Origin of the sequence: Mesorhizobium sp., from assembly GCF_004963255.1 — a bacterium.
Taxonomy (GTDB): domain Bacteria; phylum Pseudomonadota; class Alphaproteobacteria; order Rhizobiales; family Rhizobiaceae; genus Mesorhizobium.
This window is the reverse complement of the sequence record NZ_SUGA01000025.1, coordinates 1-55,828: the sequence shown is the minus strand read 5'-3', so window position 1 is coordinate 55,828 and position 55,828 is coordinate 1. Positions and strand designations below refer to the sequence as shown.

At 64.2% G+C, this 55,828-nt stretch carries 54 protein-coding genes and 1 other RNA gene (1 of these 55 cut by a window edge); 22 read left to right on the top strand and 33 right to left on the bottom strand.

What is annotated here, in order from left to right; translation table 11 throughout:
- The 5 genes from E5X34_RS22570 to E5X34_RS22550 form a co-directional block, all read right to left on the bottom strand.
- Positions 1-114, bottom strand: the start of a protein-coding gene (locus tag E5X34_RS22570; protein WP_292569041.1) for an efflux RND transporter permease subunit. The gene continues 3,036 nt to the left of window position 1, outside the view; 114 of the gene's 3,150 nt are visible here — the first part of the coding sequence; the start codon lies at positions 112-114; its stop codon lies off the left edge, out of view.
- Positions 111-1,415, bottom strand: a complete 1,305-nt coding sequence (locus E5X34_RS22565; RefSeq protein ID WP_292569039.1) for an efflux RND transporter periplasmic adaptor subunit — start codon at positions 1,413-1,415, stop codon at positions 111-113. Before E5X34_RS22565 ends, E5X34_RS22570 begins: the two co-directional genes overlap by 4 nt.
- Positions 1,416-1,629: 214 nt before the next feature.
- The gene (locus E5X34_RS22560) at positions 1,630-2,226 is read right to left on the bottom strand and encodes a LysE family translocator (protein ID WP_292569036.1); all 597 of its coding nucleotides are present in this window, start codon (positions 2,224-2,226) and stop codon (positions 1,630-1,632) included.
- Positions 2,227-2,346: 120 nt separating this feature from the next.
- The gene (gene ilvN / locus E5X34_RS22555) at positions 2,347-2,919 is read right to left on the bottom strand and encodes an acetolactate synthase small subunit (RefSeq protein ID WP_042644054.1); all 573 of its coding nucleotides are present in this window, start codon (positions 2,917-2,919) and stop codon (positions 2,347-2,349) included.
- A gap of 81 nt (positions 2,920-3,000) precedes the next feature.
- Positions 3,001-4,782, bottom strand: a complete 1,782-nt coding sequence (locus tag E5X34_RS22550) for an acetolactate synthase 3 large subunit (protein ID WP_292569034.1) — start codon at positions 4,780-4,782, stop codon at positions 3,001-3,003.
- A gap of 386 nt (positions 4,783-5,168) precedes the next feature.
- Between E5X34_RS22550 and E5X34_RS22545 the strand changes: the two genes are divergently transcribed.
- Positions 5,169-7,088, top strand: a complete 1,920-nt coding sequence (locus E5X34_RS22545) for a sigma-54-dependent Fis family transcriptional regulator (protein ID WP_292569032.1) — start codon at positions 5,169-5,171, stop codon at positions 7,086-7,088.
- Between the two features lie 166 nt (positions 7,089-7,254).
- Positions 7,255-9,063, top strand: coding sequence for an NAD(P)/FAD-dependent oxidoreductase (locus E5X34_RS22540; protein ID WP_292569030.1), 1,809 nt, complete (start codon positions 7,255-7,257; stop codon positions 9,061-9,063).
- A gap of 93 nt (positions 9,064-9,156) precedes the next feature.
- Here the strand turns inward: E5X34_RS22540 and E5X34_RS22535 are convergent, their stop codons facing one another.
- The 3 genes from E5X34_RS22535 to E5X34_RS22525 are packed head-to-tail and all read right to left on the bottom strand — an operon-like array spanning position 9,157 to position 10,602.
- Complete coding sequence (locus E5X34_RS22535) at positions 9,157-9,684, bottom strand: GNAT family N-acetyltransferase (RefSeq protein WP_292569028.1); 528 nt, start codon at positions 9,682-9,684, stop codon at positions 9,157-9,159.
- A gap of 37 nt (positions 9,685-9,721) precedes the next feature.
- The gene (locus E5X34_RS22530; RefSeq protein WP_292569026.1) at positions 9,722-10,030 is read right to left on the bottom strand and encodes a hypothetical protein; all 309 of its coding nucleotides are present in this window, start codon (positions 10,028-10,030) and stop codon (positions 9,722-9,724) included.
- Between the two features lie 5 nt (positions 10,031-10,035).
- Positions 10,036-10,602 carry an XRE family transcriptional regulator gene (locus E5X34_RS22525; RefSeq protein WP_292569024.1) on the bottom strand — a complete coding sequence of 189 codons (567 nt, stop codon included), beginning with the start codon at positions 10,600-10,602 and terminating at the stop codon, positions 10,036-10,038.
- 153 nt (positions 10,603-10,755) lie between these two features.
- On the opposite strand from E5X34_RS22525, the gene E5X34_RS22520 reads away from it, so the two are divergent.
- Positions 10,756-12,591 carry an ATP-binding protein gene (locus E5X34_RS22520; protein WP_292569022.1) on the top strand — a complete coding sequence of 612 codons (1,836 nt, stop codon included), beginning with the start codon at positions 10,756-10,758 and terminating at the stop codon, positions 12,589-12,591.
- 166 nt (positions 12,592-12,757) lie between these two features.
- On the opposite strand, the gene E5X34_RS22515 is transcribed toward E5X34_RS22520, so the two are convergent.
- Together E5X34_RS22515 and miaA are read right to left on the bottom strand one after the other, a co-directional pair.
- Positions 12,758-13,549 (bottom strand): GGDEF domain-containing protein, encoded by a 792-nt coding sequence (locus E5X34_RS22515; protein ID WP_292569020.1) that lies wholly within the window; start codon positions 13,547-13,549, stop codon positions 12,758-12,760.
- A gap of 126 nt (positions 13,550-13,675) precedes the next feature.
- The gene (gene miaA / locus E5X34_RS22510) at positions 13,676-14,620 is read right to left on the bottom strand and encodes a tRNA (adenosine(37)-N6)-dimethylallyltransferase MiaA (protein ID WP_292569146.1); all 945 of its coding nucleotides are present in this window, start codon (positions 14,618-14,620) and stop codon (positions 13,676-13,678) included.
- Between miaA and serB the strand changes: the two genes are divergently transcribed.
- Together serB and E5X34_RS22500 are read left to right on the top strand one after the other, a co-directional pair.
- Positions 14,610-15,497, top strand: coding sequence for a phosphoserine phosphatase SerB (gene serB / locus E5X34_RS22505; protein WP_292569018.1), 888 nt, complete (start codon positions 14,610-14,612; stop codon positions 15,495-15,497). The two genes, miaA and serB, sit on opposite strands and share 11 nt — an antisense overlap.
- Positions 15,494-16,066 carry a GNAT family N-acetyltransferase gene (locus E5X34_RS22500; RefSeq protein WP_292569016.1) on the top strand — a complete coding sequence of 191 codons (573 nt, stop codon included), beginning with the start codon at positions 15,494-15,496 and terminating at the stop codon, positions 16,064-16,066. The genes serB and E5X34_RS22500 overlap by 4 nt, the downstream gene beginning before the upstream one ends.
- Before the next feature lie 46 nt (positions 16,067-16,112).
- Here E5X34_RS22500 and E5X34_RS22495 read toward each other — a convergent pair whose 3' ends face one another.
- The 6 genes from E5X34_RS22495 to E5X34_RS22470 form a co-directional block, all read right to left on the bottom strand.
- Positions 16,113-17,630, bottom strand: a complete 1,518-nt coding sequence (locus E5X34_RS22495; RefSeq protein ID WP_292569014.1) for a DegQ family serine endoprotease — start codon at positions 17,628-17,630, stop codon at positions 16,113-16,115.
- Between the two features lie 142 nt (positions 17,631-17,772).
- The gene (locus E5X34_RS22490) at positions 17,773-17,961 is read right to left on the bottom strand and encodes a DUF2065 family protein (protein WP_292569013.1); all 189 of its coding nucleotides are present in this window, start codon (positions 17,959-17,961) and stop codon (positions 17,773-17,775) included.
- Positions 17,962-17,967: 6 nt separating this feature from the next.
- Positions 17,968-18,930 (bottom strand): protease modulator HflC, encoded by a 963-nt coding sequence (locus tag E5X34_RS22485; protein ID WP_292569011.1) that lies wholly within the window; start codon positions 18,928-18,930, stop codon positions 17,968-17,970.
- The gene (gene hflK / locus E5X34_RS22480) at positions 18,930-20,036 is read right to left on the bottom strand and encodes an FtsH protease activity modulator HflK (RefSeq protein ID WP_127878850.1); all 1,107 of its coding nucleotides are present in this window, start codon (positions 20,034-20,036) and stop codon (positions 18,930-18,932) included. The genes E5X34_RS22485 and hflK overlap by 1 nt, the downstream gene beginning before the upstream one ends.
- A 247-nt stretch (positions 20,037-20,283) precedes the next feature.
- Positions 20,284-20,802 carry a dihydrofolate reductase gene (locus tag E5X34_RS22475; protein ID WP_292569007.1) on the bottom strand — a complete coding sequence of 173 codons (519 nt, stop codon included), beginning with the start codon at positions 20,800-20,802 and terminating at the stop codon, positions 20,284-20,286.
- Entirely contained in the window at positions 20,802-21,818 is a 1,017-nt protein-coding gene (locus tag E5X34_RS22470; RefSeq protein ID WP_292569005.1) for a DUF4424 domain-containing protein, read from the bottom strand. Before E5X34_RS22470 ends, E5X34_RS22475 begins: the two co-directional genes overlap by 1 nt.
- Before the next feature lie 142 nt (positions 21,819-21,960).
- On the opposite strand from E5X34_RS22470, the gene cobF reads away from it, so the two are divergent.
- Positions 21,961-22,725, top strand: a complete 765-nt coding sequence (cobF, locus tag E5X34_RS22465) for a precorrin-6A synthase (deacetylating) (protein ID WP_292569003.1) — start codon at positions 21,961-21,963, stop codon at positions 22,723-22,725.
- Between the two features lie 106 nt (positions 22,726-22,831).
- On the opposite strand, the gene E5X34_RS22460 is transcribed toward cobF, so the two are convergent.
- The 4 genes from E5X34_RS22460 to modA form a co-directional block, all read right to left on the bottom strand.
- On the bottom strand, positions 22,832-23,173 hold the full coding sequence (locus E5X34_RS22460) for a winged helix-turn-helix domain-containing protein (protein WP_042644082.1): 342 nt from the start codon (positions 23,171-23,173) through the stop codon (positions 22,832-22,834).
- Between the two features lie 83 nt (positions 23,174-23,256).
- On the bottom strand, positions 23,257-24,369 hold the full coding sequence (gene modC / locus E5X34_RS22455) for a molybdenum ABC transporter ATP-binding protein (protein ID WP_292569001.1): 1,113 nt from the start codon (positions 24,367-24,369) through the stop codon (positions 23,257-23,259).
- On the bottom strand, positions 24,366-25,070 hold the full coding sequence (gene modB / locus E5X34_RS22450) for a molybdate ABC transporter permease subunit (protein WP_224581430.1): 705 nt from the start codon (positions 25,068-25,070) through the stop codon (positions 24,366-24,368). Before modB ends, modC begins: the two co-directional genes overlap by 4 nt.
- Before the next feature lie 22 nt (positions 25,071-25,092).
- Positions 25,093-25,887, bottom strand: a complete 795-nt coding sequence (gene modA / locus E5X34_RS22445; RefSeq protein ID WP_292568997.1) for a molybdate ABC transporter substrate-binding protein — start codon at positions 25,885-25,887, stop codon at positions 25,093-25,095.
- Between the two features lie 161 nt (positions 25,888-26,048).
- Here modA and E5X34_RS22440 point away from each other — a divergent pair, with 161 nt between their 5' ends.
- Entirely contained in the window at positions 26,049-26,258 is a 210-nt protein-coding gene (locus E5X34_RS22440; protein WP_292569140.1) for a molybdopterin-binding protein, read from the top strand.
- An 18-nt stretch (positions 26,259-26,276) separates the two neighbouring features.
- Here E5X34_RS22440 and E5X34_RS22435 read toward each other — a convergent pair whose 3' ends face one another.
- Both E5X34_RS22435 and E5X34_RS22430 read right to left on the bottom strand, forming a co-directional pair.
- Positions 26,277-27,071: a thymidylate synthase gene (locus tag E5X34_RS22435; protein ID WP_292568995.1), complete on the bottom strand. Its 795-nt coding sequence runs from the start codon at positions 27,069-27,071 to the stop codon at positions 26,277-26,279.
- 142 nt (positions 27,072-27,213) lie between these two features.
- Positions 27,214-27,525, bottom strand: coding sequence for a DUF2853 family protein (locus E5X34_RS22430; RefSeq protein ID WP_042644091.1), 312 nt, complete (start codon positions 27,523-27,525; stop codon positions 27,214-27,216).
- A gap of 167 nt (positions 27,526-27,692) precedes the next feature.
- Between E5X34_RS22430 and ssrA the strand changes: the two genes are divergently transcribed.
- Positions 27,693-28,053, top strand: a transfer-messenger RNA (tmRNA) gene (gene ssrA, locus E5X34_RS22425).
- Between the two features lie 101 nt (positions 28,054-28,154).
- Positions 28,155-28,712 carry an AAA family ATPase gene (locus E5X34_RS22420; RefSeq protein ID WP_292568993.1) on the top strand — a complete coding sequence of 186 codons (558 nt, stop codon included), beginning with the start codon at positions 28,155-28,157 and terminating at the stop codon, positions 28,710-28,712.
- A gap of 45 nt (positions 28,713-28,757) precedes the next feature.
- Here E5X34_RS22420 and E5X34_RS22415 read toward each other — a convergent pair whose 3' ends face one another.
- Positions 28,758-29,963: a multidrug effflux MFS transporter gene (locus E5X34_RS22415; protein ID WP_292568991.1), complete on the bottom strand. Its 1,206-nt coding sequence runs from the start codon at positions 29,961-29,963 to the stop codon at positions 28,758-28,760.
- A 210-nt stretch (positions 29,964-30,173) separates the two neighbouring features.
- On the opposite strand from E5X34_RS22415, the gene E5X34_RS22410 reads away from it, so the two are divergent.
- The 4 genes from E5X34_RS22410 (at position 30,174) to E5X34_RS22395 (ending at position 31,941) form a co-directional block, all read left to right on the top strand.
- A complete protein-coding gene (locus tag E5X34_RS22410) occupies positions 30,174-30,857 on the top strand; it encodes a TetR/AcrR family transcriptional regulator (RefSeq protein WP_292568989.1) in 684 nt (227 codons plus the stop codon).
- A 116-nt stretch (positions 30,858-30,973) separates the two neighbouring features.
- Positions 30,974-31,504: an SspB family protein gene (locus tag E5X34_RS22405; protein WP_042644144.1), complete on the top strand. Its 531-nt coding sequence runs from the start codon at positions 30,974-30,976 to the stop codon at positions 31,502-31,504.
- A gap of 9 nt (positions 31,505-31,513) precedes the next feature.
- On the top strand, positions 31,514-31,711 hold the full coding sequence (locus E5X34_RS22400) for a DUF4169 family protein (RefSeq protein ID WP_292568987.1): 198 nt from the start codon (positions 31,514-31,516) through the stop codon (positions 31,709-31,711).
- Between the two features lie 8 nt (positions 31,712-31,719).
- Positions 31,720-31,941: a ribbon-helix-helix domain-containing protein gene (locus E5X34_RS22395; protein ID WP_292568985.1), complete on the top strand. Its 222-nt coding sequence runs from the start codon at positions 31,720-31,722 to the stop codon at positions 31,939-31,941.
- A 24-nt stretch (positions 31,942-31,965) separates the two neighbouring features.
- Here the strand turns inward: E5X34_RS22395 and E5X34_RS22390 are convergent, their stop codons facing one another.
- Positions 31,966-35,895 carry an AsmA-like C-terminal region-containing protein gene (locus E5X34_RS22390; RefSeq protein ID WP_292568983.1) on the bottom strand — a complete coding sequence of 1,310 codons (3,930 nt, stop codon included), beginning with the start codon at positions 35,893-35,895 and terminating at the stop codon, positions 31,966-31,968.
- A gap of 186 nt (positions 35,896-36,081) precedes the next feature.
- On the opposite strand from E5X34_RS22390, the gene E5X34_RS22385 reads away from it, so the two are divergent.
- The gene (locus E5X34_RS22385) at positions 36,082-37,050 is read left to right on the top strand and encodes a Dyp-type peroxidase (protein WP_292568981.1); all 969 of its coding nucleotides are present in this window, start codon (positions 36,082-36,084) and stop codon (positions 37,048-37,050) included.
- A 14-nt stretch (positions 37,051-37,064) separates the two neighbouring features.
- Here the strand turns inward: E5X34_RS22385 and E5X34_RS22380 are convergent, their stop codons facing one another.
- Positions 37,065-38,480 carry an FAD-linked oxidase C-terminal domain-containing protein gene (locus E5X34_RS22380; protein WP_292568978.1) on the bottom strand — a complete coding sequence of 472 codons (1,416 nt, stop codon included), beginning with the start codon at positions 38,478-38,480 and terminating at the stop codon, positions 37,065-37,067.
- 165 nt (positions 38,481-38,645) lie between these two features.
- Here E5X34_RS22380 and E5X34_RS22375 point away from each other — a divergent pair, with 165 nt between their 5' ends.
- Both E5X34_RS22375 and E5X34_RS22370 read left to right on the top strand, forming a co-directional pair.
- Positions 38,646-39,131, top strand: a complete 486-nt coding sequence (locus E5X34_RS22375) for a thioesterase family protein (protein WP_112127747.1) — start codon at positions 38,646-38,648, stop codon at positions 39,129-39,131.
- A gap of 145 nt (positions 39,132-39,276) precedes the next feature.
- Entirely contained in the window at positions 39,277-39,474 is a 198-nt protein-coding gene (locus E5X34_RS22370; protein WP_042644109.1) for a hypothetical protein, read from the top strand.
- A 30-nt stretch (positions 39,475-39,504) separates the two neighbouring features.
- On the opposite strand, the gene E5X34_RS22365 is transcribed toward E5X34_RS22370, so the two are convergent.
- Positions 39,505-39,981 carry an Lrp/AsnC family transcriptional regulator gene (locus E5X34_RS22365; RefSeq protein ID WP_292568975.1) on the bottom strand — a complete coding sequence of 159 codons (477 nt, stop codon included), beginning with the start codon at positions 39,979-39,981 and terminating at the stop codon, positions 39,505-39,507.
- 88 nt (positions 39,982-40,069) lie between these two features.
- Here E5X34_RS22365 and E5X34_RS22360 point away from each other — a divergent pair, with 88 nt between their 5' ends.
- From E5X34_RS22360 to E5X34_RS22350, 3 genes are read left to right on the top strand one after another with little or no spacing between them, the layout of a single operon-like run.
- The gene (locus E5X34_RS22360) at positions 40,070-40,999 is read left to right on the top strand and encodes a DMT family transporter (RefSeq protein ID WP_292568973.1); all 930 of its coding nucleotides are present in this window, start codon (positions 40,070-40,072) and stop codon (positions 40,997-40,999) included.
- A complete protein-coding gene (locus E5X34_RS22355; protein WP_366664901.1) occupies positions 40,950-42,278 on the top strand; it encodes a histidine kinase dimerization/phosphoacceptor domain -containing protein in 1,329 nt (442 codons plus the stop codon). Before E5X34_RS22360 ends, E5X34_RS22355 begins: the two co-directional genes overlap by 50 nt.
- Positions 42,275-42,724 (top strand): response regulator, encoded by a 450-nt coding sequence (locus E5X34_RS22350; protein ID WP_292568971.1) that lies wholly within the window; start codon positions 42,275-42,277, stop codon positions 42,722-42,724. The genes E5X34_RS22355 and E5X34_RS22350 overlap by 4 nt, the downstream gene beginning before the upstream one ends.
- A gap of 11 nt (positions 42,725-42,735) precedes the next feature.
- Here E5X34_RS22350 and E5X34_RS22345 read toward each other — a convergent pair whose 3' ends face one another.
- On the bottom strand, positions 42,736-43,638 hold the full coding sequence (locus tag E5X34_RS22345) for a dienelactone hydrolase family protein (RefSeq protein ID WP_292568969.1): 903 nt from the start codon (positions 43,636-43,638) through the stop codon (positions 42,736-42,738).
- Between the two features lie 216 nt (positions 43,639-43,854).
- On the opposite strand from E5X34_RS22345, the gene E5X34_RS22340 reads away from it, so the two are divergent.
- Positions 43,855-44,289 (top strand): hypothetical protein, encoded by a 435-nt coding sequence (locus tag E5X34_RS22340; protein ID WP_292568967.1) that lies wholly within the window; start codon positions 43,855-43,857, stop codon positions 44,287-44,289.
- 16 nt (positions 44,290-44,305) lie between these two features.
- Here the strand turns inward: E5X34_RS22340 and E5X34_RS22335 are convergent, their stop codons facing one another.
- A complete protein-coding gene (locus E5X34_RS22335; protein WP_292568965.1) occupies positions 44,306-46,618 on the bottom strand; it encodes a glucose/quinate/shikimate family membrane-bound PQQ-dependent dehydrogenase in 2,313 nt (770 codons plus the stop codon).
- A gap of 238 nt (positions 46,619-46,856) precedes the next feature.
- On the opposite strand from E5X34_RS22335, the gene E5X34_RS22330 reads away from it, so the two are divergent.
- Positions 46,857-49,529, top strand: coding sequence for an ATP-dependent helicase (locus tag E5X34_RS22330; RefSeq protein ID WP_292568963.1), 2,673 nt, complete (start codon positions 46,857-46,859; stop codon positions 49,527-49,529).
- A 9-nt stretch (positions 49,530-49,538) separates the two neighbouring features.
- Here the strand turns inward: E5X34_RS22330 and E5X34_RS22325 are convergent, their stop codons facing one another.
- The 5 genes from E5X34_RS22325 to E5X34_RS22305 form a co-directional block, all read right to left on the bottom strand.
- Positions 49,539-50,597 carry an ABC transporter permease gene (locus E5X34_RS22325; protein ID WP_292568961.1) on the bottom strand — a complete coding sequence of 353 codons (1,059 nt, stop codon included), beginning with the start codon at positions 50,595-50,597 and terminating at the stop codon, positions 49,539-49,541.
- On the bottom strand, positions 50,594-51,391 hold the full coding sequence (locus tag E5X34_RS22320) for an ATP-binding cassette domain-containing protein (RefSeq protein ID WP_292568959.1): 798 nt from the start codon (positions 51,389-51,391) through the stop codon (positions 50,594-50,596). The genes E5X34_RS22325 and E5X34_RS22320 overlap by 4 nt, the downstream gene beginning before the upstream one ends.
- A gap of 88 nt (positions 51,392-51,479) precedes the next feature.
- Complete coding sequence (locus E5X34_RS22315; RefSeq protein WP_292568957.1) at positions 51,480-52,487, bottom strand: substrate-binding domain-containing protein; 1,008 nt, start codon at positions 52,485-52,487, stop codon at positions 51,480-51,482.
- Between the two features lie 98 nt (positions 52,488-52,585).
- Positions 52,586-53,491 (bottom strand): sugar phosphate isomerase/epimerase, encoded by a 906-nt coding sequence (locus tag E5X34_RS22310; RefSeq protein ID WP_292568955.1) that lies wholly within the window; start codon positions 53,489-53,491, stop codon positions 52,586-52,588.
- 2 nt (positions 53,492-53,493) lie between these two features.
- A complete protein-coding gene (locus E5X34_RS22305) occupies positions 53,494-54,525 on the bottom strand; it encodes a Gfo/Idh/MocA family oxidoreductase (RefSeq protein ID WP_292568953.1) in 1,032 nt (343 codons plus the stop codon).
- Between the two features lie 197 nt (positions 54,526-54,722).
- Here E5X34_RS22305 and E5X34_RS22300 point away from each other — a divergent pair, with 197 nt between their 5' ends.
- Positions 54,723-55,748: a LacI family DNA-binding transcriptional regulator gene (locus E5X34_RS22300; protein WP_292568952.1), complete on the top strand. Its 1,026-nt coding sequence runs from the start codon at positions 54,723-54,725 to the stop codon at positions 55,746-55,748.
- Positions 55,749-55,828: the final 80 nt, after the last annotated feature.

Below are 55,828 nucleotides of genomic sequence, written 5' to 3'. Positions count from 1 at the left end.
GCTGGGCAACGCCGCCACCGGCAGGAACTTATAGGCAAAGATACCGCCCAGAATGAGGGCGAACGACATCAGCAGCGTGGCGACGGGCCTGCGAATGCAGAATTCGGAGATCATTGGGCAGCCCCGCCGGCCTTGTCTGCCTCCGCGACCTTCGGTGACGCCTGGTCACCGGATCCGACCGCGGCCTTGCCTTCATGCACCGTCGCCCCATTCTTCAACCGCGTCTGGCCCTCCACGACGACCTTCTCGCCGCTCTTGAGACCATCGCTGATGGCGCTGTTCTGCCCCTCCGTCAGCGCCACCTGCACCGGACGCATCTCCACGGTGTTGTCAGGCTTGACGACATAGACGAAGGGGCCCTTCTGACTGGGCTGCACCGCGACCGTCGGCACCGAGGTCATGTGCGGCATCGTGCCGGCATCGAGCACCACATTCACATATTGCCCCGGCCACAGCGAAAGATCCGGATTCGGTATGCTCGCCCGCGTGGCGATGGTGCCGGAAGCGGTGTCGACGCTGGAATCGACGAAGTCGAGCGTGCCCTTGCCGATGGGCGTGGGGTCACCGTCCTTGGTCAGCACCACGTTGCCTTGCTGCGGGTCGGCGAGCGCCTTGTGCAAAAGGGCGAGATTGCTTTCCGGCAGCGTGAAATTCACCTGCAGCGGGTCCATCTGCGTGATGGTGACCAGCGGCGTCGAACTGCTCGAGTTGCCATTGCTGGTGGTAACGAGATCGCCGACCGAGACGTTGACGGCGCCGAGCCGGCCTGAGATCGGCGCGGTGATGGTCGCGTAGCTCAATTGTACGGTGTCGGCGTCGATCGTCGCCTTGTCGGCATCGATGGTCGCGGCCGCGGCTTTCTGCGCCGCCAGCGCCTGATCGTAGGTCTGCTGCGTGCCTGCCTGCTTGGCGACAAGATCCTTGGCGCGCTGCAGGTCGGCCTGGGCGCTCACCAGCATCGCCTGGTCCTTGGCGAGCGTCGCCTGATCCTTGGCTAGCTGCGCCTTCAGCGCGCGATCATCGAGCGAAATGAGCAGATCGCCGGCCTTGACCATCTGCCCGTCCTTGACCGCGATCGACACGATCTGGCTGGAAACACGGGCATTGATGTTGACCACCTCCGGCGAGGACACGAAGCCGATGGCATAGCGCCGGATCGGAAAGTCGGCGGTGGTCGCGACGGCGGAGACGATCGAGGCGGAACGCGGACCGCCGCCTTTCGCGTTGTCGCCTTTCGCATTGTCCGGGGCGCTGGCCGTCTTGTCGCCGCTCGCCGTCTTGTCGGTGGCGGTCGCGTCAGCCTGCTTGCCCGAAATCAGCTGCTGGACCCTGGTCAGCGTTGTGGGCGAATAATAGAGCCCCGCGGCCGCCAGGCAGGCGACCGCAACAACTGCAAAGGCGATTTTTCCGCGCATCGACAATATGCCTCTCACCCGACACGCCGGACCCGGTGGTCTATCCTAGCTCGATCCACGGCGCCTTGCCGCGATTTTCGCCGAATAGATAGGACAAGGCTTTGGCGGAAAAGGGCCAAAACGCGGCATTACGAAGATTTAATGTGCAGTGCACAAAAGCTGGGCAGCCGGCTAACATGCCGCAGCCGGACCGCTCCCCGGTCCGAAAATCAGCTCAGCGGAGCATCGGCCACAGCGTTGCCGCAAGCAACACGCCCGTGGCGATATTGAACCATTTTAGCCGCACCGGGTCCGACAGGAAGCCGCGCAGCGCCGTACCGAAACCCGCCCAGACGGACACGCTGGGCAGGTTGACGATGGTGAAAGCGATCGAGATCAGCGCCACCGAGACGAACGGGTGATCGGCATTGCTGTAGACGGCCATGGCGGTGATCGCCATCACCCAGGCCTTGGGATTGACCCACTGGAATGCAGCGGCGTCGATGAAGCGCATTGGTCGCCCCCCCGCCCCTTTTCCATCACTGATCGAGCGCGACATGGCGATCTTCCAGGCGAGGTAGAGCAGATAGGCTGCGCCCGCGATCTTCAGCGCCGTATGCAGCACAGGAAACGCCGTCAGCACCGCGCCGAGCCCGAAGCCGACGGCCAAAAGCAGGATCAGAAAGCCGATGCTGATGCCCAGCATGTGCGGAACCGTCCTGACGATGCCGAAATTGACGCCGGAAGCGAGCAGCATGAGGTTGTTCGGCCCCGGCGTGATCGACGTCACGAAAGCATAGACCAACAGAGCAAGGAATGCGTCGAGCGACATGTTATCCTCCCGGATATGTCAGCCTTATTGTCCTTTTTTGGCGGACGCGCAAAAGCCACCGGCGGGGGGACTGCCGGACCAGAGACAAGACTGAAAGTGTCTGAGCGATGCCTGCCTTGCTTACATCCCCTGCGGGCCGCGGTTCATCGCAGCGACGCCGGTGCGGCAGATTTCTACCAGGCCAAGCGGCTTCATGATGGCGATGAACTGGTCGAGCTTGGAGCCCTTGCCGGTGATCTCGAAGATGAAATGCTCGGTGTTGGCATCGATGACCGAGGCGCGGAAGGCATCCGCGAGCCGAAGCGCCTCGACGCGGGCGTCGCCCGTGCCGGCGACCTTGACCAGCGCGAGCTCGCGTTCCAGCGGCCGCTCTTGCCCAAGCTCATGCGAGCGCACGGTCAGGTCCACCACACGATGCACCGGCACGATGCGCTCGAGCTGATGCTTGATCTGCTCCATCACATGCGGCGTGCCGCGCGTCACGATGGTGATGCGCGACAGATGCTTCTCGTGCTCGGTCTCGGAAACGGTAAGGCTTTCGATGTTGTAGCCACGGCCCGAGAAAAGGCCGATGACGCGGGCGAGAACCCCCGGTTCGTTGTCGACCAGGACGGAAAGCGTATGGGTTTCCGGCTTCTCGGTTTCCTTGGCGATGAAATAAGCCGAACCGGTCGGCTGGAGCTGTGCGTTCATGACATGAATCTCTATTTCAGACTTTTGAGCTAATTCTCTGCTTGCGCACGGCTTTCTCGCGCAGCCCCGTCTTGTGGGTACCTACACCAGTTCCCTGCCCTTGGCGTCGATGGCGTTGGCCACCGCCTCGTCGGTCGCCTCGTCCGGCAGAAGCATCTCATTATGCGCCTTGCCCGACGGGATCATCGGGAAGCAGTTGGCCAAGGTCGCCACGCGGCAGTCGAAAAGAACCGGCTTCTTCACCGAGATCATCTCGCGGATCGCGTCGTCGAGCTCGTCCGGCTTGTCGCAGCGTATGCCGTGGCCGCCATAGGCCTCCGCCAGCTTGACGAAATCCGGCATCGCCTCGGTGTAGGAATGCGACAGCCGGTTGCCGTGTAAGAGCTGCTGCCACTGGCGCACCATGCCCATATACTGGTTGTTCAGGATGAAGATCTTGATCGGCGCCTCATACTGCACCGCCGAGCTCATCTCCTGCATGGTCATCTGCACCGATGCGTCGCCGGCGATGTCGATGACCAGCGCATCTGGATGCGCGATCTGCACGCCGAGCGCGGCCGGCAGGCCATAGCCCATCGTGCCCAGGCCGCCCGATGTCATCCAGCGGTTCGGCTTGTCGAAATGATAATGCTGCGCCGCCCACATCTGGTGCTGGCCGACCTCGGTGGTGATGTAGGTGTCCATATCCTTGGTCAGCGCATAGAGCCGCTGGATCGCATATTGCGGCATGATGACGTCGCTGTTCATCTTGTAGGCCAGCGAATCCCGCGCGCGCCATTTCGCGATCTGCTCCCACCACGGATAGAGCGCCTTCTTGTCGGTCTTGGCGGTCGCCCGCCACAGCCGCACCAGGTCTTCCAGCACGCGGCCGACATCGCCCAAGATCCCGATATCGGCATGCACGTTCTTGTTGATCGAGGACGGGTCGATGTCGATGTGGATCTTCTTCGAGTTCGGCGAGAACGCGTTGAGGCGGCCAGTGATGCGGTCATCGAAGCGCGCGCCGATGCAGATCATCACGTCGCAATCATGCATCGCCATGTTGGCTTCGTAGGTGCCGTGCATGCCGAGCATGCCGACCCAGTTCTTGCCCGATGCCGGATAGGCGCCGAGACCCATCAGCGTCGAGGTGATCGGGAAGCCGGTGAGGTCGACCAGCTCGCGCAGCAGATGGCTGGCCTCCGCGCCGGAATTGATGACGCCGCCGCCCGAATAGATGATCGGCTTCTTCGCGCCGGCCATCAGCTCGACGGCAGCCTTCACCTTTTCCAGGTCGCCCTGGACCTTCGGCTGGTAGCTGGTGCGCGGCGCCGTCTGCGGCGGCACGTAGATGCCCTTGGCGAACTGCACGTCCTTCGGGATGTCGACCACCACCGGGCCGGGGCGGCCCGTCGTCGCGACATGGAACGCTTCATGGATGGTGGCGGCGAGCTCGTTGACGTCCTTCACCAGCCAGTTGTGCTTGGTGCAGGGCCGCGTGATGCCGACCGTGTCGCATTCCTGAAAGGCGTCGGAGCCGATCAGCGATGTCGGCACCTGGCCGGTGAGGCAGACCAGCGGAATGGAATCCATCAGCGCGTCCTGCAGCGGCGTCACGGCATTGGTGGCGCCGGGGCCGGACGTCACCAGGAGCACGCCGGCCTTACCGGTCGAGCGCGCATAGCCTTCGGCCGCGTGGCCTGCGCCCTGCTCGTGCCGGACCAGGATGTGCTCGACCTCGTCCTGTTGAAAAATTTCATCGTAAATCGGGAGAACCGCGCCGCCCGGATAGCCGAAGACGTGCTTGACGCCGTTGTCCTTCAGCGCCTGCACCACCATTTCGGCACCTGTCATTTCGCGCCGCTCGTTCTGTCCATTGCTCATCGGTCTGGTCCCGTACTGTTTCGCCGTTTGGCGATTGCTGGTCGTTTAGTTGGATTGGAGGCAATAAAAAAGGCCCCCGAGGGAGCCTGTGTGGTGCGCATGGGAGGTTTTCGCCCGGCGGTTACACCGCCTTGCCCACGCGCCAGCCTACGAGAATGAGTGCCGTTTTCATGGGCGCGGACAATAAGGGCGAAAACGCTGGCTCGTCAATGGGGTCCGGCGCGAATTCACCCGCCTGTGAGAAACGGCGCTGTTTCGCGCTACCATAGTACAGTTGAGCGCCCGCCGCCGAGGCACCAGTATGTGCCGATGCATGTCGCCCCAAGGGTGGAGCGGTTTGGGACACGACATGCACTATGATGTGACGTTGGCTGCGAGGAGGACGCATGGCTGGCGAACGGGAGCATATCCGCGAGATCGAAGAGGTGCTGTCCGGCGCGCGATCGGTCCGCGACGATATCGTGGTTCAATCCTGGCTGCGCTGCATCGATACGCATCGGCTCGACCCGGCACGTCCGACGGAAGCCTACATCGTGCCCGATACACAGTTGCGCGAGCATCGCGAGCAGTCCGAAAGACTGATCGCCATTGCCCGCAGCGGGCTGGAGACATTGTTCAAGCAGGTGGCCGGCCAGAGCTACGTCCTGCTGCTGGCCGACGCGAAAGGTGTCACCGTCGACTTCCTCGGCGACCCGCTGTTCATGGACCAGTTGCGCACGGCCGGTCTCTATCTTGGCTCCGAATGGTCGGAGAGCCGCACCGGAACCTGCGGTGTCGGCTCCTGCATCGTCACGGGCGAGGCGATGACCATTCACCAGACCGACCATTTCGATACCACCCACACGCCGCTCTCCTGCACCGCCGCGCCGATCTTCGACACCAAGGGCGAACTGACCGCCGTCCTCGACATATCGCTGCTGCGCTCGCCGCAGCCGAAAGTCAGCCAGAACCTTGCCCTTCACCTGGTGACGGCGTCTGCCCGGCGCATCGAGCTCGCCAATTTGATGGCGCAGATGCATTCGGAATGGGTGCTGCGCTTCTCGCGCTCGCCCGAATTCCTCGATGTGGATCCGGAAGCAGCCATCGCGCTCGATGCCTCGGGCCGCATCCTCGGCACCACGCGCGGCGGGGCGCTGCTTCTGGCGCAGGCCGGAGGCGTCGACTGGAGGCTCTCCTCGCCGATCGGTCAGCCGATCTCGCGTTACCTCGACATGGATATCGACGACTTGCCGAACTTGACGCGCGGGCGCCCGACCGAGGAGCGGCTGGTGTTCGGCCGCAACGGCAGCGCGCTGTTCGCGCATGCCATCGAGCCGCAGCCGCCGAGCGGACGCCGCGCCCCCGTCGAGGCGCTGCCGAAACCCATCGCAGAGCTTTCCGGCGGCGACCCGGCCATGGCGGCCATGCAGGCGCGGGCCGCCAAGCTGGCGCGCACCACCATCCCGATCCTGATTCATGGCGAGACCGGCTCCGGCAAGGAATATCTCGCCCGCGCGCTCCACAACAGCTCCGGGCGCTCCGGCCCGTTCGTGGCCATCAATTGCGCGGCCATTCCCGAACACCTGATCGAGAGCGAGCTGTTCGGGCACGCCGCCGGCGCCTTTACCGGCGCCACGACCAAGGGACGCAAGGGGCTCATCGAGAGCGCCGACGGCGGCACGCTTTTCCTCGACGAGATCGGCGACATGCCCTACGCGCTGCAATCGCGCCTGCTGCGGGTGATCGCCGAGCGCGAGCTGATCCCGGTCGGCGGCACAGCACCTCGGCGTGTCGACATCAAGATCATCTCCGCCTCGCACCATGACTTGCGCCGGCTGGTTGCCGAGGGCCGTTTCCGCGAGGATCTGTTCTACCGGCTGAACGCCGCTGCGCTGACGTTGCCGGCGCTGCGCGAGCGCACCGATTTTGAATGGCTGCTGGAACGGCTGGTCGGCGAGCGGGCGCGCCTTGCCGGTCGGGCGGCAAAACTGTCGCCGGCGGCGCGGCTGGCGCTGATCCGTCATGGCTGGCCGGGCAACATCCGCGAGCTCGTCAACGCCGTGGATCTGGCAGTGGCGCTTTGCGACGACGAGACGATCCAGCCTTCCGACCTGCCCGAGTTCGCCATGGCGCGCGTGGAGCCCCCGGCTCCTTCCGCTAGCCTAGTCGCGCTGCGCGCCCCCTCGCCCGAGGAAGAGCGCGCAGCCCTGCTGGCCGTGCTGGCGGCGACCGGCTGGAACATTTCCGAAGCCGCGCGGCGTCTCGGCGTCGACCGCACCACAGTCCATCGCCGCATGAAGCGCCTGCGACTGGAGGCGCCGAACTGACATTACACGGGTGTGGCGCGCCGTAGCGCGTGCAACAGGAAATGCAACAGGCAAGGCGCCGCAAGAGCGTCCTAACGGATTGATTCCATTGATAGCACCAGATGAGCGCCACGGTTGGCACGCCGCTTGCTGCTCATGACGCACTCTAGCAAGTGGAGGAGAACAAATGCTCGAGAGAACACCCACCACCAAGGCACAGGCGCTGCTCGACAAGTTCGGCAAGGCGCTGGAAGCCGGCGACATCGACAGCGCCGTCAACTGTTTCCAGGCCGACTGCTACTGGCGCGACCTCGTCACCTTCACCTGGAACCTGAAGACCATGGAAGGCCAGGATCAGGTTCGCGACATGCTGCAAGCGACGCTGGCCAACACCAAGCCGACCGCATGGGCGGTGGCCAAGGGCGAAGAAGCGACCGAGGACGGCGGCGTCATCACCGCCTGGATCACCTTCGAGACAAGCGTCGCGCGCGGTTTTGGCCTTGTGCGGTTCAAGGGCGACCTGATCTGGACCCTGCTCACCACGATGGCGGAGCTGAAAGGGCATGAGGAGAAAGCGGGCTTCACTCGTCCGCTCGGCGCCAAGCACGGGCACGGCAAGGACCGCAAGACCTGGCGCGAGGAGCGCGACGACGAGATCGCCGAGCTCGGCCATACGAAGCAACCCTATGTCGTCATCATCGGCGGCGGCCAGGGCGGTATCGCGCTCGGCGCCCGGCTGAAGCAGCTCGGCGTGCCCACCATCATCATCGAGAAGAACGAGCGTCCCGGAGACTCCTGGCGCAAGCGCTACAAGTCGCTCTGCCTGCACGACCCGGTCTGGTACGATCACCTGCCCTATATCGACTTCCCGAAGAACTGGCCGGTCTTCGCGCCGAAGGACAAGATCGGCGACTGGCTGGAGATGTACACCAAGGTGATGGAGTTGAACTACTGGTCCTCCACCACTGCGAAGTCCGCCAGATACGATGAGAAGACGAAGGAATGGACCGCCGTCGTCGAGCGCGACGGCAAGGAGATCGTGCTCAAGCCCAAGCAGTTGGTGCTGGCGACTGGCATGTCCGGCAAGGCGAACTGGCCGAAATACAAGGGCCAAGACATCTTCAAGGGCGAGCAGCAGCACTCCTCGACCCATCCCGGCCCGGACAAATACCGCGGCAAGAAGGTGGTGGTGATCGGCTCCAACAACTCGGCGCACGACATCTGCGCGGCATTATGGGAAGGCGGCGCCGACGTGACCATGGTGCAGCGGTCATCGACCCATATCGTCAAGTCGGACACGCTGATGGATATCGGGCTTGGCGCGCTCTACTCCGAGCAGGCGGTCGAGAACGGCATGACGACGCGCAAGGCCGACATGATCTTCGCCTCGCTGCCCTACCGCATCCTGCACGAATTCCAGATTCCACTTTACCAGCAGATGAAGGAGCGTGACGCGAAATTCTATGAAGACCTGGAGAAGGCCGGCTTCATGCTTGACTGGGGCGATGACGGCTCCGGCCTGTTCATGAAATATCTGCGCCGCGGTTCCGGCTATTACATTGATGTCGGCGCTTGCGATCTCGTCATCGACGGCTCGATCAAGCTGAAGAGCGGACCGGGTGCGGCGGTGCAGGAACTCACCGAAACCGGCGTCAAATTCGTCGACGGCACCGAATTGCCGGCCGACCTTGTGATCTATGCCACCGGCTACGGCTCGATGAACGGTTGGGCCGCGGACCTCATCTCGCAGGAAGTGGCTGACAAGGTCGGCAAGGTTTGGGGTCTCGGCTCCAACACCACCAAAGACCCGGGTCCCTGGGAAGGCGAGCAGCGCAACATGTGGAAACCGACGCAGCAGGAAGCGCTGTGGTTCCACGGCGGCAACCTTCACCAGTCGCGCCACTATTCGCAGTATCTTGCGCTGCAGCTGAAGGCCAGGCAGGTCGGACTGCCGACGCCCGTCTACGGGCTGCAGAAGGTCTATCACAAGGCTTGACGCCGGACGCTGTCCATAGATGGAAGCCCGGCCTCGGGCTTCCATCTATCCTGCCTGAGCTTCGGGCAGGTCCACATGGTCGCAACTTGCTGGCTATCGATCTTTCCCTATCCGCTTCCAGTAGATCAGCGTCCCGGTCAGTCCGCCATGCGGCTTCAGCGCAAAGTCGGGGATCTCGCCGGTCAGCGTGAAGCCGAGCTTCTCATAAAGCCCCGCCGCGCCTTCCTCGCTTGCCGTGTCCAGCACGAGCAGCGTGCGGCCCTTCTCGACCGCCAGTGCCTCCGCGGCGCGCATCAGGCTCGTCGCGACGCCTTTGCCGCGATGGTCCCGTCTGGTCATCAGCTTCGCGATCTCGGCGCGGTGCGGCTGGTTGGACGGAAGGTCGAGCAGCAGTGTGACGGTTCCTGCAAGCACCCCATCCTGCCATGCGCCCAGCACCGCCCTTTCCCCGCGCGCGGCCGCGGCAAGCGACTTGCGGCAGAAATCCAGTGCCGCCTCCGCCGGCAATGGATGCATGAAGCTCACCGATCCGCCCGCGGCGACGGTTTCGATCAACAGATCGGCGAGCATCGCAATGGTCGCAGCATCGTCGCTCAACACCCGGATCTCGAGTGCGTTCATGCTGGTGTTCTCCAAGGCGATGCGACATCGGGAAAGGTCATTCGAAATGGCTGCTCCGCCTGCGTCGCCGCGCCCGCCGGATTTCGGCGATCCGGTCGGCGTCGTCCGCGCTGAGATGGCGGCCGCGCTCCAGGATCTCGAGCGTGTATTCCTCATAGGTCAGCCCGAGCCGCTCGGCTCTTTCCAGCCGCATCAGCATGATGGCCTGGCTTGGCGCCTTCCAGGCCTTGTCGTGGGCGGCGCGCCAGGCGAGGAAGACGTAGGCGTCGCCCTTGCCCCAGGGCGGGCCTTCATAATCGTCGAGCGGCGGCCCGCCATTGTGCGAGCGGTTTGGTCCCCTGGGCATTCAGATCAGTCCCTGACCAGCGCCACGAGATACTCCGCCGCAGCCGGTCCGGGAGCATGAAAGACGCAATCCGCCGGCGCCCCCAGCGCCAGGCAGTCGCCTGGCTCGAGCCGGTGCACCACATCACCCTCGGTGAAATCGAGCCTTCCGTCGATCAGCCATATCTGCTGCTTGATGAAAGCGTAGGACGCGGCCGGAAGGCTGACCTTGGCGGCCGCCGGCAAGCTGACCCTGATCAATTCCAGCGGCATCTGCGAAGCCGGCGACAGATGCCGCCTTATGTAGCCGGTTGCCGGATCCTGCCACACCGGCTGCTCGTCCCAGCGCGAAACGCCGCCCCCTTGCAGCTCGGCCCGCGCGATCAGCGTCGACAGTGTCATGCCGAAGGCGGCGGCGATGCGCACCAGGAGCGCCGCGGTAGGACTGGTGGTGCCGCGTTCGATGGCGCTCAGCATCGCCTTGGATACATCCGAGCGCCCCGCAACCTCGGCCAGCGACCAGCCCCTCACCATCCTTTCGGAGTGTATCCGCCGGCCGATCGTGGCAGTGATGTCATTCGATATATCGTTCATTCGTCCAATATATCGGAATCGCGGAGTCTGGGAAGAGGGCTATTCGATCGAATTGTCGCGACCGGCTTAACACCGCCTACACCATTCGACCTCACCTCAATTTAACCCCGCCTGGATAGGGTCGACGCTCCAGGGAATGGGACCAGGTCAGTCATGTTTGTCGAACGCGAAGCCTCCGTTGGCGAACCGATTTCGCAGGAGCGCCGCAACGCCCTGCAAAGCGACAAACGCATTCTCGGCAATGTCGTGCAATGCGACGGCGCGCGCGCCACCATCAGCGCCTACGCCGAGGATGCTGAGGGCACGGTCACCGGCCAATGGACGGTCGGCAAGATGATCTCCATCAATCTCGGCACGACGCGCACGGTCGGCCTTGTCTATGAGATCGGCAAATCGGACCGCGCCTGGAGCAATGAGGGCCAGAACCCGATCGAGGTCAGCATCGAACTGATCGGCGAGGTGCGCGACGGCGCAGAGCCCGGCGCCAAGCCGGTCTTCGACCGCGGCATCACCGCCTATCCGCATATCGGCGCCATTGCCCACCGCATCCGCAGCCGCGACCTGCAAGCGGTCTACGATCTGGCAGGACGCCATTCGGTCACCATCGGCACGCTGTCGCAGGATGAATCGATCGATGCCAACATCGCCATCGACGACACGCTGGCGCGCCATTTCGCCATCGTCGGCACCACCGGCGTCGGCAAGTCCACGGCTGTCTCGCTGCTCTTGCGCAAATCGATCGAGGCGCGGCCCGACCTGCGCGTACTCATCCTCGACCCGCACAACGAGTTCGCGGCCTCGCTGCCGGAATATTGCGTCAAGGTCGATTCCAAGACGCTTGATCTGCCATTCTGGATGTTCAGGCTCGAGGAATTCGCCGAAGTGCTGTTTCGCGGTCGCGAGACGGTGCCCGAGGAAGTGGATGTCCTGCGCGACCTGATCCCGGCGGCCAAGAACCTCTATCGCAACCCCAGTTCCGGCACCTATGTCAGACGCGGCAGCGATGCGCTGACGGCGGATACGCCGGTGCCTTACCGCATCGCCGATCTCATCAAGCAAATCGACGAGCGCATGGGCCTGCTCGAAAGCAAGAACGATCGCCCGGTCCTGAAGTCGCTGAAGACGCGCATCGAATCGGCGGCCGCCGATCCGCGTTACCGCTTCATGTTCAGTTCCCGGCTGATCGAGGACACGATCCACGAGACGATCGGCAATATTTTCCGTGTCCCCAACCACGGCCGCCCGGTCACCTGCTTCGAGATGGCGGGCATGCCTTCGGAAGTGGTCAACTCGGTCTGCTCGGTGCTGGCGCGCCTGGCCTTCGACCTGGCCTTGTGGAGCGAGGGCCGGCTAAGGCTGCTCCTGCTTTGCGAGGAAGCGCACCGCTACATGCCGGCCGATCCGCGCCTCGGCTTCGCGCCGACCAGGCATGCGCTGTCGCGCATCGCCAAGGAAGGCCGCAAATATGGCTGCTATCTGGGTGTCGTCACCCAGCGCCCGGGCGAGCTCGACCCGACCATCCTGTCGCAGTGCTCGACCTTCTTCGCCATGCGCCTTGCCAACGAGCAGGACCAGGCAATCATCCGCTCGGCGATCGCCGACTCCTCGGCCTCCACGCTAGCGTTCCTGTCCTCGATGGGGCAGCGCGAAGCCATCGCCTTCGGCGAAGGCGTCGCGACCACCATGCGGCTGAAATTCGAGAAGCTGGCGCAGGAGTTCATCCCCGGAACCGCGAAAAGGGAGCAGGTCGAGCCCTCCGTGGACGGCAGCGATGTCGACCTGGCCATGATCGTCGAGCGGCTCCGCAACGTACCGAAGCCGCAGCAGGCCATGGCCTTCGCCGAGACCGTCGACTCGGCCCGGCAGGCCGGCGACCCGGACTATAAGAAGCCGGCCACAGCCGCCCCCCGCCCTCAGCCCGATGACGACTTCGACACCCGCTACGGCCTGAAGCCCTCGACCTTCGGCATGCGCCAGTTCAACGACTGAACAACCAACCTCGCAAGCACAGCCAAATTCCGAACAGGAATTCATCAGGCCGGATCGAATGAGGTGGCTTTCGAGAAGCCGGAGCGGAGCGGACATTCAGTCCGTGAGCACCGGAAGTCGAGAAAGGCGCGTCAGTCGACCGGCCTCATGAATTCATGTCGGAATTTTAGGCGCAGACGCGGTTGCGGCCTTGCTTCTTCGCCTCATAGAGCTGGCGGTCGGCGCGACGGTAGAAATCCTCGGCGCTCTCCTTATGGTCCCACACGGCAAGGCCGACGCTGGTGGTGACCTTCAGCCGCACATTGCCCGACAGGATCGACAGGTTGGCGATCGCCTTGCGGATGCGCTCGGCGAACCGGGCAAGCAGCTCGACATCCATATTGGGAGTGACGACGGCGAACTCCTCGCCGCCCAGCCGCGCCACCACGTCGTGATAGCGCGTCATGCCCCGCAGGCAGGTGGCTACGGCCCGCAGAACCTCGTCGCCGACATCGTGACCATGCGTGTCGTTGACCTGTTTGAAATGATCGAGATCGAGGATCATCAGCCCGACCGGCCTGTCGATGCGACGAAATTCGTGGAGATATTCACGCAGCGCATCGTCGAAATAGCGGCGATTCTGCATGCCGGTCAGACCATCAGTGAGCGCTGCCTGCTCGAGCGTCTGCGAACGGGCGCTGAGCGAGACCGTCATGGCCCTGAGCTTGCCCTCTTCCCGCACCTGGCCGCGGATCAGCGGGTAGATGAAGAAGGTGCCGAAGAACAGCGCGGTCGCCAGCAGCGCGCCGGTGACGAACAGCAATTTGTTCAGATAGACGATTTTGTCGCCGCGGGATGCGGCATCGAGGTCCGAAGCGATGTCCTGCAACTGACCATAGGCATGGAACGTCACCAGGCCGGCGGCCAGGATCACGAAAATAAACACGAAAAATGCGGATTCCGCCTTATGGAAACGCATCTACTCCCCGCACCACTGGAACCCTCGAGCTTATGCCACATCGGACCTTACGGACCGTTAACCCGGACAACCCTGGCGGGAATTAGAGCAAAGGATTTTAAGGCGTTGATTGAAAAAGGCTTTTCGTCAGTCGTGAACTGCGGGTTGATCGCCCGGTCGCAACCTGCGCCACTCCACGCCCAGCTGGTGCCTGAACCAGGTCGATTGGCGCTTGGCATACTGCCGCGTCGCGATCTTGGCCCGCTCGATCGCCTCGGGAAAACCGGACCGTCCGGCCATCGCCGCCTGCAGCTCGCGTACCCCGATCGCTTTCATAGCCGGCAGATCCGGGTCGAGGCCGAGCGCCGTAAGCTGCCGCACTTCGTCAAGCGCGCCCTTGTCGAGCATCTGGTCGAAACGCGCCTCGATGCGCCGGACCAGTTGCTCCCGGTCCGGCTCGATAACCAGGAAACGGGCACTCTCGCGGTCGATCAGCGGTCGGCCCCGCACCGCCTGCCATTCCAGGAGGGAACGTCCCGAAGCATCGAGCACTTCGAGCGCCCGCACGATCCGCTGACCGTCCGTTGGCCTGAGTTGCATGGCCATGGCTGAATCCTCGTGCATCAGCAGCCTATGCAGCCTTTCGGCTCCTTGCTCCTTGAGCTCGTAGCGCCAGCGCTCACGCACAGCCGGTGGAATGTCCGGCATATCCGAGATGCCTTCGGCCAGCGCACGGAAATACAGCCCGGTGCCGCCGACGAAAACAACCGGACGGCCCGACAGGACGCCATCCTCAATGAGTTTCGTCACGTCGCGCAGCCAGGCGCCGGTGGAATAGGCCGTGGAGGGGTGCACATGGCCGTAGAGGAAATGCGGCACGCGTGCCGTTTCGGCGGCGCTCGGCCGCGCCGTCAGGACATCGAGCACCGAATAGCTCTGCATGGAATCGGTGTTGACGACGACCCCGCCACCGCGTTCGGCAAGATCGAGCGCCAGCGCCGACTTGCCGCTGGCGGTCGGCCCGGCTATCAGGATCGCGTTCTTGACGCGGCCTTCGCCCGCCTGCCTGCCGGAATGTTCAATGCCGCTGATCGCCACTCTAGTGTCCCGTCCAGAAGCCCGCGCCGTGCCGGCCTCGCTTGCGAATATGGCCTTGCAGGCCGCCGGCGCAAGCGCTGTCCGTTGGCTGGCTGAAGACGTCGCCTGCGACCTCGTCCTGCCGCAGACGCCGGATATCGGCGAAATGACCGCCAATCTGCGCGCCGCACTGGCGTCCGAGCCGGTCGATGTTATCGTCCAGCCCGCCGAAGGCAGGCGCAAGAAGATCCTGCTCGCCGACATGGATTCGACGATGATCGATCAGGAGTGCATCGACGAGCTCGCCGACGAGATTGGCGTTAAGGACCATGTAGCGGCGATCACTGCGCGCTCGATGAATGGCGAGGTCGCCTTCGAGCCCGCCTTGCGGGAACGCGTCGCCTTGCTGAAAGGCCTCGACACCGCGGTGGTCGACCGCATCATCGCCAATCGGCTGACGCTCGCCGCCGGCGGCCGCGCATTGGTGCAGACGATGCGCGCCAACGGCGCCTGGACTGCGCTGGTCTCCGGCGGCTTCGACGTCTTCACCAGCCGTATTGCCGAGATGCTGGGGTTCCAGGAAAACCGGGCCAACCGCCTGATCGAGGAAGACGGCAGGTTCGCCGGCATGGTGACCGAGCCCATCCTCGGCCGCGCCGCGAAGGCCGAAGCGCTTCTGGACATAGCGGGAAGGCTCGCGCTGACAACAGAGGATGCCATCGCGGTCGGCGACGGCGCCAACGATCTCGATATGATCCGTCTTGCCGGCACCGGCGTCGCGCTCCACGCCAAGCCGGCGGTGGCCGAGCAGGCACGCATCCGCATCGATCATGGCGACCTGACCGCGCTGCTCTATCTCCAGGGCTACCGCCGGGACGAGTTCGTCGAATGAAGCCGATCCGCACCGAGCGCCTGATCCTGCGCAACTGGGAGGATCGCGACCGCGCGCTTTTCCACCGCATCAACTCCGATGAGCGCGTGATGGAATTCTTCCCGTTCCGCCGCGACCGCGCCGCGGCTGACGCCAAGATGGACGAAGTCCGCGCCTGGATCGATGCGGATGGATATGGCTTCGCCGCGGCCGAGATTGCCGCGACCGGCGAATGCATCGGCTTCGTCGGCTTGTCCGGAACGGAAGACATCGACGTGCTGGCGCCCGGCACGATTGAGATCGGCTGGCGGCTGGCGCCCGAATTCTGGGGCAAGGGCTATGTCACCGAGGCGGCGGAAGCCTGGCTCGCCTTCGGTTTCGAAACGCTTGGCGTGGACGAGATCGTGTCATTCGCGGTCGCGGATAACCATCGTTCGATCGCCGTCATGAAGCGGCTCGGCATGCAAGCCGATCCCGGCGCCGACTTCGATCACCCCAGCGTCCCAGACAGCCACCCGCATCTCAAGCGTCATGTCATGTACAGGCTGTCGCGCGAGGCATGGCAGGCACGAAAAAGGGCGGCTCGTTAGCCGCCCTTTTCATTGAAACATCAATCGCTTGCTGAACGATCCGGACTCAATCCATCCGGATCGTCACGAAACGCAGTTCCCCGGTCTTCGAGGCCAGCATCAGGAGCGCGTTCTTGCGACCCTGCTCCTTAAGCGCTCCGATCCGGTCCATCACGTCCTTCGGCGTGCCGACCGATTCCTGCGCGATCTCGGTGATCACCTCACCGGGCTGGATGCCGCGCTCGGCCGCCGCCGAATCCTTGGCGACATCGGTGATGACCACGCCGGACACGTCGGCCGCGATGCCGAACTTCTGCCGCGTCTGGTCGTTGAGCTCGCCGACCGTCATGCCGAGCACGGAGGCCGTCGACACCGGAGGCGTTGCCTTATCACCGCTGCCCTGATCGGTGCTGCCGTTCTCGCCGCTGGCCAGTTTCTCGCCATCCTCGAGCCGGCCGAGCGTCACCTTGACCGTCTGCTCGACGCCCTTGCGCACGATGACGACATCGACCGCCTTGCCGACCGGGCTTTCCGCCACGACGCGCGGCAAGTCGCGCATTTCATGGATATCCTTGCCGTCGAACTTGATGATGACGTCGCCGGCCTGAACCGTGCCATTATCGACCGGCCCGCCCTTGATGACGCCGGCCACCAGCGCACCCTTGGCGGTCGCCATGCCGAGGCTTTCGGCGATGTCGTCCGTCACCGGCTGGATGCGCACGCCAAGCCAGCCGCGCCGCGTCTCGCCATACTGGCGGAGCTGGTCGACGACGCCGGCGGCAAGCTGCGAGGGGATGGAGAAACCGATGCCGATGGAGCCGCCCGACGGCGAGATGATCGCCGTGTTGATGCCGATGACCTCGCCGGCGGCGTTGAACAGCGGACCGCCGGAATTGCCGCGGTTGATGGCGGCGTCGGTCTGGATGAAATCGTCATAGGGACCGGAATTGATGTCGCGGTTGCGCGCCGAGACGATGCCGACCGTCACCGTGCCGCCCAGGCCGAATGGATTGCCGATCGCCATCACCCAGTCGCCGACGCGCATCTTGGTGGAATCGCCGAATTTCACCGCCGTCAGCTTGTGGCCCTTGGGGTCGACCTTCAGCACCGCGACGTCGGTCTTGGTGTCGGTGCCGACGAGCGTCGCCTTCAGCGTGATGCCATCGGAGAAATTGACCTCGATGTCGTCGGCATCGGCGATAACGTGGTTGTTGGTCACCACGATGCCCTGTTCGGCGTCGATGACGAAGCCGGAGCCGAGGGACTGCACTTTCTGCCCGCCGCCGCCCTTGTCGCCGCCGCGGTTCTTGAAGAAATCGTCGAAGAAATCCTGGAATGGTGAGCCCTCGGGCAGTTGCGGCATCGGCACCGCGCCCGGTCCTTCCGTGCCCTTCACCGTCTGCGAGGTCGAGATGTTGACCACCGCGCCGAGCAGCCGCTCGGCGAGATCGGCGACCGAAGGCGGTCCGTCGGAGGCAACCGTCGGCGTGACGAAGGACGGAACGGCAACAATGCCGACCGCGAATGCGGTGGCGCCGGCGAAGACCATACGCCGCGCCGCGCGCAACAGGGTGTCGGGTATCATCATGGCCTCCCGGTGGTTCTGAAAAGGAAAGGCGCATCCGCAAAGGCGCCTGTCCGGTTCATGTTGGCAAAAAATACGGCACGTTTGCGGCTATAGCTATCGGCGCAAGATAAATCGTCAATCGCTTCGGCACCAAGGAATATCATAAGCCGCGGACGAGCCAGACGATGCCGACGCCAACGGCGATCGCCAACAGCCCGCCGATCCGCAATACATTCTCCGGCATCGACAGTACCTCGGCCGCCAGTTTCCGTGCCAAAGCCGGAAACCCGCCATAGATCAGCCCCTCGATCACCAGGACCAGGCCGATTGCCGCCAGAAAATCCTGCACCGCCTGCTACTGGGCGGTGCCGGGTTGGGTCGCAGGCGCGGCAGGGGCCGTCGCAGGCGCGGTCGGTGGCGTGGAAGGCGCCGGACCGGGCTTGCTGCCCGGGTCGCGGAAGTAGCGGAAGAACTCGGACTCGGGCGAGAGCACCATCGTCGTTCCGGTGTTGTCCAGCGCCGTGCCATAGGCGTTCATCGAGCGATAGAAGTCGAAGAAGGCGGGATCGCGCTTATAGGCGTCGGCGAAGGTCGCGCTGCGCTGCGCCTCGCCCTCGCCGCGCAGGATTTCCGATTCCTTCTGCGCCTCGGCGACGATTTCGACGACCTCGCGGTCGGCCCGCGCCCTGATGCGCTGCGCCGCCTCGTTGCCGCGCGCCCTCAGACGCTCGGCTTCCGCCAGGCGCTCGGCCTTCATGCGGTCATAGGTCTGCTGCGAGACCTCGGCCGTCAGGTCGGTCCGGCGGATGCGCACATCCTCGATGTCGAGGCCGAGCGAGGTCGCGTCGGGGCGAAGCTGATCGCGCACTTCGCGCATCATGTTGCCGCGCTCTTCCGACAGAGCTGCCTCGAAGTCGCGCAGGCCGTAGACACGGCGCAGCGCCGCGTCGAGGCGTGTCCTCAGGCGGGCTTCGGCCAATTCCACCTGGCCGGACACCGCCGCGCGGAACGTGCGCGGATCCGAGATCCGGTAAGCGATGAAAGCATCGACCTCGTAGAACTTGCCGCCAGAAACCTGGACGCGGATGTTGTCGAGGTCGAAGCGCATCACGCGCTTCTCGACCATCTGCACGCTGTCGGCATCGAAGAAGGCGAACGGCGCCTTGAAGTAGATGCCGGGCTCGTTCTTGACGTCGATGATCTCGCCGAACCGCAGCACGATCGCCTGCTGGCCGGCATTGACCACGAACACCGAGGAATAGAGCAGGAACAGGAGGACCGCCGCGATGACGGCGAGGATGGGAAGACGGTTGGCCATCACTGATTACCTCCCGTCGTGGCGCCCAGGGGCGACGGCGGTGCTTTCGGCTGCAATGCCGGCAGCGGCAAGTAAGGCAGCACGCCCTGACCGTTACCCGGCTCGACGACGACCTTGTTCGAGTCCTTCAGGATCCTCTCCATGGTTTCGAGATAAAGGCGCTTGCGCGTGACGTCGGGCGCCTTGGCGTATTCGTTGTAGACGGAGATGAAGCGCTGCGCCTCGCCTTCCGCCTCCTGAACGACCCGGTTCTTGTAGGCGGCCGCGTCTTCGCGGATCTGCGCCGCTTGGCCGCGCGCCTGTCCGAGCTTCTGGTTGGAATATTGGTTGGCCTGCTCGACGAACTTGTCCTCGTCCTGCTCGGCGCGTTGCACTTCATCGAAGGCGTCGGCGACTTCGCGCGGCGGCGCCGCATCCTCGATCGAGACCGCGTTGACCTGGAGGCCGGTCTTGTAGCCGTCGAGCGTGCCCTGAATGATCTCGCGCACCCCGGTGGCGATGCCCTGGCGATCGTCGCGGAAGATATCCTGGGCCGGGCGCCGGCCGACAACTTCGCGCATCGCGCTCTCGGCGACCTGCGCCAGCATGCCGTCGGGATCGGAGACGTCGAACAGGTAGGCTTTGGGATCCGAGACCTGATAGGCGACCGAGAACTGAACGTTGACGATGTTCTGGTCGCCGGAGAGCATCAGCCCGGAGCCGCTGCTCGCGCCGCCGCCGATGCTGACCAGTTGCTCGGAGATCTTGGCCGTCTCGACTGTTTCGATCGGCCACCAGTGGAAATGCAGGCCAGGTTGCGAAAGCTCGGTCTTAGGCTGGCCGAAGCGCAACTCGACGGCAACCTCGTCGGGCTGCACGGTATAAATCGCCTTGAAGGCCCACAGCACGACGAGCGCCAGAGCGATGAGCCCGAGCACAGCCGGACTGGCGCCGCCGCCGCCCGGAAGCGCGCGCCGCAGCCTGTCCTGGCCACGGCGGATGATGTCCTCGAGATCGGGCGGGGAGCCCTGCGGTCCGCTTGGCCCTTTCGGTCCCTGCCCCCAGGGTCCCTGATTGCCGCCGCCGCCCCATGGGCCGCCGCCGCCGCTCTTGTCGTTCCAGGGCATGAATGTCCTTTCGCTTCGGTTCCCTCAGGCCTTGCGGCGCAATCCTAACGCAAGACCCAGAAAACCCATATCGGTTTTCGAAAAGGAATCATGCGCCAAAATCAAAGTATTACGGCGACCTCTTGTGCGTCCGGTTGGACGCGTGCCGCTGCAACACCGTTCTTCTATAGGGACGCGTCGATCCGCTTTCAACGCGATGGGCCATCGTCCCCCTGCGATTTGGATCGGTAGCGACCCTTTGTCGTCATCAACGGTCGTCGCGCCGGCGCTGGTAAACCGTATAACGCGTGGCGTGGCTGTCTTTCTCGCCGGCGGGGAAATCCTCGGTGCTGACGAACTGCCAGATGCCTGGGTCGATCGGCGGAAAATGCGCGTCGCCATCGACGCTGGCCAGCACATGCGTCACATGCAGCCGGTCGGCCAGCGGCAAGGCCTGAGCATAGATCTCGCCGCCACCGACTACGCAGATCTCCTCCGCTCCCGCCATGCAGCGGCCGCGTACCCTGGCCAGCGCGATCGCGTCACCCAGCGAGTGGGCCACCTCGATGCCCTCGGCGCGCCAGGCCTTGTCGCGCGTCACCACGATATTGAGCCGGCCGGGCAGCGGCCGGCCGATGCCTTCATAGGTCTTGCGGCCCATGATGATCGGCTTGCCCATCGTATCGGCCTTGAAGCGCTTGAGATCGGTGGAAAGCCGCCACGGCAGGCCGCCCTCGCGGCCGATCACGCCGTTTTCGGCGATGGCGACATAGATCGCGATATCCATCAGCCGCCGTTCCCGCCATTGTCGGACGGCTCGAGCAGCAGGATGTCGATGTCGCGCTCGGGATAAAAATCCTTCGCGGTGATCTCGAATGTCGTCGGTCCGACCTTTTTGACATTGTCGCCGCAGAAGGAGACGAGGTTTTTGGGGCTGCCCTTGTCGATCGTCAGCTTGAAATTGCCGATGGTGCCGGAGGCCCAGTTGCCTCCCGTGGTGAGGATATAGGCGATCCGGCTCTCGTAATATTTCGGGTAGCCGTCCGGATTCGCCTTGGCCGCCTTGCGCACCGCGTTCTCGAATGTCTGATCCATGCAGTAGCGGGTCTTGTAAGTGTCGTATTGCGGGCTCTGGAACTGGCCTTCGGAGAAGAAGCTGACCGAGGAGGTGCCGCCGACGCTTGGCTTGTAGTGGTGCGAGACATGGACCTCCTTGTTGGCCGGGAAGGTCGAGCGCCACCAATAGGTGCACCGCAATTGCCAGAATGGCACATAGGCGGTCTGCATGCCCGAGCCGTCATCGGCAGTATCCTCGATGATGATGCCGCGGTCCTCCCAGTCCTTGGTGACATCCTTGGGCAGTTTCGCCAGCGCCGCCTTGGCGGCGTCGCCGAACGGATAGAGCGGCACGCTCTGGGCCTTGAGGTCGGCAGTGATGTCGATCCCCAGCGCAAACGCCCTCTGCTCGAGCTGAGGCTTCGCGTCGACGCCGTCGATCGTCACCTCGAAGCCGAGGAAATTGTCGCTCTGCGCCTCCGGAAGCGCCGGCATCTCGTTGGGATCGCCCTCGATGTCGGGCATCGGGAACGCGACGATGGAGCTGACATCCTTGTCGGTGTTGTTGCGGAAGACATAGTCGACCGTCACCTTCTCCGGCGAGATGAAGAGGTCCTCGCTTTGCATGGCGACGGCGTCGCTGCGCGACAGGATCAGGCCGCCGGTGCCGAGTTCGGCGACGGAATCATTGGCGAGGGCCGGAGCGGCCATCATCGCCAGCGCCGCGGTCAGTATGGTGCGTAACATCGACCCCTCCTCTGTGCCGCTATACCGGGACCAGCCGGATGCGCATTTCCATCTACCCGTTTCAAGATAGGGTTTCAAAGCCCTTCGTCACCGGATACGGGTACTTCTGGACACCGCGCCGCCGATCGGGCAGGAGATCGCCATGCGCAAGCTTCTCGTCATTGGCATCGGCGCCGGTAATCCCGATCACATGACGGTCCAGGCCATCGACGGCCTGAACCGCGCTGACGTGCTGTTCATCCCTGACAAGGGGGCGAAGAAGAACGATCTCGCCGATCTGCGCCGGCAGATCTGCGACCGCTTCGTCACTAACCCTAAATCGCGCCGCGTCGAATTCGAGGTGCCGGTCCGGGCGGAGCCGACATCGTCTTACCGGACAACCGTCGACGACTGGCACGAGGCGATCGCAGAGATCTACGAAGCCCTGATCCGCGGCGAGCTTGCCGAAGACGGCTGCGGGGCGTTCCTGATCTGGGGCGACCCGTCGCTCTATGACAGCGCGCTGCGCATCCTCGAGCGCGTCCGCCTGAGAGGCAATGTCGGTTTCGATCTCGAAGTCATCCCCGGCATCACCGCGATCCAGGCGCTGGCCGCAGCCCATGCGACGGCGCTCAACCGCATCGGCGATTCGATCCTGGTGACCACCGGCCGCCGGCTGACCGAAGAAGGCCTGCCGGCCAATGCCGGATCGACCATAGTCATGCTCGACGGCAAATGCGCCTTCAACACGCTGGCCGACAAGGATGTCTTCATCCAGTGGGGCGCCTATCTCGGCACGCCGGACGAGATGCTCATTTCCGGGCGCCTAGGCGATGTCGGCGCCGAGATCGAGAAGGTCCGCGAGGAAGCCCGGCGCAAAAAGGGCTGGATCATGGACACGTATCTGCTGAGGAAATCAGGGGAGTAAGGCAGTAGGGCAGTAAGGCAATAGGGACGCACATCGCGTGCGCAAGCGCTCCAGAACGTTGAGCCCTACTGCCCTACTGCCCTACTGCCCTACTGCCCTACTGCCCTCATCCCGCGTCGATCTCCGCCTGCAGCGCCTGCATATGCACGGCGGCGGCCGATGAGGCGGCTCGCTCTATGGCCCGGAAACGGCTGACGACCGCCAGACCTACCGATGTCAATTGCGCGCCGCCGCCCTTCTTGCCGCCGGTCTGCGCGGCGACCAGCGGCTTGCCGAACACGCGGTTCATGTCCTCGACCAGATCCCAGGCATGCTTGTAGGACATCTCCATGCCGCGCGCCGCGGCCGAGATCGATCCGAAGGCGGCGATCTGCTCCAGAAGCTCAATCTTGCCGGGGCCGATCCGGCCGTCGGGGTCGAGATTTATCCGCAGGCTCAACGATGGCATGCCCTGTCCTCCGCGATCATGCCGAGATTACCCTCTCCGCCGCCAGATCGCTATTCCAAATCAACATAGCGATTGGCCTTTCGTTAACCGTCCGCCTCGACCGCCAGCCCTGCCCCCGTCGTCGCGCGGTCGAAGCTCACTGTCTTGATCACCGCGAAGACCTGCTGGCCGAGCGCCAGGCGAAGGGTGTGTTTGGACTGTTCGGTGATCCGCGCCAGCACGATCGCGCCATTGCAGTCGATCGCGATTTCCACCGTCGGCCCGATGCCCGGCCTGACAGCGGTGATCGTTCCCGCCAGAATGTTGAGCGCGCTGAGACCTGCCGGCCGCTCGGTCGCGATCATGACATCGCGGGCGCGGATGCGAATGCGCACCGAGGCGCCCGCTGCCGCCCCAAGTTTCGGCACGCGGATTTCGCCGGCGGGTGAGCCCAGCACCGTCATGCCGAAGGCCTCGTCGTGGCGCATTACCTTGGTGTCGAGCACTGCCCCGCCCTCGCCGCGTTCTTCGGCCGGCAACAGGTCGAGCCGTTGCATGATCGCTTCGGTCGGGCCTGAGGCCGCGACCTTGCCTTGCGAAAGCACCACGACGTCGCTCGCCAGCCGCGCCACCTCGGCGATGGAATGGCTGACATAGACAATCGGGATTTTGGTCTCGTCGCGCAACCGCTCGATATAGGGCAGGATCTCGGCCTTGCGCGCCTCGTCGAGCGCGGCGAGCGGCTCGTCCATCAGAAGCAGTTTCGGGCTGGCAAGCAGGGCACGGCCGATCGCGACGCGCTGCTTTTCGCCGCCCGACAGTTTCGCCGGCCGCCGGTCGAGCAGATGACCGATGCCGAGCAGATCGACCACCGCATCCATCTTGGCGTAGCGCTCGGAAGCCGGCGTGAACCAGCGGCCATAGCGCAAATTGCCGGCGACGCTCATATGCGGGAATAGCCGCGCATCCTGGAACACCATGCCGATCCGCCGTTTGTGCGTCGGCACGAAGATGCGCGCTTCGGTGTCGACCAGCACCAGCCCGCCGACGGCAATGCGGCCCTTGTCCGGGCGGATCAGCCCCGCGATCAGGTTGATCAGCGTCGACTTGCCCGAACCAGAAGGCCCGAACAGCGCCGTCAACCGGCCGGCGCTCTCGAAACGCGCTTCCACGGCGAAGTCGCCGAAGCGATGGCGGATGTCGACCGACAGCGTCATTCGATGTCCATCCGCCGACCGACGCGCCGCGCCAGCACTTCCGACGCGATAAGCGCGACCATCGAGATGACGATCGAGATCAGCGTCAGCCTGAGCGCGCCTTCGTCCCCGCCGGGCACTTGCGTGAAGGTGTAGATCGCCGAAGGCAGCGTCTGCGTTTCGTTGGGGATATTGGAGACGAAGGTGATGGTGGCGCCGAACTCGCCCATCGCCTTGGCGAAGGAAAGGATCGCACCCGCAATCAGGCCAGGCAGGATCAGCGGCAGCGTGATTGTGGCGAACACCCAGAGAGGATTGGCGCCAAGCGTGCCGGCGGCCGCCTCGATTCTGCGGTCGACCGCCTCGATCGACAGCCGGATTGCGCGCACCATCAGCGGAAAGCCCATGACCCCGCAGGCCAGTGCCGCGCCGGTCCAGCGGAAGGAAAAGACGATGCCGAAATGCTCGGCAAGGAAGGCGCCGGCCGGCCCGCGCCGGCCGAAGGTGAGCAGCAGCAGATAGCCGGTCACCACCGGCGGCAGGATCAGCGGCAGATGCACCAGCCCGTTGAGCAGGGTCTTGCCCCAGAAACGCCCGCGCGCCAGCAGCAGCGCAAGCAGGATGCCGGGCGGCAGGCTGGCGATCATCGCCACCGTCGCCACCTTGATCGACAGCCGGACCGCATTCCATTCGTCGGGAGTGAGGTCCAGCAGCCAGTTCATGTCAGCGTTTGCGCGATCTCTCTTAGTTGCTCGGCGCGAGCACCGTGAAACCCTGCTCCTTGAAGAGTTCGGCGGCCTTGGCCGATTCGACGCATTTCAGGAAGGCAGCCGTGTCCTTGTCCTTCGAATCCGCGGTCTGGGCAATCGGGTAGATGATCGGCGGATGCGAATCTTCCGGGAAGGTGCCGACGACCTTGACGCCCTTTTCCGCATGCGCGTCAGTGGCATAGACGATGCCGAGCGCTGCCTCGCCAGTCGACACCAGCTTCAGTGCCGCACGTACATTCTCGGCCTGCGCGACCTTGCCCTCGACGGACGACCAGACGCCCAGCGATTCCAACGCCGCCTTGCCGTATTTGCCGGCCGGCACGGCCTTGAAATCGCCCATCGCAAGCTTGCCGTCGCCGATCAGCTTGGCGAGGTCGAAGCCCTTCTCGACCTTGGTCTCGACCGTGGAATCCTTTGGCGCCACCAGCACGATCTGATTGCCGAGCAGCTTCACTTCGGTATCAGGCTTGGTCAGCTTCTTGTCGGAGAGATATTTCATCCAGTCGAGGTCGGCCGACACGAACACGTCGGCAGGCGCGCCGCCTTCGATCTGCTTGGCCAGGGCGGAGCTTGCCGCGTAGGAAATGGTGGCGGCCTCGCCGACTTTCGGCTCGCAGGCCTTGTTGACCACGTCGAGCGCGTCCTTGAGGCTCGCCGCGGCAAACACGACCACCTTGTCGTCGGCACGTGCCGCCGTCACCGCCGCCATCAGCATTACCGTGAAACCTCCAATAGCGATCGCCTTCAACCCGAAACCCGTGCCCGTCATGAAGTCTCTCCCTGGTTTCAAAATCCGTACGGCTCGAAGCCCCAGACCGATATATCCGGATGAACATAACAAGGAAAGGCTTTTCGCCTGTCGTGGCATTGTGGGCCGGCATGGTCCCGGTCTACGACAAATCGGAAACAGCGCTGCTCAAGGAGAGACGCATGAAGATCAGCGCCCGCAATATCCTGAAGGGTAAGGTCACCGAGATCGTCAAGGGAGCGACCACCTCGCGTGTCAGGATCGACATTGGCGGCGGCGTGATCGTCACCGCATCGATCACCAATGAGGCGGTCGCCGATCTCGCGCTCGACAAGGGCAACCACGCCTATGCAGTGATCAAGGCCCCGGACGTCATGGTCGGCATCGACTGATGCCGGCATCCGGCTGGCTTACACCGCGATCGGCGCCTTGATATTCGCGTCGGCGAAATAATTCTCGAGGCGGAAATCCTCGAAACGGAAGGCAAAGAGGTCCTTCACCTCCGGATTGATCCACATCGTCGGCAGAGCCTTGGGCGTGCGCCGCATCTGCTCGCGCGCCTGCTCGAAATGATTCGAATAAAGATGCGCATCGCCCAGCGTGTGGACGAAGTCGCCCGGCTTCAGCCCGGTCACCTGCGCCACCATCATGGTGAGCAGGGCATAGGAAGCGATGTTGAACGGCACGCCGAGGAAGATGTCGGCCGAGCGCTGGTAAAGGTGGCAGGAAAGCCTGCCGTCCGAGACATAGAACTGGAACAGGCAGTGGCAGGGCGGCAGCGCCATCGCCTCGACCTCGGCCGGATTCCAGGCCGAGACGATCAGCCGGCGCGAGTTGGGATTCCGGCGAATCTCCTTCAAAAGGCCCGCGATCTGGTCGATCTCGCCGCCATGTCCGTCCGGCCACGAGCGCCACTGCTTGCCATAGACCGGGCCGAGATCGCCATTCTCGTCGGCCCATTCGTCCCAGATGGTGACGCCGTTGTCGTTGAGATATTTGATGTTGGTGTCGCCGGCCAGGAACCACAGAAGCTCGTGGATGATCGACTTCAGATGCAGCTTCTTGGTGGTCGTGACCGGAAAGCCGCGCGAAAGGTCGAAGCGCATCTGGTAGCCGAACACCGAGCGCGTGCCGGTTCCGGTACGGTCGCCACGGTCGCTGCCGTTCTCCAGCACATGCCTCAACAGGTCGAGATATTGGCGCATCGGCTCCGCCTCGATTCGGGTTACAGCCAATCATACCCGACCGACAGCCGGTCGAACACCGCAAAGCGGCTGCGGATGCGGGTCGCACCCAAAAGCCCACGGTGCCGGCACGGTTTCGTGCCGGCTGCCGTGTGGCCAGGACTCAGAGAGAGCCAAGTTTGCCGAGATCCTTGGCAACCAGGTAGTAGAAGGTCACGCGGCTCTTGGTGTTGTCCGCCTGCATGGCCTTGCAGGTCTTCTCGATCGAGGCATTCGCCTTTGCGGCATCGGCGATGCCGAGCTTCTTGCCGATCCAATTCTCGCGAACGCGATCGAGTTCCTTCGGGTCGGTGCAGGACACCAGCGAGGAATCGCGGTTCCTGAGCGCAATCCCCAGATGCTTGACGATCTTATCGACGGCGTCGGCGCTGGCGCCGGCATCGTATTTCTTCACATCCGCAAGATAGTCGGCCATTAAACTTCCCCTCGTCGGCGCCACGGATCCGGTCGATGAGGGTTGTGGCGCGCCGCGCAACCTTTGCGCTAGGTCAGAGACTCCTCACCGGGAACGAGATTTGATTGACTAGGCGCGCGAGTCAACCCTGGCTGCACAGTTTGGCATAATCGGATAAGCGCCGGTTTGGCCTTTATTTTTCCCTCATCGCTCCCTATATTCGCTTCGTCGGCTTGACCGACTATGGCGATAAACAGGCGATGAAATAAGCCGTTCGGACCCGGGGGCGGTACCCGGCGCCTCCACCAAAAACCGCTCTGGCTGACGGAGCGGCTTTTGCTGGGGGCGAAATAGGATCGACGAAGGTGTAAAGATCGTACTTTTGCCCGGCATTGTACCACCGTCATCGGGCTAAACTTATAGTTGCCAACGACAACTATGCGGAAGCTCGTCTCGCTGCTTAATGCGGCGCGAACGCTTCAAATCAAGTCCTAGCGGTTCGCACTTCTAGGCGGGGTTCGGAGGTACCTGGCAACAGAAACCTCCACCTTCCCCCTTATTTGCTTCTTCCCAATCAATCGAACGGCCACGGCTCGTCCGGCGCTTTGATGCGCGGCACGGCCTTGCCGCTCATCCTCCATGGACAGGCGATGCAAAACGATTGCGAGCGATTCTTCGTGCTGACCGGCGGTCCGGGTTCCGGCAAGACCACCCTGATCGAAGCGTTGCAGGCCAAGGGTTTCGCGACGGCCCCCGAAGCCGGGCGCGGCATCATCCGCGACCAGATGGCCATCGGCGGCCCTGCCCTTCCCTGGCAGGACCGTGCGCTCTTTTCCGAACTGATGCTGGCGTGGGAGTTGCGCTCCTGGCACGCCGCACAGGGCGAACCCGGCCCGGTCTTCTTCGACCGCGGCGCGCCCGACACGATCGGCTATCTCAGGCTCTGCGGCCTGCCGGTGCCGGATCATATCGCCAGCGCTGCGGAAAAATTCCGCTACGCGCGCCGCGTCTTCGTCGCGCCGCCCTGGCCGGAGATTTTCACCCAGGACGAGGAGCGCAAGCAGACACTCGATGAAGCCGAACGCACGTTCCGCTCGGTGACCGGCGTCTATGCGGAGCTCGGTTACGAGCTGGTGCCTCTGCCTCTTGCCTCGGTCGAAGAGCGGGTTCGCTTCGTCATCGATCAAGCGGATTTGCGACAGATATGAAAAAGGCCGGGCGAGCCGGCCTTCTTGGCGTTATTACTAGGCGACCTACTCCGCCGGCGCTTCGACCGCTTCGCGCGCGCGGCCGAGCGTCAATTTGGCCAGCGTGAAGGAGATCACCGCGCAAAGCGCGATGCCCGCCACCATCGGCAGCGGCGTACCGTCGAAGAAGATGCCGGCGACGCCCATGGCAAGCGCGCCGATGGCGAAATGCAGCGTGCCCATCAGCGCCGAGGCCGTGCCGGCGATCTCGCCATGCTCTTCCATCGCGAGCACCGAGGTGGTCGGGATGACGAGGCCGAGGAAGCCGTAGCCGACGAACAACAGCGCCGCCATCACGCCGAGCCGGTCGACGCCCGAAGCCATGATCGCGAACAGCGCCACCATCACCGTGGCATAGCCGGTGACCGCCACCCAGACGACGCGCTTCAACCCGAAGCGGTCGGCGAGCAGCCCGGTCAGCTGCGACATGCCGATGAAGGCAACCGCGTTGATCGAGAAGAACACGCTGTAGACCGACGGCGACAGGCCGTAGTGGTCGATCAGGATGAAGGACGAGCTCGACAGATAGACAAAGAAGCTCGCAATGCCGAAGCCGGCAATCGCCACAAGCCCAAGGAAGTTGCGGTCGCCCATCAGGTAGCGGTAGCCGGCTAGCGCCGTGCCGAAGGACGAGCCGGCGCGCTCCTCGACCGGCCGAGTCTCCTTGAGCGAGGTGGCAAGCAGGATGGTGGCCAAGGCAGCCGCGCCCGTGACGGTCCAGAACACGGCACGCCAGCCGAAACTTTCGATGATCTGGCTGCCAGTCAGCGGCGCCAGAATCGGCGACACCGAGAACACCAGCATCAGAAGCGACATAAGCTTGGCGGCCTCGTTGCCGGTGTGCAGGTCGCGCACGATGGCGCGCGGCACCGCCATGCCGGCGCTGGCGCCGAGGCCCTGGAGGAAGCGGAAGGCGATCAGCCACTCGATCGTCGGCGCCATGGCCGAGCCGACGCCGCCGACCATGAACAGCGCGAGACCGGCATAAAGCGGCACCTTGCGGCCGACCATGTCGGAGATCGGCCCGACGACGATCTGACCGAAACCCATCGACAGGAAGAAGATCAACAGGCTCATCTGCACGGCCGCGGTGCCGGCATGCAGGTCCTGGCCGATCGAAGGCAGCGCGGGGAGATACATATCGATCGCAAACGGGCCGATCGCAGACAACAAGCCGAGCACGACCGCGATGCGGAGGAATTTGGGACTCATGATAAAGGCTCTTTTTCGGATCTGGTTGCCGCCGCAAATACCGGCGTCTGAACCAAGGACGTTCCATCCCGCGGGGAATCCTACAATCAGAGTGAATTCATTCGCCCTATCAGGCGAACATATTCGTCTCTCCAGCGGGATTTCCCTTCGTTGCGTCCACAAATTTAGACAGGCTTGTCCAATTCGTCAATCACCGCTATATAGATTTCCATGAGGCACGGCGTTTCTCCTGACACTTTCCCGCCACGCAGCCATGAGGCCAAGCGCGTGTCGGTGGTGGATGCAGCCGCTTCCGTCTTCTGCCGCGAAGGCTATGCCGGCGCCAATATCGACCTGATCGCGGCCGAGGCCGGCGTATCGCGGCAGACCGTCTACAACCATCACGGCGACAAGGAAAACCTCTTTGTCGCCGTCGTGCGCGATCTGACAGAGCGCTGCAATGCCGGCATCTTCGCCACCATCGCCAGCTTCCCCGACCAGCCCACCGACCTCGAGGCCGACCTGATCGCCTTCGCGGTGCGTATGAACCGCAATTGCATCTGCAACCGCGATGGCCGTTTCCTGCGCAAGCTGATCCAGGCCGAAGGCGAGCGTTATCCGGAACTGTTTGCCGAATGGCGCGAACAGGGCCCTGGCCGCACCTGGTCGGCGCTTGCCGCCCGTTTCGCCCGGCTTGCCTTCGCCGGGCATCTTTCGATCGGCGACCCCGACGTCGCGGCGCGTCAGTTCCTGGCCCTCGTCAACGCCGAGCTTCAGATCACGTTCATGCTGGGCGGCATGCCAACCGAGGAAGAGGTGCTGTGCTCCGCCACCAACGGCGTGCGGACCTTCCTCAGCGCCTTTGCCAGGAAGAAGTCGCCAGCCGGCAAACAGGCCGCGCTCGCCCACGCCTGAGCGATCAAATCGCTGTCGCCCCTCTTGGCCTCACCGCTTTGCGCCTATATGCGGTTTACGCCGCGCTCAAGCTTGATTACAGCTATGCGGACGATTCAACGGAACCCGACCATCACATGGCCGACGACCATATCCGCTACGACATTCTGGCCCAGGAGGCACTGCGCGGCGTCATGCGCAAGGTCCTGGCCGAGGTCGCACGCACCGGCCTTCCGGGCAATCATCATTTCTTCATCACCTTCCTGACCGGCGCGCCGGGGGTGCGCATCTCGTCGCGGTTGCGCGAGCGCTATCCGGAGCAGATGACCATCGTCATCCAGTTCCAGTATTGGGACCTCAAGGTGACGGATGCCGGCTTCGAGGTCGGACTTTCCTTCTCCGACGTTCCGGAAAAGCTCGAGATCCCCTTCTCCGCCGTGCGCGGCTTCTACGATCCGTCGGTCAATTTCGAGCTCGAATTCGACGTCAAGACGGAGAGCGTGGAGGACGAGGCCGCCGCTCCGGCGCCTGAACCGATCGCCGTCGTTCCCGAGAAGAAGCCGGAAACCAAGAAGAAGGCCGCCGAGAGCGAAAAGAAGCCGGCGGTCGCCGAGACCGGCGGCAAAGGCGCCGACGTCGTCTCGCTCGACGCCTTCCGCAAGAAGTAGTCGGGCGCCATGGGCGAGGTCATCAATCTCCGCCAGGCCCGCAAGCAGAAAGCGCGCACCGAGAAGGAACGCCAGGCGAGCGAGAACCGGGCGTTGCACGGCCGCTCGAAGGCGGAGCGCGAGCGCGACCGGCTGACATCGGGCAAGGCCGAGACATTCATGGCCGGCCATCGCCGGGAAAAGCCCGACGACCCCGGCAAGCGCTGAGTCCTGCAATGGCCGCGGTCGAAAAACGTTCGGTAACGATCCGCGGTCACCGCACCAGCTTTTCCCTGGAGCAGCCCTTCTACGACGACCTCGTCGCCATCGCCGCGCAGCGTTCGCTGTCGCTCGCGGCTCTGGTCGCCGAGATCGACGAGACGCGCACCCGCGACGCGAACCTGTCGTCCGCGCTCAGGCTCTATGTGCTGGCTTGGGCGAAGCGGGGCGGTGGCTAATACCGCCACGCTGCGGCGTAAAGCTCAACCGCCGTCGAGCGACTTCAACAGATTGTCGATCGTGAACGGATTGGCCTTCGGCTTTGCCGGCGGCGGACTCGAACCGTCATTGACGCCGGGGAGTGACTGGTCCGCCTTTGGCGCCTGCTGAGCCGCCTTGCGTGCTGCTTCCAGCTTCGCCTGCTCCGCCTTCTTGCGATCGGCCTCGGCCTGCGCCTTGGCCGCCTCGTCCGCGGCCCGCTGCTCGGCCTCCGCCTTCGCCTGCGCATCGGCCTTCGCCTGGGCATCCGCTTCGGCCTGCGCCTTGGCGTCGGCTTCCGCCTTCGCCCTCGCCTCTTCGTCGGCCTTGGCTTTTGCTTCGGCTTCCGCCTGTGCCTGCGCTTCCGCTTCGGCTTTCGCCCTGGCCTCCGCCTCGGCTTTCTGCCGCGCTTCTTCCTCTTGCCGGCGCAACTCCTCGGCCGCCCTGTCGCGCTCCGTCTGCAGCGCCGCGTAATAGCGCACCTCGCGCCGCAGCCGCTGCTTCTCGAGCAGCGCTGCCTGCATTGCCTCGACCCGCTGCTGCTCCTTCTCCAGCGCGCGCTGCGTCAGGAACTGCGCCAGCGGACCGCTGTCGAATTGGGGCGCGGTCGCCCCAAGCGGACCGGCCAGGCTGAAATTGACGGCCGGCTCGGAACCGACCAGTGACTCGTCGCCGGGGCGGTAGGTCAGCGTTCCCTTTGCCGTGACGGTGCTCGTGTTGAGATCGGCGGTCACGTCGGCGGACAAGGTCGCGCCGGGATTGTCGAGACTGATCGGCGGCGCCCGCAACGTGCCGTTGGCGACGGTAAAGGTCACATCCGTATCGCCGGCGGCGAAGCTGCCCCCTCCGACGATCTGCGGCGCGAACTCGGCCGTCTTGGCGGCGTCGATATCGCGTCCGATCGTGTCGGCCTTGGCGATGATGGCGCCAAAGCCGTCCGGATTGATGCCGTCCACTTTCAGCCCCTTCAGCGCCGCGGTGCCGGACCCGGACAGGGCCGCGATCATGGCGTCGACCGATTTGCCGCTGGTCGACAGCGCCGCCGAAAGATCGCCGCTGCCGCCGATACCGGCACCGGGGAGAACCGCGGAAAGATCGCCGCCGGCCAGCCGCATCTGGCCGGAGAACAGGCCGGTGCCTTCCGTGTTCTTCAGGTCGAACAGGCCGGTCAGATCGCCGCCATAGAGCTTCGCCTTGAGCTCGGAGACGTGGATGCCTTCACCATCGAGCTTAAGCGAGAATGAGGCGTCATGCGCCGTTGCGAATGGCCCGACGGCAAGCGCCGATGTGTTGAGATCGAGGTCCGCGTTGAAAGGCAACGTCGACTTTTGGCTGAACGGAGTCGTTGGCCATCCGCCCTTGGCGGGCGCGAAGGACTGGTCGCCGAACAGCGAGACCGCCAGCGGATCGAGGTCGAGCTCGTCGAGCGCCAGCGCGCCGGCCAGATGCGGAAGCCCATCCTTGGCATCGATGTTGATATCGCCGGACACCGCAGCCTTGTTGATCGATCCGGTGAGGCCGCTCAGCACCAAAAGCCCGTTGCCGAAATCGGCATCGGCCGCCAGCGACGTCGACGTGCCCGTTCCCATGCCGGGCAGGCCTACGCCCGTCGTCATCAGCCACGGCTCGATATCGGCGGCGTCGAGATTGACCTTGCCCTTGGCTGTAGGGCCTTGCGCCGTATCGGCGACCGTTCCGTCGAAGCTCGCCCTGAAGTCGTCGGCGGTCAGATTGAAGCTGGTCGCGAGACCGCCGGCAACCGAGCCCTTCGCCGAGACGTCGGTGTTGGCGTGGCCGAGCATGCCAAGCGGCAGCGCCGGCAGGCCGTAAAGCGCCAGCAGCGTCGTGGCATTGTCGTTGCGGGCGTTGAAGGTGATCGACACCGGAGCGTCGGTGAGCTTGTCTGCGCTTCCCTTGCCGGAAAGCGAAGCCGAGAAGGCCGAGCCGCCGGCATTGCCCTGGGCCGAAAGCGCCAGGCCCGTGGTGCCATCGCCATTGTCGGCGGCGCTGGTCAAGAGATCGATGCGCGCATCCTGGAAAAGTTCGGGATAGGCCGCCGCGCGGCTCGCCAGGCCTTTGAGCACGGCATTGTCGGGATAATGCTCGGCCGCGACATCGATCAGCGGCTTGAGGTCCACAGCAACGATGGAGGCGTTGAGCTTGCCGGTCGGGCTTTGCGGAAAATCCTTGACCCGGCCCGTGGCGCTGATCGAGGCGCCCGCCAGGCCGCCGATCGACAGCCGGTCGATCTCGAGCAGGCCCTCGCGCAGCCGCAGAGCCGTATCGACCGTATCGGCGCTGAGGCCTAGGGCGCTGACCGGACCCGCCTTGATCTGGAAATCGAGATCGCGGTCCGAAAAGCGGTTGGCGCCCTTGTCGCTGATGAAGATCGAGGCGAAGGCCGCGAGCCCGTCGAGGTCCATCTCGCCGCCCGTCAGTTGCATCAGCACGGAAGGCCTGGCGCCATCCGGCTGGCTGGAATCGATGCTGCCGGAAAATTTCGCCTTGCCGAGGATCAGTTCGAGGTCGCTGAAGGACTGCCGGTTCTCGCTGAGATCGACCTTGGCCTTGAAACCTGCAGCGGGCAGCCGGCGGATCGCCTCGTCGACATCTTTCGACAGCCAGGCGGCAAAGCCGGAAGGCTGCCCGACGGCGAGCAGCAACGAGCCGGTGAAGCCGAAATGGTCCTCGACGCTCAGCATGCCATCCGCTTCGAGCGTCGTGCGGCCAGGCAGCGTCGCGGCAAGCGACTTGACCGACCAGCCCCCTTCGACCGGCTCGGCCGACAGCCGCACGTCGCGCACCGTCGTGTCGCCCGCCACCACCGCCGGCAACCGCACCTCGAGCGTGCCCGGTATCGTCGGCTTCGGCATGTGCTGCAGCGTCTGCTCGAAAGCCGCGATGCGCTGGTCGAGCGTGAAACCCGAACCGGCGGCTCCGCCGACGGCCTCGTCGAACTGCACCTGCGCGCCGCTGGCCTCGACCGCGAAATGCGGCTTCAGGCCGAGATCGACGGAGGCCTTGCCGTCGGCGGTATAGGGATTGTCGAGCGGTCCGGTCTCGAAGCGGAACTCGTCGACATTGAGTTTCTGGTGGTCGAGCGCGAACTTGCCATTCAGCCGGAAGCCCGGATCGGGCTTACCGGTGCTGATCTTGACCGGTTCGCCGTCACTGCCGCGCAGCTCGGCCGAGTTCTTGTCCGCGCCCGAGATCTTGAACTGACCGGAATAGACCGCCGCGCCCTTGACGATGCCAGCATTGCCGTCGGCCTCGATGATCAGCGGATAGGCATCGGGATCGGCCTTCAGCCTGAGCCGCATCTGGCCGTCGGCCTCGACCTTGCCCGTCGAAGCCGAAACGTCCGTGCGCAGGCCGTCGAAGCGCAGCGTTCCGTCCATGCGCCACGGGCCGGTAAGCGCCTTGGCCGAAATCGTCGAGTTGATCTCGGAGACCAGGTGGCTGCGACCGCCGGCGGCATGGCGCAACTCGATCTGCCCCTCGGTCACCGACAGCTTCTCGATGGCGATCTGGCCTGGGTTGAAGGGCGTCGACGGCCGGAGCGCCCAGTCGACGGTGCCGTCGCCGGCGACATTGATGATGGCTTTCGGATGGACCAGCCGCATGTCGAAGATCAGCACCTCGCCGCGCAGGAAAGGTGCCAGCTCCGCATCCATGGAGAAGGTCTCCACCGTCATCGCCGGCTGGCCTTCCGGCCCGCCGGCGACCTCGACATTCGAGAAGGTCACCGACGGAAACGGCAACAGCCGCGCCGTCGCATCGCCCTTCACCGTCACCTTGCGGCCGAGTATGGCGCTGGCCTCACGCTCGAAATCGCCGCGGTAACCCGTCCAGTCGATGAAATACGGCACCACCAGCGCCGCGCACAGCACCAGCACGAACAGGCCACCGAAGATCACGAACAGGCGGGCGAGCATCTGTTTCCCGGGTTGAAAGTCAGCCGCACTCTACCCGCATCCGCGTGTCGATAAAGAGGCAATTCAACGTGCGGCAGCCGCCAATGTCTCCAGTTGCGCGACCGCTCGTCATCGGGATATCTCTTTTGCGAATCCCTGCCCATCCGGCCACGCCCTGGCCGCCATTCCCAACACGGAGCGTCCCCGATGTCAGGCAAGAACTGGGATAGAGTGCCCATCGACGCGCAGAGCGTCGACGCTCCGCTGTCGACAGCCGCGATTTTCCTTGTCGTCACGGTCGGCAACGACAAGGCCGCGCTTTCGACCGCCGCCTCGGTGCTGGGCGAGCTCGACGATCTGGTCAAGAATGTCGGTTTCCGCGACCTGTCGGGCCGGCTGTCCTGCATCGCCGGCATCGGCGCCGGGCTCTGGAACCGTCTGTCGCCCAATCGGCGGCCGCGCGAGCTGAAACCCTTCGCGCCGATCGAGGGAGCGGCCCATTCGGCGCCCTCGACGCCGGGCGATCTCCTGTTCCACATCCGCGCCGAGCGGCCCGACATGTGCTTCGAGCTCGAGCGCATCCTGCTGGACGCGCTTGGCGGCAGCGCGACCGTTGTCGACGAGGTCTCCGGCTTTCGCTATTTCGACGCGCGCGACCTGCTCGGCTTTGTCGACGGCACGGCCAATCCGACCGGCCTCGACCTGCCGGCCTCCGCCTTGATCGGCGACGAGGACGGCGACTTTGCCGGCGGCAGCTACGTCGTCGTGCAGAAATACCTGCACAACATGGCAGCCTGGAAAGAAACGCCGACGCATGTCCAGGAAGAGATCATCGGCCGCACCAAGATCGACAACATCGAGATCGATGACGACGACAAGCCGCGCAAGTCGCACAAATCGCTGGCCACCATCGAGGACGACGCCGGCAATGAATACGACATCTTGCGCGACAACATGCCGTTCGGCCGTCCCGGACAGAACGAGTTCGGCACCTATTTCATCGGCTACACGCGCTATCTGTGGGTGATCGAAAAGATGCTGCAGCGCATGTATGTCGGCGAGCCGCCCGGGGCTTACGACCGCCTGCTCGATTTCTCGACGCCACACACCGGCACGACCTTCTTCGCGCCGACGCGGCCCATGCTGCAGAAGCTTGTCGAAGGCGCGGCGGAATAGACCTGGGCGGCGCGTTACCCCGCCGCTGGCAGAATCTTGCCGGGATTCATGATGTTGAGCGGGTCGAGCGCCTCCTTGATGGTGCGCATGAGATCGACGCCATGGCCTAGCTCATGGCGCAGGAAACCGACCTTGCCCTGGCCGATGCCGTGCTCGCCGGTGCAGGTTCCTTCCATGGCGATGGCGCGCATGTTGAGCCTGGCGACGAATTTTTCCGCCAACGCGATTTCGGCCGGGTCGTCGACATCCATCAGCACCAGCACGTGGAAATTGCCGTCGCCGGCATGGCCGACGATCGGCGCGATCAGCCCCATCTCGGCGATGTCGGCTTCGGTTTCGGTGACGCATTCGGCAAGCCGCGAGATCGGCACGCAGACATCGGTCGACAGGCCCTTGGCGCCCGGACGCAGCGTCAGCGACGACCAGTAGGCGTCGTGCCGCGCCTTCCAGAGCTTTGTCCGCTCTTCCGCGACGCTGGTCCACAGGAACGGCCCGCCGCCATTCTCCTCCGCGATCAATCCGAAGGTCTCGGCCTGTTCGGCCACACCCGCGTCGCTGCCGTGGAACTCGACGAACAGGCACGGACTTTCCGGGTAGTCGAGCTTGGAATAATTCTTCATCGCCCGCATCTGCAGCGCGTTGACCAGCTCGATGCGCGCCACCGGAATGCCCATCTGGATGGTCGCGATCACCGTGTTGCACGCCGCCTCCAGACTGGGGAACGGGCACACGCCGCCGGAGATCGCCTGCGGAATGCCCTGGAGCCGGAGCGTCAGCGAGGTGATGATGCCGAGCGTGCCTTCCGAACCGACCAAGAGCCGGGTCAGGTCGTAGCCGGCCGAGCTTTTCTTCGCCCGCTTGCCGGTCGTCACCGTCTCGCCGTCGGCCATGACAGCGGTGAGCGACAGCACGTTTTCGCGCATCGTGCCGTAGCGCACCGCGTTGGTGCCGGAAGCCCTGGTCGCCGCCATGCCGCCCAGCGAAGCATTGGCGCCCGGATCGATCGGGAAGAACAGGCCGGTGTCGCGCAGATGCCTGTTGAGGTCCTCGCGCGTCACGCCGGGCTCGACCGTGCAGTCGAGATCCTGCGGATTGACGGCGAGGACCCGGTTCATGCGCGAGGTGTCGATGGAAATGCCGCCGCCCGGCGCATTGGTGTGGCCCTCGAGCGAGGAGCCGACGCCGAAGGCGATCACCGGCACGCGGTGGGCAGCGCAGGCGCGCACGATCTCCTGCACCTCCTCGGTCGTCTCGACGAACGCGACGCCGTCCGGCGCCTGGGTCGGGATATAGGTGGTGGTGTGCGCGTGCTGGCCGCGCGTCGCCTCCCCGGTCTGGAAACGTTCGCCGAAGCGCTGCTTGAGGATGCCGAGCACCGCGGCGATGCCTTCCTCGTTGCGTTCGACGGGATTGAGGTCGCTCAAAGCCATGAATTCCTCCGCGAATGGACCAGCGGCCACTCTTGATATGCAGCTATGGATGATGCCTAAAGCAATTCCAGGAAAAGTGTGAAGCGGTTTTCCGTGCGGAATTGCACAGGAACAAAGAGAACCTCAGCCACCACGCCCTGTCCAGCGACGATCAAGGAAAATCAGATGACCATCCCCGCCCCGTTCATCTCCGACCCGATGGCCATCGAGAAGGACTGGATCGACTACAACGGCCATCTCAACATGGCCTATTACAACGTGCTGTTCGACCGCTGTTCGGACGTGGCCTTCGAGATGATGGGCATGGGGCCGAACTACGCAAGGGATCGCCGCCTCACCATCTACACGGCGGAAGTCCATGTCTGCTATGTCCAGGAGCTGCACCTCGACCACAAGGTGAAGGTCTCGTTCCAGCTCATCGACCACGATGAGAAGCGGCTCAGGGCCTATCAGGAAATCCGCCATGTCGACGGCTGGCTGGCCGCGACCTCCGAGCAGCTTGCCCTGCATGTCGACATGGCCGGACCGCGGGTCGCGCCCTTCCCCGCCGACGTGATGGCCAAGGTGGACGCCATGCGCGCCGCCCATGCGGCGCTGCCGATGCCCGAGCGCGCCGGGCGCTCGATTGGCATCAAGCGCAAGAGCGCTTGAAAACCGGCGCGCCCGCGTTAACCTTACCAAGGTTTTAACGTGAACAAGTCGCTTGAGTCCGTTGAACGACTCAGTGACGCGTTTGAAAACCGCCGTACCGGGTTTGCGCGCGGGCGGCTGGCGGAATGCGGTGCGAGGACAGTGCATGAAAACCGACATCAAGGTCGAAGTGGAGCGCTTGGCGGCCGATCCACGCATCACCGACTATGATTTCTGGCGATCGCTGAAGAACGTCGACAACGAGATCTTCCACATCGCCAACAACAACGAACCCATCCCGTTCGACATGATCCGCTGGCGCGCGATTCTGACCCAGGCGCGCATGCGGCGCGGCCACGCCTGATTCGTCCCTCCGCCCATCATCCCTGCCCCGTCACTTCTGCCTGAACCCGCCCAGCGGCGAGCGCGGCTCGACCGGTGACGACTGGATGATGGCCGTGTTGGTCATCGCGTAAGGGATGATCCGGTCGATCACCCGCTCGAGCTCGCTCACCGAGCCAACATGCGCCAGCGCGATAAAGCAATCCTCGCCGGTCACGCGGTCGCATTGCGCGATTTCCGGCAGCTCGCGGATGATGTCCGCCACCACCGAAAGCTGTCCCGGCACCGGCCTGATTCTCAGCCATGCCGACAGCTTCATGCCGAGCGCGGCCGGGTTGATCCTGACCGTATAGGCCTCGATCACGCCGTTCTCCTGCAGCTTGCGGATCCGCTCCGCCACACTCGGCGCCGACAGCCCGACGGCGCGCGCCAGTTCCGCCGTGCTGATGCGTGCGTCCTTTTCCAGGAGCCGCAGGAGCTTCAGATCCACGGCGTTCAGGTCGGCATTTTCATTTCGAAGGTTCTTCAATCCAAACCTCTTCCATCACAAAGCGAAATGGCCATCACACCATTCATTGGACATATAGTCGGCTGGTTTTGCCTGCGATAATGCTCGCATGAAAACGCAAACGCAAATTCCGACCGCAAGCCGGGCCGCCGGTGATGCCGATGCTGCCCTCACCCTCAACGGTCCCACAGCACTTGCCAGAGCGGTCAATGCGCTTCCGCCGCATGTCTGGTTCTGCGTCAGCGCCGTGTTCCACTATCTCGGGCCGGCTTTCGCGGTGCTGCTTTTCGATCAGGTCGGCGTGCTCGGCATGGCCTGGCTACGCATCGCCACCGCCGCTCTCATCTTCGCCCCTTTGACCAGGCCCTGGTGCGTCTTCGCGCGCGCCGACCGCGCTCAGCGACTGCTTTTGCTGACCTTCGGCGCCTGTCTGGCGGTTATGAACTGCTCGTTCTATCTGGCGCTCGACCGCCTGCCGATCTCTCTGGTGGCGGCGATCGAATTCGTCGGCACGATCGGGGTCGCGCTGGTAGGCCTGCGTAGCCCGCGCAATTTTGCCGCGCTGGCTGTCGCGGTCATCGGCACCTTGCTGCTCATCGACGTCAAATGGTCGAGCGATCCGCTTGGCCTGTTCTGGGCCTTTCTCAACGGCGCTCTGTTCGTCGGCTATATCGTAGTCGGCCATCGCATTGCCCAGACCGGCATCGGCATTGCCGGCCTCGGCACCGCCATGGCGGTCGCATTCCTCATCGTGCTGCCCATCGGGTTCGGCGAGGCGCTGCCCGCTTTCTCATCGCCGCAACTGCTGATCGCCGCGATCGGCGTCGGCGTCTGCTCCTCGGTCATTCCCTATATCTGCGACCAGTTCGCCATGGTGAGGCTGCCGCGCGCGAGCTTCGCGCTGATGCTGTCGCTCCTGCCGCTCACGGCTACGCTCATCGGCGTCATCGTGCTGCGCCAGGTGCCGAGCGTCTCCGACTGCACCGGCATTGCGCTGGTCATCGCCGGAGTGGCCATGCATCGGCCAGGAGCCGTGTAGATCAAAAAAGCGACTTCCACGCAGCAACTTAGAAAAACTCCGGTTTGGTTCCTTCACTTTCCTTTCTGTGACAACAAAACCTGCGATTGAACCAATTCCAGGCCTGCGCCGTTGTTGGCGCGGTCAAGGCTTGGAGTTATCAATGGACGGGAAACATACAAGGGAAGCACCAGACGCCTGGCACATGACTGACAGTCTTCACGTCGAGCATGGCAAAGGCGACCCATTCGCGGCGGCCATTCGGGCAACGCGAATGTCGATGCTTATCACCGATCCGCGCAAACCGGACAACCCGATCGTCTTCGTCAATGATTCGTTCCTTCGGCTGACGGGCTATGCGCGCGAAGAGGTCATGGGCAGGAACTGCCGCTTCCTGCAAGGACCGGAGACGGACCCGGCTGCCATCGCGGAACTTCGCGCGGCGGTGGCCGAGGGCAACGACATCAGCATCGACCTTTTGAACTATCGCAAGGACGGTTCCGCCTTCTGGAACGCGCTCTACATCAGCCCGGTCTACAATGACAAAGGCGAGCTTTTGTTTTTCTTCGCCTCGCAACTGGATGTCTCCGACCGCAAGCATTCCGAGCAGCGCATCGTAGCCGACAAGCAGCGCTTTGAAGAGGCGGTGAAGGAACGGACAAGGGAGCTCGAAGCTGCGCTCGAAACGCAGACCGCGCTGCTCCATGAGGTCGACCACCGGGTGAAGAACAATCTTCAGATGATCTCGTCGCTGATTCTGATGCAGAGCCGCATGATCAAGGATGAGGCCGTCAAGGACTCCCTCGCGACGATGCTGGAACGCATAGAAGCGCTGAGCACCGTCCATCGCCGACTCTACCAGTCGAAGGATGTAAGCAGGTTCGATGTCTCCGATTTCGCCAGGGACCTCGTCTCGGATCTGCTTGCCGCATCCGGTCGGCCGCAGATCAGTTCGAAACTCGACCTGGAGCCGATCGTCGTTCCCGCCGACAAGGCGACGCCGGTGGCGCTGATCGTGAACGAGCTTGTCACCAATGCCCTGAAGCATGCCTTCAAGGACGAGACGACGCCCGGCAGCATCGGCGTCAAGATGAGCCAGCCGGACGGACATCTCATCATTGAAGTTTCCGACGACGGCGTCGGCATGGACGGGAACGCCGGCGAGAGTTCCTTCGGCATGCGCCTGATCCGGCAACTCGGGCGCCAGCTTCGTGCCGATGTCGAGTGGCGGAACGCAAGTCCGGGCACGCGAGTTTTAATCAAAATGCCGAACGAAGAGCAGAAAAGGGACATGTCATGAGCCAGCCGCTGAACGTGCTCATCATCGAAGATGAGGCCCTGCTTGCCATGGAATTGGAGAGTCTGATCGAGGAGGCAGGCCACCGGGTCGTCGGCTGGGCCATTTCATCGGATGAGGCAAAGGCCATGGTCGATACCGAACGCGCCGACATCGCGTTCGTGGACATTCATCTGTCGGACGGCCCGACAGGCGTCGACGTTGCCGAGTATATAAAACAGTCGGGTCAGCCGATGGTCGTGTTCATGACCGCGAATCCGAAACGCATTCCAGAGAATTTCGCCGGCGCGGTTGGCGTCATTTCGAAGCCCTACACTATGAACGGGCTGATGTCGGCCCTGCGCTATCTGCACGAAGGCGTGCGCCGCCCGCCTCCGGCGTCGGCGCTGCCCGCTGGCTTCACATTATCGCCCGACTTTGCAGCGGTTTGGGCACCGGCCGTTGCCTGACCCGCGAATCCTCAGGCAAGCTTCTCCTTCAGAAACGCCACCGTCCGGCCCCAGGCGAGATCGGCGGCTTTCTTGTCATAGCGCGCGGCCGAGGTGTCGTTGTTGAAGGCGTGGTTGGCGCCCTCATAGACATAGACCTTGTATTCGACATGCGCGGCGTCGAGCGCTTTCTTGTAGGCATCGATGCCCGCATTGGTCCGGCTGTCGAGACCGGCATAATGCAGCAGCAGCGGTGCCTTGATCTTCGGCACATCTTCGGCCTTCGGCTGCATGCCGTAATAGGCGACGGCGGCCGCCAGGTCCGGTGCATGGACGGCAAGCTGGTTCACCGCGCCGCCGCCCCAGCAGAAGCCGACCGCCCCGACCTTGCCGTTACCGTCCTTGAGGCTCTTGAGATAGGCGACCGTCGCCACGCCGTCGGCCGCGACCTGGGCGGCATCGAGCTTGGTGAACATGTCGCGCGCCTTGTCCTCGTCGGAAGGCGTACCGCCAAGCGGCGACAGGAAATCCGGCGCGAGCGCCACGAACCCTTCCAGCGCCACGCGCCGGGCGACATCGCGGATATGCGGGTTGAGCCCCCGGTTCTCATGGATGACGATGACCGTGCCGAGCTTGCCCTGCTGATCGGCCGGCTTGACCAGATAGGCTTTCATCTCGCCGCTCGAGCCGGGATAGGTGATGTCCTGGCCCTTAACGCGGCTGTCGTCCTCGGCGACGATCGCCGCTTTTGCGGAATTGGCAGCCAGCATCGGCGCGACCGCGGCCGCCGCGGCGCCCGAGCCCGCCAGCCTCGTCAACTGCTCCATGAAGCGGCGCCGGTCGAGCGTCAGATGCGTGTATTCGTCATAGGCGTCGATCATCGCCTGAGTAATAGAAGGTTGAGTGATGACGGGCTTGGCAACGGGCTCGGTCATGGCTTTCCTCGAAGACAGCTGGGAACGGTTGGCAGGGTGATCCGCAAGATAGGGTCGGGATTCAAGCGGTCCAGTCACGTCCAGATGACGATCAAGAGAGCCGCAGCTCGCCCATCACATTTTGGTCATTTCCGAAAGCCTTGATGGTGCTGTCACATAAGGACGCAAAATTGCGGGAGCCGCCTTGCCGATACGAATGACGAAAAGGGGAATGCCATGAACGTCCAGGACATCATCAACACCGTTTCTTCGAAGGCCGGCCTCGACGAGCCGACCACCGAGAAGGTCGTCGGCACCATCTTTTCCGTGCTCGAGCACGAGGCGGAAGGTACCAGCGTTTCGTCTTTCTTCGCCCAGATCCCCGGCGCCGACGCGCTGGCTCAGAAATATGATGTGATGGCCGCCGGTGCGGCCAATTCGGGCGGCAGCCTCCTGTCGTCGCTGCAAGGGGCGCTTGGCGGCGTGCTCGGCGAGAAGGCCGGCGCGCTGATCAACGGCATCGCGGCGCTTAAAGCGTCCGGCCTCGACATGGCGCAGATCCAGCAGGCCGGCGAGACCTTGATCAAGCAGGCGGAGGCCGCCGCCGGCCCCGATCTCACCAACCAGGTGCTGGACCAGGTGCCGAGCTTGAGGGGGCATCTCGGGCTTTGAAGCCCGACGCCTTCCCTCATTTGGGCAGCGTGTAGGCCATCACATAGTCGCCCGGCTTGGTGCCGACCGAGCCGTGGCCGCCGGCGACGATGACGACGAACTGGCGGCCGTCGGCAACCGTGTAGGTCATCGGCGTCGCCTGGCCGCCCGCCGGCAGCCTCGCCTGCCAGAGTTGCCTGCCGGTGGTGAGGTCGTAAGCGCGCAGATAGTCATCGACCGCCGCGCCCAGGAAAGCGACGCCGCCCGCCGTGATCATCGGTCCGCCGATGCCTGGAACGCCGACCTTGAGCGGCAATGGCAGTGGCGTCATGTCGTAGACGGTGCCGTTGCGGTGCTTGTAGGCGATGTTTCCGGTCTTCAGGTCGACGCCGGCGACATAGCCCCAGGGCGGCGCCTGGCAGGGGATGCCGAGCGGCGACAGGAACGGCCCCATCACCACCGCGTAAGGCGCGCCCTCGTTGCGGTTCAGCCCCTGCTCGCTGCCCTTGGTATCGCCCGGCGGCGGCACGTCCGCGCGCGGGATGAGCTTGGACGTGAACGCCAGGTAGGTCGGCATGCCGAACATCACCTGCCGCACCGGATCGACCGCGACACCGCCCCAGTTGAAGACGCCGAAATTGCCGGGATAGATCAGCGAGCCCTGCAGCGAGGGCGGCGTGTAGCGCCCCTCATAGCGCAATTTCTTCAACTCGATCCGGCAGGCCAGCTGATCGAACAGGGTGATGCCCCACATGTCGGCGCCGGTCAGCGGCTTCGGATTGAAGGAAAGGTCCGAGGCCGGCTGTGTCGGCGAGGCATGATCGCCCTCGATCGCGCCGCCAGGCGCCGGCACTTCCTTGACCGGGATGATCGGCTCGCCCGTGCGCCGGTCGAGCACGTAGAGGTCGCCCTGCTTGGTCGGCCCGACCAGCGCCGGCACGACGCCGCTCGCCGTGGTGATGTCGACCAGCGACGGCTGCGCCGGCACGTCCATGTCCCACAGGTCGTGATGCACTGTCTGCCGCACCCAGCGCAATTGGCCGGTGTTGAGGTCGAGCGCGGCGATCGATGAGGAGAATTTCTCGACATTGGCGCTGCGGCCCATGCCGAGCTGGTCCGGCGTCTGGTTGCCGAGCGGCACGTAGAGCAGCCCGAGCTTCTCGTCGGCGCTCGCGGTCGACCACATGTTGGGCGAGTTGTGGGTGTAGGTCTGCCCGGCGGGCAGCGGCGTCGTCACATCCGGATTGCCGGAATCCCAGTTCCACAGCAGCGCGCCGGTGTCGACATCGAAGGCGCGGATGACGCCCGACGGCTCTTCGGTCGAGTAATTGTCGTTGACCGCGCCGCCGACGATGATCTTGCCGGCGACGATGAGCGGCGCCGAGGTCGAATAATAATAACCCGACTTCGGATAGGGCATATTGGCCATCAGGTTCAGCGTGCCGCCCTCCGCGAAGGACGGGCACAGCTGCCCATTGGCCGCGTCGAGCGCGATCAGGCGAGCGTCCGACGTCGGCAGGTAGACGCGCTGCGCGCAGGGCTGGCCGGCGGCGATCTTGGCATCGGCATAATAGGACACGCCGCGGCAGGTCTGGTGCTGGCGGTTGTTGTCGAGCTTGATCTTGGGATCGTAGCGCCACTTTTCCTTGCCGCTCGCGGCATCGATGGCGATGGCGAAGTTGTGCGGCGTGCAGATGAACAGCGCGTCGCCGATCTTCAGCGGCGTAACCTGATAGGTCGTTTCGCCGATATCGTCGGGGCCCTTCACGTCGCCGGTGCGGTAGGTCCAGGCCGGCTGCAACTTGGCGACATTGTCCGGCGTGATCTGGTCGAGCGGCGAATAGCGCTGGCCGAACGGCGTGCGGCCGTAGAAATGCCACTCGCCAGCCGGCATGTCGCCGCCGAGATTGGCAGCCGTCGTAATCTTCTCAGTGCCGAGCGTCCCCGCGATATCCTTCGGGTCGGCGGTCATCGAATAACCGGCGACGGCAAGCGAGGCGAGCACGGCCAGGATCAGTGGCGCGCGTCCGTCGGGGCCGCGCAGGCCGCGCCTCGCCCAAGGCGTCAGAAGCCACAGGGCGATGAGCACGATGACGCCGCCGCGCGGACCGAGCTGCCACCAGTCGAAGCCGATTTCCCACACCGCCCAGCACAAAGTGGCGAGCACGAACAGCGCGTAGAGCCAGAGCGAGGTCGACCTGCGCCTGAAGAGCAGCCAGGCGGTGATTAGGAAGACCAGGCCGGCGATCAGGTAGTACCAACTGCCACCCAGCGCGACGAGCCAGATGCCGCCACCGCCGAGAACGAGACCGATGAGGAAGAGGACGAGGGAGGTGATGGTGACAGCCAAGACGGTGCTCCTTCGACTGTTGCGCGCATCAAGCAATTCCAGAAAAAGCGTGAAGCGTCTTTCCGTCCGGAACTGCGTCAAACAAGATAGAGCAGCTTGCGGGATGCGACAGGCCCCGCCCTGCTGGCAGCTTTCCCCTCACCCGCTCCGGCTGTCAAGTTGGCCCTGGACACGCGAAACTAGAACAAAACGTAGACAGTTCTGGTCTTTCGCTGCCGAATCACTACATTCGGGGGCGATGTCGGGCTTTTCCGAAGACATGCCTTTTTTCGATGAACCGAATGCGCGGCCCGCTGCGGCCCCGTCCGGCATAGCCGCGCGCGCCATGGCGGCGCGCAGCGGGCAGAACAGCGCGCCCGATTATCTGAAGGGCCTGAACCCGGAGCAGCGGCTCGCCGTTGAGACGACCGAAGGCCCGGTCCTGGTGCTGGCCGGCGCTGGCACCGGCAAGACGCGTGTGCTCACCACCCGCATCGCCCACATCCTTGCCACCGGCAGGGCCTTCCCCTCGCAGATCCTCGCCGTCACCTTCACCAACAAGGCGGCGCGCGAGATGAAGCAGCGCATCGGCCACCTGATCGGCGAAGGCAATGTCGAGGGCATGCCCTGGCTCGGCACCTTCCATTCGATCGGCGTCAAGCTGTTGCGGCGCCATGCCGAGCTTGCCGGGCTGAAATCGGATTTCACCATCCTCGACACCGACGACGTGGTGCGGCTGATCAAGCAGCTCATCCAGGCCGAAGGGCTGGACGACAAGCGCTGGCCGGCCAAGACCTTCGCCCAGATGCTCGACAACTGGAAGAACAAGGGCCTCGGCCCCGACGAGATTCCGGAAGGCGACGCGCGCAGCTTCGGCAACGGCAAGGGCCGTCAGCTCTACAAGGCCTATCAGGAACGGCTGCAGACGCTGAATTCCTGCGACTTCGGCGATCTGCTCTATCACCCGATCCGCATCTTCCGCGCCTATCCGGACGTGCTGAAGGAATACCACCGCAAATTCAAATACATACTGGTCGACGAGTACCAGGACACCAACACCGCGCAGTACATGTGGCTGCGGCTCCTGGCGCAGCGGCCCCAGGCGGGACGCTCTGCGACTTCCGACTCGGCCGAAGGCCGCAAGCCCGACCGGGCGTCCGAGCCGTTGCGAGGCCACTCCCGCGACGCCGAAGGCGAGCAAAAAAGAGGGGTCGGGCCCGCGCCGGCAGGCGCGGAACAGCCCGTGAGCGTGAATATTTGCTGCGTCGGCGACGACGACCAGTCGATCTACGGCTGGCGCGGTGCCGAGGTCGACAACATCCTGCGCTTCGACAAGGATTTTCCGGGCGCCACCATCATAAGGCTGGAGCGCAACTATCGCTCCACCGCGCATATCCTGGGCGCTGCATCCCACCTCATCGCCCACAATGAGGGCCGCTTCGGCAAGACGCTGTTCACCGACCGCGACGACCCCGAGGACGACAAGGTGCATGTCCATGCCGCCTGGGACTCCGAGGAAGAGGCGCGCGCTGTCGGCGACGCCATCGAGGCCTACCAGCGGCAGAAGCACAATCTCAACGACATGGCGATTCTCGTCCGCGCGTCCTTCCAGATGCGCGCCTTCGAAGACCGCTTCATCACGCTGGGCCTCAACTACCGCGTCATCGGCGGCCCGCGCTTCTACGAGCGCCTGGAAATCCGCGACGCGCTGGCCTTCTTCCGCGTCGTCGCGAATGGCGGCGACGACCTTGCCTTCGAACGCATCGTTAACGTGCCGAAGCGTGGGCTAGGCGAAGCCACCATCCGCCAGATCCACGACACCGCGCGCGCCATGCGCGTGCCGATGCTGGAGGCGGCGGCGACGCTCGCCGAAAGCGACGAGTTGAAGCCGAAGCCGCGCGCAGCGCTACGCGAGGTCGCGGCCAATTTCGAACGCTGGCAGAAAGCGCTGGAAACGAAGCCGCACACCGAGCTCGCAGAGACCATTCTGGAGGAGAGCGGCTACACCGACATGTGGAAGAACGACCGCTCGGCCGAGGCGCCTGGACGGTTGGAAAACCTCAAGGAGCTGATCCGCTCGATGGAGGAGTATGAATCGCTCCGCTCCTTCCTCGAGCATGTCGCGCTGGTCATGGATGCCGAGCAGAATGCCGAGCAGGATGCCGTCTCGATCATGACGCTGCATTCGGCCAAGGGCCTCGAATTCGAGACCGTGTTCCTCCCCGGCTGGGAGGAAGGCCTGTTCCCGCATCAGCGCGCGCTGGACGAAGGCGGCCGCTCCGGCCTGGAGGAAGAACGCCGCCTCGCTTATGTCGGCCTGACGCGGGCGAAGAAGAACCTGCACATCTGGTTCGTCTCCAACCGTCAGATCCACGGGCTATGGCAATCGACCATCCCGTCGCGCTTCGTCGACGAGTTGCCGGAGACCCATATCGACATCGCCGAAGGCGGCAATAGCTACGGCGGCTATGGCAACCCCTATGGTGGCGGCGCCTTTGCATCGGGACGCGGTGGCGGCCGGCAGAACCCGTACGGCGCCTCGCGCTTCGACAATGTCGGCGCCAAGGACCAGGGCAGCTTCTCCAACACCTATGCCACGCCCGGCTGGCAGCGCGCCCAGGCCAACCGCACCGAGGCGACCGACCGCAACTGGGGCACCCGCTCCGGCCACCAGGTCGAACGTATCGGCTATGGCGAAACAGATAGCGGCTACGGCGCCGGTCGCACCTCGGTGAAAGGCCGCACCATCGAGGGCGAGCTGGTCGCCAAATCCGTCGCCGACACGCCATCGGCCTTCAATGTCGGCGACCGCGTCTTCCACCAGAAATTCGGCAACGGCAACATCGCGGCCATCGAAGGCAACAAGCTCACCATCGACTTCGACAAGGCGGGGCAGAAACGCGTGCTGGACGGGTTTGTCGCGCCGGTGTAATCGGCCTCCTCACCTGTACCTTGCCTGGTTCCACTTATGGCCGAGCAGCGACAGGATGATGATCAGCCCGTTGAAAAACTGGACGTAGAAGCCGCTGAGGCCCGCCGCCACCACGCCCGTCTGGATGAATGACACGGTGACTGCGCCGATCGCGCCGCCGACGACGGTGCCGATGCCGCCCCAGGTCGGCGTGCCGCCGACGAACACCGAGGCAAGCACCGGCAGCAGATAGCCGTCGCCGGCCGTCGGCCACCAGGTGAAGTTGATCATCACCGAGAAGGTGCCGGCGATCGCGGCGCCTATGCCGGTGAAGACGAACACCTTCACCCGCACGAGCTTGACGTCGATGCCCATCTGCTTGGCGCTGTCGGGATTGTCGCCGACCACCTTGACCTGCGCGCCGAAGCGATGCCGGTTGAAGAGCAGCGCCGAGAACACGACGAAGGCGATGGCCCAGAAGATCTGCACCGGGATGCCCCAGATCTGGCTGGAGAAGATCTTGTAGGCCGCGCTATTGGCCAGATTGGTCAGCGCCGTCGACTTGCCCTCGTTGATGATCTGGATCAGGCCGCGCAGCAGGAAGTTCATGCCGAGCGTGGCGATCAGCGACGACAGCCCGCCATAGACGACCAGCGAGCCGACCAGGAAGCCGAGCAGCGTGCCAGTGATGAGCGCGGCTGCAATGCCAAGAAATGGATCGTAGCCCGCCTGCACCACCAGCGCAAAAACCCAGGAGGCGAAGCCCATCGTCGCCGGGAACGACAGGTCGATCTCGCCGCAAGTGACGACGAAGACCAAAGGCACGACGACGAAAAGCGCGACGGGAAGCGTCGTCAGCACCGAGCTGTAGAGATACCAGGTTGTGAACACGGTCGGGTTGGCGATCATGAACACCGCCATCATGACGATGAACACCGCGAGCGTGCCGAGCGAAGCGCGGTTGTCGAGCACGAAGCCGCGCAGCCAATTGTCGGAGGGATGGCTCCATTCCTTGGCGGCCTTCTTGGTCATCTGGCCGCCTGCCCTTCCCAGAGGAGATTGCAGATCGGGTTCCATCGCCTTGCTCATTGCGCTCTCTGCTCCGCTTCGCCGGCATCGTGCAGCCCCGGCAGGCCGCCGGGATGCGCGACATCTTCCATGAAGTTGATCAGGTCGTCGGCCGACTTGACCTCGCTGCGGTCGGCCGTCAGCGCCACCTTGCCGCGGTCGAGCACGACGAAGCGGTCGGCGATGTCGAAGACGTGGTGGATGTTATGGCCGATGAACAGGATCGAGCGGCCGCTCGCCCGCACCTGGCGCACGAAGTGAAAGACCTTTGCCGTCTCGGTCAGCGACAGCGCCGTGGTCGGCTCGTCGAGGATGATCAGCTCCGCCTGCTTGTAGATGGCGCGCGCGATCGCCACGCCCTGGCGCTCGCCGCCCGAAAGCTGGCCGACGATCGACTGCGGCGTGAACACTTTTGAGGTGAAGCCGATCTCGCGCATCAGCCGGCTCGCCTCCGCGACCTCCTTGTTGACCTTGAGCCAGCCCATGAAGCCGGTGAGCTCGCGGCCCATGAAGATGTTGCGCACGATGGTCTGCTGCACGGCCAGCGCCCGGTCCTGGAACACCGTCTCGATGCCGGCGTCGCGCGAGCGCGCCGCGCTCCATCCGGCGACCGGCTTGCCGCGCACCAGGATCTCGCCGCTGGTCGGCTTGACGACGCCGGACAGGATCTTGATCAGCGTCGACTTGCCGGCGCCGTTGTCGCCGATCAGGCCCACCACCTCGCCGCGATCGACGCTGAGGTTGACGCCGCCCAGCGCATAGACCTGGCCGTAGGATTTCTTGATGTCGCGCAGTTCGATGATGCGTTCGCTCATGCGATCCTCGCTTGAATTGTCTGTTATGCCTGCCTCGTCCGCAGGCGGTCCCGCCGGCCGGGTTGGGTCCGGCCGGCGGCCTGGGAGGTCAGCGCAGCGCCTGCTTGGCGAGCTCTGAGACGATCTCGTAGTTCTGCGGCGTGACGAAGCCGGCGCCGGTGTCGATATTCATGGGCGCAAGACCGAGCACCACCTGCTGGCAGAGACTGAGGATCGGCAGATAGCCTTGCATGAACGGCTGCTGGTCGGCCGTCAGTTGCACCCAGCCGCCCTTGAAGGCCTCGACGATCTGCGGGCTGGTGTCGAAGCCGAAATTGAAGATGTCGCCGGGCTTCCTGCCCGCCGCCTGCATGTAGGTGGCGACATTGCCGAGCATCTGCCCGCCGGGATAGCCGACCGCCTTGACGCCGGGATTGTTGAGCAGCGCCGCAGTGATCGGCGGAATCGCGAGATTGGGATCGGCTGCCCATTCGGTTTGTGAATTGATTTGAACGACGTCGACGCCGGCCTCCTTCAGCGCGGCGACGGTCCCACGCTCGCGCGCGCCGCGGCTCTCGTTCTCGAACGGGCCGATCATGATCGCCTTGTCGCCGGCCTTCAGCCCGGCCAGCTTGAACGCCTCGGCGCCGAGCGCGCGCCCTTGCTGCTCCTGCTGCGCGCCGACATAACCGCCGCCGAACGCCGCCACCACTGTCGGCACCGGAACGTTCTGGTACATCATCTTGATGCCGTCCTTATGCGCCTGTTCGGCCAGCGGCATGATCGCGGCGTCGCCCGGATGACCCATCATGGCGATGCCCTGCGGCTTGACGGCGACCGCCTCGCGCAATTGCTGCACCATCTTTTCGACGTCCCAGCCGGAAAAGATGTAGTCGACCTTCGGCCCGAGATCGGCCGCCGCCTGCTTGGCGCCATTGTAGACGATCGTGCCGAAGGCGTCGCCCTCGGCGCCGCCGACGAAGAAGCGGATGTGGACGTCCTTGCACCATTGGGCGTCAAGCGCCTTTGCCGGCAGAGTGGAAATCGAGGCGCAGAGCGCCGTGGCGGCCGCCACGACGGTCGAGCGCAGAACAGTCCTTCTGGTCGTGATGCTCATGCACGTTCCTCCCTTTTGGTCCCTCGCGATGGAGGGTTTCGACAATGATTTGGATCGGCCGGCTCCTCCCGCCGGCCGGCACTCAAGTCGGCCAGTACTCAAGCCGGATTGGGCAGGTAGCTGTTCCCTCCCCGGCATTGCTTGAGATATTCCAGCGCCCGGACTTGGCCGGTGATCTCCAGGTCGCCGCGATAGACCGGGTCGTGCCAGCCCTCGATGTCGATGGCGCCCTTGTAGCCGGCCAGCCGCAATTCGCTGATCACGCGCGTCCAGTCGCTGTCGCCAAAGCCCGGCGTGCGCATCTGCACGAAAGGCAGGCGGCCGAACACGCCATGCTCGCGGATCACGTCCCAGCGCACCGTCGCGTCCTTGCCATGGACATGGAAGATGCGCGGCGCCCATTTGCGGATCTGCGGGATCGGGTCGATCAGGTAGACGAGCTGGTGGCAGGGCTCCCATTCGAGGCCGAGGTTCTCATCCGGCACTTCGTTGAACATCAGCTCCCAGGCGTCCGGGTTGTGCGCGATGTTCCAGTCGCCGCTCGCCCAGTTGCCGTCCATGGCGCAGTTCTCGAAGGCGATGCGCACGCCCTTGTCGGCGGCGCGTTTGGCGAGCGGCCCCCACACCTCGCGGAAGCGCGGCAGGCTGTCGGTGAGCTTCTTGCCGCGCAGGCGGCCGGTGAAGCCGCAGACCATCGAAGTGCCGAACAGATGCGCGTTGTCGATCACCGTCTCCCAGGCCGCGAGCACGCCGCGATCGACCTCGCCGCTTTCGAGCGGATTGCCGAACACGCCGAGCGACGACACGGTGACGTCCGCATCACCGATCGCGTCACGGATTTCGCCGGCGAGGCGCTTCAGGTCCTTGCCGCCCAACGTCTGCCAGAAGAAAGGCTGGATGCTCTCGAAGCCAAGCGGCAGAATCTGTTTTACGTAGGCGGCCGGATCGTCGAGATTTGCCCGCACCATGGTGCCGATCCTGATATCGAGAAGCGGGTTCGGCATCGTCATCCTTCCTGGGTCGCGATCGCCACGCGCCGTCCGGTCTCCGCGCTTTCGATCGCGCCGAAGACCATGGCGAGGCTTTTGATATTGTCGACGCCGCGGGTCTCCGGCTCGGTGCCGGTTTCGATCGCGCGCATGAAATCCTGGATGATGCCGAGATGTCCGCCGACGCGGTCGGCTGGGTCGAGCGCCGGCACCTCGATTGAATGCGTCTTGTCGATGATACCGTCGCGGCCCGACGCAACCACCTCCGCCTTCAGCCCGTCATGGCCGTCCCACAAAAGGCTGCCGCGCTCGGCGACGATGCGCCAGCTGCCCTCCCAGCTGGTGCGGAAACCGTCGGCGCACCAGGAGCCGGCATAGGTGAAGACCTTGCCGCCGCCGAGGTCGAAGACGGCGCTGGCCGACGAGCCCTGCCGGTACCACGAACTGGCCGGCTCCCATTCCTGGCAATAAACGCTGGCCGGCTCGCCGGCGACCATGTAGCGGGCGGCGTCGAAGGTGTGGATCGCCATGTCGAGCAAAAGCACATGGTCCATCTCCTCGCGAAAGCCGCCGAAATGCGGCGCGATGAAGAAATCGGCATGGATGCTGGTCGGCTTGCCGATGGCACCGGAGTCGAGGAAGCGCCTGATCCGCCTGACATTGGCGACATAGCGCCGGTTCTGGACGACGGCATGGACGCGCCCGGCCTGGCGCGCCGCCGCGATGATGGCCCGCGCATTTTCGGGGCTGTCGGCCAGCGGCTTTTCGGTCAGCAGATGGCAATGATGGGCAAAGGCAGAAAGCGCAACCTCGCGACGTGCCGCCGGAACCACGACGTCGAACACGGCGTCGGGTTTCGTCTCGTCGAGGACGGCGTCGAGGCTGGTGCCGATGACGGCGTTGCTGAGATCGTATTCGCGCGCTCTCGTCTGCGCCCGTTCGGCATCGAGGTCGACCAGGCCGGCAATGGCGAGCCCGTCGATCTGCCTTGCGGCATCGAGCCACTGCCTGCTCATGGCTCCGCACCCGACCAGGACGACCTTCATCATCCAGCGCTCCTCCTCCGCTCGGCCCCTCCAGTCCGAGTGTCACGGCATTTCCGGTATCACCGTAAACGTTTTTCCGTAAACGTTTACGAGAACACACCCGATGGCCTAGAATGTCAATCACCCGCTCGCGAAAATCGACACCCACTGCTTGGCCTGAAGGGCGGCCGGTGCTAGCGAAGACATGGGGAGAACCGGCCTTGGCGTCCAGCATCCACGATCTCGCGCGTCACCTGAACATTTCGATCGGCACCGTGTCGCGCGCGCTGAACGGCCGCGCCGATGTCAACGCGGAGACGCGCCAGCGCGTGCTGGAGGCGGCCAGGACGCTGAACTATTCGCCCAACCAGTCCGGCCGCAGCCTGAGGAAAGGCGCTACCCATTCGATCGCCTTCATGCTGCAGCCGCATCCGGGTGACCAGCAATATGGCGAGCCGTTCTTCATCCCGTTCCTGACCGGTCTGCAGGCGCGGCTTGCCGAAAGCGACCTCGATCTGATGGTCGTCATGGGCGAGCCTGGTCAATATCAGCCGGAGAGGCTGCGCCGCGTGGTTGAGACGCGGCGGGCCGACGCGGTCGTGTTGGCCAATACACGGCGGGAAGACGATCGGATCGACTATCTCAGCAAGGCCGGCTTTCCCTTCGCCACGCTTGGCCGAAGCCAATCCGGCGGCGACACCTATCCGTCGCTCGATATCGATTTCGAAAGGGCGGGTGAGGAAGCTGTCGACCGGCTGGTCGCGCGCGGCCACCGACGCATTGCCGCCATCCGCCCTTCGCTCGATCTCAACTTCGGCTACCTGTTCCTCGACGGCTATCGCAAGGCGCTGAAGCGGCACGGCATCGAAGTCGACCCTGGCCTGATCGCCGACGGCTTCATCAACGAGACTGGCGGCTATCAGGTGACGCCGCACGTGATGCTCTCCAAGGACCGGCCGACAGCCATCATCTTCAACAATGACGCCATGGCGCTCGGCGGCTGCAAGGCGCTGGCCGAGATGGGCATCAGGCCGGGCCACGACATCGCGGTGATCGTCATCGTCGACACGCCGCTCTGCCGCTACTTCTCGCCGGCGCTGACCGCCTTCCGACCGTCGCTGGAGCCGATGGGCCGGCGGCTGGCCGAGATGCTGCTCGCCTCGCTCCCGGCTTTCGCCGGTCCCGAAGGCACACGCATCATCCGCGAGGTCTGGCCGCTGGAGCTGGTCGCAAGAGAGAGCGATTGAGGCGGAGCGCTTTCCCTTCTCCCCCTGTGAGGGTTTTGCACGGGAGCCGATATTTAGCGCACGAGGCAGATGGGCGTTTT

Bases quoted from the DNA above. Each gene is read 5' to 3' on its own strand.
- modC (WP_292569001.1), bottom strand. From the start codon at position 24,369: ATGACGCTGTCGGTCGACATCCGCCATCGCTTCGGCGACTTCGCCGTG.
- E5X34_RS22545 (WP_292569032.1), top strand. From the start codon at position 5,169: ATGGCTGGCGAACGGGAGCATATCCGCGAGATCGAAGAGGTGCTGTCC.
- modB (WP_224581430.1), bottom strand. From the start codon at position 25,070: ATGAACTGGCTGCTGGACCTCACTCCCGACGAATGGAATGCGGTCCGG.
- E5X34_RS22525 (WP_292569024.1), bottom strand. From the start codon at position 10,602: ATGAACGATATATCGAATGACATCACTGCCACGATCGGCCGGCGGATA.
- E5X34_RS22515 (WP_292569020.1), bottom strand. From the start codon at position 13,549: ATGCGTTTCCATAAGGCGGAATCCGCATTTTTCGTGTTTATTTTCGTG.
- ilvN (WP_042644054.1), bottom strand. From the start codon at position 2,919: ATGAACGCACAGCTCCAGCCGACCGGTTCGGCTTATTTCATCGCCAAG.
- E5X34_RS22325 (WP_292568961.1), bottom strand. From the start codon at position 50,597: ATGAGCAAGGCGATGGAACCCGATCTGCAATCTCCTCTGGGAAGGGCA.
- E5X34_RS22460 (WP_042644082.1), bottom strand. From the start codon at position 23,173: ATGCCATCGTTGAGCCTGCGGATAAATCTCGACCCCGACGGCCGGATC.
- E5X34_RS22470 (WP_292569005.1), bottom strand. From the start codon at position 21,818: ATGTTACGCACCATACTGACCGCGGCGCTGGCGATGATGGCCGCTCCG.
- E5X34_RS22370 (WP_042644109.1), top strand. From the start codon at position 39,277: ATGAAAACCGACATCAAGGTCGAAGTGGAGCGCTTGGCGGCCGATCCA.
- serB (WP_292569018.1), top strand. From the start codon at position 14,610: ATGCCGCTGATCGCCACTCTAGTGTCCCGTCCAGAAGCCCGCGCCGTG.
- E5X34_RS22385 (WP_292568981.1), top strand. From the start codon at position 36,082: ATGTCAGGCAAGAACTGGGATAGAGTGCCCATCGACGCGCAGAGCGTC.
- E5X34_RS22350 (WP_292568971.1), top strand. From the start codon at position 42,275: ATGAGCCAGCCGCTGAACGTGCTCATCATCGAAGATGAGGCCCTGCTT.
- E5X34_RS22540 (WP_292569030.1), top strand. From the start codon at position 7,255: ATGCTCGAGAGAACACCCACCACCAAGGCACAGGCGCTGCTCGACAAG.
- E5X34_RS22310 (WP_292568955.1), bottom strand. From the start codon at position 53,491: ATGCCGAACCCGCTTCTCGATATCAGGATCGGCACCATGGTGCGGGCA.
- E5X34_RS22500 (WP_292569016.1), top strand. From the start codon at position 15,494: ATGAAGCCGATCCGCACCGAGCGCCTGATCCTGCGCAACTGGGAGGAT.
- E5X34_RS22330 (WP_292568963.1), top strand. From the start codon at position 46,857: ATGTCGGGCTTTTCCGAAGACATGCCTTTTTTCGATGAACCGAATGCG.
- E5X34_RS22415 (WP_292568991.1), bottom strand. From the start codon at position 29,963: ATGAGTCCCAAATTCCTCCGCATCGCGGTCGTGCTCGGCTTGTTGTCT.
- E5X34_RS22475 (WP_292569007.1), bottom strand. From the start codon at position 20,802: ATGGATATCGCGATCTATGTCGCCATCGCCGAAAACGGCGTGATCGGC.
- E5X34_RS22375 (WP_112127747.1), top strand. From the start codon at position 38,646: ATGACCATCCCCGCCCCGTTCATCTCCGACCCGATGGCCATCGAGAAG.
- E5X34_RS22560 (WP_292569036.1), bottom strand. From the start codon at position 2,226: ATGTCGCTCGACGCATTCCTTGCTCTGTTGGTCTATGCTTTCGTGACG.
- E5X34_RS22315 (WP_292568957.1), bottom strand. From the start codon at position 52,487: ATGAGCATCACGACCAGAAGGACTGTTCTGCGCTCGACCGTCGTGGCG.
- E5X34_RS22440 (WP_292569140.1), top strand. From the start codon at position 26,049: ATGAAGATCAGCGCCCGCAATATCCTGAAGGGTAAGGTCACCGAGATC.
- E5X34_RS22550 (WP_292569034.1), bottom strand. From the start codon at position 4,782: ATGAGCAATGGACAGAACGAGCGGCGCGAAATGACAGGTGCCGAAATG.
- E5X34_RS22435 (WP_292568995.1), bottom strand. From the start codon at position 27,071: ATGCGCCAATATCTCGACCTGTTGAGGCATGTGCTGGAGAACGGCAGC.
- E5X34_RS22485 (WP_292569011.1), bottom strand. From the start codon at position 18,930: ATGGCCAACCGTCTTCCCATCCTCGCCGTCATCGCGGCGGTCCTCCTG.
- E5X34_RS22420 (WP_292568993.1), top strand. From the start codon at position 28,155: ATGCAAAACGATTGCGAGCGATTCTTCGTGCTGACCGGCGGTCCGGGT.
- E5X34_RS22390 (WP_292568983.1), bottom strand. From the start codon at position 35,895: ATGCTCGCCCGCCTGTTCGTGATCTTCGGTGGCCTGTTCGTGCTGGTG.
- E5X34_RS22320 (WP_292568959.1), bottom strand. From the start codon at position 51,391: ATGAGCGAACGCATCATCGAACTGCGCGACATCAAGAAATCCTACGGC.
- E5X34_RS22535 (WP_292569028.1), bottom strand. From the start codon at position 9,684: ATGAACGCACTCGAGATCCGGGTGTTGAGCGACGATGCTGCGACCATT.
- E5X34_RS22305 (WP_292568953.1), bottom strand. From the start codon at position 54,525: ATGATGAAGGTCGTCCTGGTCGGGTGCGGAGCCATGAGCAGGCAGTGG.
- hflK (WP_127878850.1), bottom strand. From the start codon at position 20,036: ATGCCCTGGAACGACAAGAGCGGCGGCGGCGGCCCATGGGGCGGCGGC.
- E5X34_RS22430 (WP_042644091.1), bottom strand. From the start codon at position 27,525: ATGGCCGACTATCTTGCGGATGTGAAGAAATACGATGCCGGCGCCAGC.
- modA (WP_292568997.1), bottom strand. From the start codon at position 25,887: ATGACGGGCACGGGTTTCGGGTTGAAGGCGATCGCTATTGGAGGTTTC.
- E5X34_RS22405 (WP_042644144.1), top strand. From the start codon at position 30,974: ATGGCCGACGACCATATCCGCTACGACATTCTGGCCCAGGAGGCACTG.
- E5X34_RS22530 (WP_292569026.1), bottom strand. From the start codon at position 10,030: ATGCCCAGGGGACCAAACCGCTCGCACAATGGCGGGCCGCCGCTCGAC.
- E5X34_RS22340 (WP_292568967.1), top strand. From the start codon at position 43,855: ATGAACGTCCAGGACATCATCAACACCGTTTCTTCGAAGGCCGGCCTC.
- E5X34_RS22400 (WP_292568987.1), top strand. From the start codon at position 31,514: ATGGGCGAGGTCATCAATCTCCGCCAGGCCCGCAAGCAGAAAGCGCGC.
- E5X34_RS22410 (WP_292568989.1), top strand. From the start codon at position 30,174: ATGAGGCACGGCGTTTCTCCTGACACTTTCCCGCCACGCAGCCATGAG.
- cobF (WP_292569003.1), top strand. From the start codon at position 21,961: ATGCGCAAGCTTCTCGTCATTGGCATCGGCGCCGGTAATCCCGATCAC.
- E5X34_RS22395 (WP_292568985.1), top strand. From the start codon at position 31,720: ATGGCCGCGGTCGAAAAACGTTCGGTAACGATCCGCGGTCACCGCACC.
- E5X34_RS22520 (WP_292569022.1), top strand. From the start codon at position 10,756: ATGTTTGTCGAACGCGAAGCCTCCGTTGGCGAACCGATTTCGCAGGAG.
- E5X34_RS22495 (WP_292569014.1), bottom strand. From the start codon at position 17,630: ATGATACCCGACACCCTGTTGCGCGCGGCGCGGCGTATGGTCTTCGCC.
- E5X34_RS22345 (WP_292568969.1), bottom strand. From the start codon at position 43,638: ATGACCGAGCCCGTTGCCAAGCCCGTCATCACTCAACCTTCTATTACT.
- E5X34_RS22380 (WP_292568978.1), bottom strand. From the start codon at position 38,480: ATGGCTTTGAGCGACCTCAATCCCGTCGAACGCAACGAGGAAGGCATC.
- E5X34_RS22565 (WP_292569039.1), bottom strand. From the start codon at position 1,415: ATGCGCGGAAAAATCGCCTTTGCAGTTGTTGCGGTCGCCTGCCTGGCG.
- E5X34_RS22360 (WP_292568973.1), top strand. From the start codon at position 40,070: ATGAAAACGCAAACGCAAATTCCGACCGCAAGCCGGGCCGCCGGTGAT.